Source organism: Sinorhizobium sp. 8-89, from assembly GCF_030124325.1.
Lineage (GTDB): Bacteria > Pseudomonadota > Alphaproteobacteria > Rhizobiales > Rhizobiaceae > Sinorhizobium.
Genome location: NZ_JASKLR010000018.1, coordinates 1 through 57,671, shown reverse-complemented (window position 1 = coordinate 57,671; position 57,671 = coordinate 1). Strand labels below are relative to the sequence as shown.

Annotated in this window: 45 protein-coding genes (1 of these 45 running past the window's edge); 23 read left to right on the top strand and 22 right to left on the bottom strand. The window is 61.9% G+C overall.

Going from position 1 to position 57,671, the window contains the following annotated elements; translation table 11 throughout:
* Positions 1-105, bottom strand: partial view of an acyl-CoA dehydrogenase C-terminal domain-containing protein gene (locus QN219_RS25225; RefSeq protein ID WP_284002834.1) — the 5' end (the start) only. The gene continues 1,692 nt to the left of window position 1, outside the view; 105 of the gene's 1,797 nt are visible here — the first part of the coding sequence; its start codon is at positions 103-105; its stop codon lies beyond the left edge, outside the window.
* Positions 106-535: 430 nt separating this feature from the next.
* On the opposite strand from QN219_RS25225, the gene QN219_RS25220 reads away from it, so the two are divergent.
* The 5 genes from QN219_RS25220 (at position 536) to QN219_RS25200 (ending at position 7,644) form a co-directional block, all read left to right on the top strand.
* A complete protein-coding gene (locus tag QN219_RS25220) occupies positions 536-4,210 on the top strand; it encodes a peptidoglycan-binding protein (RefSeq protein ID WP_284002832.1) in 3,675 nt (1,224 codons plus the stop codon).
* Between the two features lie 522 nt (positions 4,211-4,732).
* Positions 4,733-5,659, top strand: coding sequence for a sulfite exporter TauE/SafE family protein (locus QN219_RS25215; RefSeq protein WP_173510992.1), 927 nt, complete (start codon positions 4,733-4,735; stop codon positions 5,657-5,659).
* Positions 5,659-6,462, top strand: coding sequence for a TIGR02186 family protein (locus tag QN219_RS25210; protein WP_269278539.1), 804 nt, complete (start codon positions 5,659-5,661; stop codon positions 6,460-6,462). Before QN219_RS25215 ends, QN219_RS25210 begins: the two co-directional genes overlap by 1 nt.
* A 226-nt stretch (positions 6,463-6,688) precedes the next feature.
* Positions 6,689-6,925 (top strand): Lrp/AsnC ligand binding domain-containing protein, encoded by a 237-nt coding sequence (locus tag QN219_RS25205; RefSeq protein WP_284002831.1) that lies wholly within the window; start codon positions 6,689-6,691, stop codon positions 6,923-6,925.
* Positions 6,926-7,086: 161 nt separating this feature from the next.
* On the top strand, positions 7,087-7,644 hold the full coding sequence (locus QN219_RS25200; RefSeq protein ID WP_284002829.1) for a dihydrofolate reductase family protein: 558 nt from the start codon (positions 7,087-7,089) through the stop codon (positions 7,642-7,644).
* A 142-nt stretch (positions 7,645-7,786) separates the two neighbouring features.
* Here QN219_RS25200 and pdeM read toward each other — a convergent pair whose 3' ends face one another.
* Together pdeM and QN219_RS25190 are read right to left on the bottom strand one after the other, a co-directional pair.
* The gene (gene pdeM / locus QN219_RS25195) at positions 7,787-8,512 is read right to left on the bottom strand and encodes a ligase-associated DNA damage response endonuclease PdeM (protein ID WP_284002827.1); all 726 of its coding nucleotides are present in this window, start codon (positions 8,510-8,512) and stop codon (positions 7,787-7,789) included.
* A gap of 15 nt (positions 8,513-8,527) precedes the next feature.
* Positions 8,528-11,125: a ligase-associated DNA damage response DEXH box helicase gene (locus QN219_RS25190; protein ID WP_405052261.1), complete on the bottom strand. Its 2,598-nt coding sequence runs from the start codon at positions 11,123-11,125 to the stop codon at positions 8,528-8,530.
* Positions 11,126-11,188: 63 nt separating this feature from the next.
* Between QN219_RS25190 and QN219_RS25185 the strand changes: the two genes are divergently transcribed.
* Both QN219_RS25185 and QN219_RS25180 read left to right on the top strand, forming a co-directional pair.
* Positions 11,189-11,695: an Rrf2 family transcriptional regulator gene (locus tag QN219_RS25185; protein ID WP_284002825.1), complete on the top strand. Its 507-nt coding sequence runs from the start codon at positions 11,189-11,191 to the stop codon at positions 11,693-11,695.
* A 30-nt stretch (positions 11,696-11,725) separates the two neighbouring features.
* On the top strand, positions 11,726-12,187 hold the full coding sequence (locus tag QN219_RS25180) for a carboxymuconolactone decarboxylase family protein (RefSeq protein ID WP_284002823.1): 462 nt from the start codon (positions 11,726-11,728) through the stop codon (positions 12,185-12,187).
* A 6-nt stretch (positions 12,188-12,193) separates the two neighbouring features.
* Here the strand turns inward: QN219_RS25180 and QN219_RS25175 are convergent, their stop codons facing one another.
* Positions 12,194-12,829, bottom strand: a complete 636-nt coding sequence (locus tag QN219_RS25175; RefSeq protein WP_284002821.1) for a YitT family protein — start codon at positions 12,827-12,829, stop codon at positions 12,194-12,196.
* Positions 12,830-13,015: 186 nt separating this feature from the next.
* Complete coding sequence (locus tag QN219_RS25170) at positions 13,016-13,954, bottom strand: class I SAM-dependent methyltransferase (protein WP_284002913.1); 939 nt, start codon at positions 13,952-13,954, stop codon at positions 13,016-13,018.
* A gap of 152 nt (positions 13,955-14,106) precedes the next feature.
* Between QN219_RS25170 and QN219_RS25165 the strand changes: the two genes are divergently transcribed.
* The 3 genes from QN219_RS25165 to QN219_RS25155 all read left to right on the top strand — a co-directional run bounded on the left by QN219_RS25165 (position 14,107) and on the right by QN219_RS25155 (position 16,410).
* Positions 14,107-14,373: a DUF6460 domain-containing protein gene (locus QN219_RS25165; protein WP_284002819.1), complete on the top strand. Its 267-nt coding sequence runs from the start codon at positions 14,107-14,109 to the stop codon at positions 14,371-14,373.
* A 3-nt stretch (positions 14,374-14,376) separates the two neighbouring features.
* On the top strand, positions 14,377-14,880 hold the full coding sequence (locus QN219_RS25160; RefSeq protein WP_284002818.1) for a CAP domain-containing protein: 504 nt from the start codon (positions 14,377-14,379) through the stop codon (positions 14,878-14,880).
* A gap of 162 nt (positions 14,881-15,042) precedes the next feature.
* The gene (locus QN219_RS25155) at positions 15,043-16,410 is read left to right on the top strand and encodes an MATE family efflux transporter (RefSeq protein WP_284002817.1); all 1,368 of its coding nucleotides are present in this window, start codon (positions 15,043-15,045) and stop codon (positions 16,408-16,410) included.
* Here QN219_RS25155 and QN219_RS25150 read toward each other — a convergent pair.
* Both QN219_RS25150 and QN219_RS25145 read right to left on the bottom strand, forming a co-directional pair.
* The gene (locus QN219_RS25150) at positions 16,386-17,474 is read right to left on the bottom strand and encodes a quinone-dependent dihydroorotate dehydrogenase (RefSeq protein ID WP_284002816.1); all 1,089 of its coding nucleotides are present in this window, start codon (positions 17,472-17,474) and stop codon (positions 16,386-16,388) included. The two genes, QN219_RS25155 and QN219_RS25150, sit on opposite strands and share 25 nt — an antisense overlap.
* Positions 17,471-17,818, bottom strand: coding sequence for a DUF952 domain-containing protein (locus tag QN219_RS25145; RefSeq protein ID WP_284002815.1), 348 nt, complete (start codon positions 17,816-17,818; stop codon positions 17,471-17,473). The genes QN219_RS25150 and QN219_RS25145 overlap by 4 nt, the downstream gene beginning before the upstream one ends.
* A 105-nt stretch (positions 17,819-17,923) precedes the next feature.
* On the opposite strand from QN219_RS25145, the gene QN219_RS25140 reads away from it, so the two are divergent.
* Both QN219_RS25140 and QN219_RS25135 read left to right on the top strand, forming a co-directional pair.
* Positions 17,924-18,358, top strand: coding sequence for a hypothetical protein (locus tag QN219_RS25140; protein ID WP_284002814.1), 435 nt, complete (start codon positions 17,924-17,926; stop codon positions 18,356-18,358).
* An 88-nt stretch (positions 18,359-18,446) separates the two neighbouring features.
* On the top strand, positions 18,447-19,094 hold the full coding sequence (locus QN219_RS25135; RefSeq protein WP_284002812.1) for a response regulator transcription factor: 648 nt from the start codon (positions 18,447-18,449) through the stop codon (positions 19,092-19,094).
* Between the two features lie 200 nt (positions 19,095-19,294).
* Here QN219_RS25135 and QN219_RS25130 read toward each other — a convergent pair whose 3' ends face one another.
* On the bottom strand, positions 19,295-22,801 hold the full coding sequence (locus QN219_RS25130; RefSeq protein WP_284002811.1) for a PAS domain-containing hybrid sensor histidine kinase/response regulator: 3,507 nt from the start codon (positions 22,799-22,801) through the stop codon (positions 19,295-19,297).
* A 289-nt stretch (positions 22,802-23,090) separates the two neighbouring features.
* Between QN219_RS25130 and mscL the strand changes: the two genes are divergently transcribed.
* Positions 23,091-23,519 carry a large conductance mechanosensitive channel protein MscL gene (mscL, locus tag QN219_RS25125; protein ID WP_284002810.1) on the top strand — a complete coding sequence of 143 codons (429 nt, stop codon included), beginning with the start codon at positions 23,091-23,093 and terminating at the stop codon, positions 23,517-23,519.
* Positions 23,520-23,869: 350 nt separating this feature from the next.
* Positions 23,870-25,036, top strand: a complete 1,167-nt coding sequence (locus QN219_RS25120; protein WP_284002809.1) for a pyridoxal phosphate-dependent aminotransferase — start codon at positions 23,870-23,872, stop codon at positions 25,034-25,036.
* 45 nt (positions 25,037-25,081) lie between these two features.
* On the opposite strand, the gene QN219_RS25115 is transcribed toward QN219_RS25120, so the two are convergent.
* On the bottom strand, positions 25,082-26,422 hold the full coding sequence (locus QN219_RS25115) for a pilus assembly protein TadG-related protein (RefSeq protein ID WP_284002808.1): 1,341 nt from the start codon (positions 26,420-26,422) through the stop codon (positions 25,082-25,084).
* Between the two features lie 342 nt (positions 26,423-26,764).
* On the opposite strand from QN219_RS25115, the gene galE reads away from it, so the two are divergent.
* Complete coding sequence (galE, locus tag QN219_RS25110) at positions 26,765-27,769, top strand: UDP-glucose 4-epimerase GalE (RefSeq protein WP_284002807.1); 1,005 nt, start codon at positions 26,765-26,767, stop codon at positions 27,767-27,769.
* Positions 27,770-27,795: 26 nt separating this feature from the next.
* Here the strand turns inward: galE and QN219_RS25105 are convergent, their stop codons facing one another.
* The 8 genes from QN219_RS25105 to QN219_RS25070 form a co-directional block, all read right to left on the bottom strand.
* Positions 27,796-28,098 carry a chorismate mutase family protein gene (locus QN219_RS25105; RefSeq protein ID WP_284002806.1) on the bottom strand — a complete coding sequence of 101 codons (303 nt, stop codon included), beginning with the start codon at positions 28,096-28,098 and terminating at the stop codon, positions 27,796-27,798.
* 482 nt (positions 28,099-28,580) lie between these two features.
* Complete coding sequence (cydB, locus tag QN219_RS25100) at positions 28,581-29,585, bottom strand: cytochrome d ubiquinol oxidase subunit II (protein ID WP_284002805.1); 1,005 nt, start codon at positions 29,583-29,585, stop codon at positions 28,581-28,583.
* Positions 29,575-30,990, bottom strand: a complete 1,416-nt coding sequence (locus QN219_RS25095) for a cytochrome ubiquinol oxidase subunit I (protein ID WP_284002804.1) — start codon at positions 30,988-30,990, stop codon at positions 29,575-29,577. Before QN219_RS25095 ends, cydB begins: the two co-directional genes overlap by 11 nt.
* A 276-nt stretch (positions 30,991-31,266) precedes the next feature.
* Positions 31,267-32,436 carry a M20 aminoacylase family protein gene (locus QN219_RS25090; protein WP_284002803.1) on the bottom strand — a complete coding sequence of 390 codons (1,170 nt, stop codon included), beginning with the start codon at positions 32,434-32,436 and terminating at the stop codon, positions 31,267-31,269.
* Between the two features lies 1 nt (position 32,437).
* On the bottom strand, positions 32,438-33,262 hold the full coding sequence (locus tag QN219_RS25085; protein ID WP_284002802.1) for an ABC transporter permease: 825 nt from the start codon (positions 33,260-33,262) through the stop codon (positions 32,438-32,440).
* Complete coding sequence (locus tag QN219_RS25080; protein ID WP_284002801.1) at positions 33,259-33,984, bottom strand: ABC transporter permease; 726 nt, start codon at positions 33,982-33,984, stop codon at positions 33,259-33,261. Before QN219_RS25080 ends, QN219_RS25085 begins: the two co-directional genes overlap by 4 nt.
* A 135-nt stretch (positions 33,985-34,119) precedes the next feature.
* Positions 34,120-34,902, bottom strand: a complete 783-nt coding sequence (locus QN219_RS25075) for a transporter substrate-binding domain-containing protein (RefSeq protein ID WP_284002800.1) — start codon at positions 34,900-34,902, stop codon at positions 34,120-34,122.
* A gap of 36 nt (positions 34,903-34,938) precedes the next feature.
* Entirely contained in the window at positions 34,939-35,712 is a 774-nt protein-coding gene (locus QN219_RS25070) for an ABC transporter ATP-binding protein (RefSeq protein WP_284002799.1), read from the bottom strand.
* Positions 35,713-35,985: 273 nt separating this feature from the next.
* On the opposite strand from QN219_RS25070, the gene QN219_RS25065 reads away from it, so the two are divergent.
* The 8 genes from QN219_RS25065 (at position 35,986) to QN219_RS25030 (ending at position 45,182) form a co-directional block, all read left to right on the top strand.
* Entirely contained in the window at positions 35,986-36,600 is a 615-nt protein-coding gene (locus QN219_RS25065; RefSeq protein ID WP_269278464.1) for a TetR family transcriptional regulator C-terminal domain-containing protein, read from the top strand.
* Positions 36,601-36,672: 72 nt separating this feature from the next.
* Positions 36,673-37,863, top strand: a complete 1,191-nt coding sequence (locus QN219_RS25060) for a pyridoxal phosphate-dependent aminotransferase (protein WP_284002797.1) — start codon at positions 36,673-36,675, stop codon at positions 37,861-37,863.
* Positions 37,860-39,470 carry a 5-guanidino-2-oxopentanoate decarboxylase gene (locus tag QN219_RS25055; protein ID WP_284002795.1) on the top strand — a complete coding sequence of 537 codons (1,611 nt, stop codon included), beginning with the start codon at positions 37,860-37,862 and terminating at the stop codon, positions 39,468-39,470. Before QN219_RS25060 ends, QN219_RS25055 begins: the two co-directional genes overlap by 4 nt.
* A gap of 154 nt (positions 39,471-39,624) precedes the next feature.
* Positions 39,625-40,038, top strand: a complete 414-nt coding sequence (locus tag QN219_RS25050; protein WP_284002793.1) for a hypothetical protein — start codon at positions 39,625-39,627, stop codon at positions 40,036-40,038.
* Positions 40,039-40,149: 111 nt separating this feature from the next.
* Positions 40,150-42,684: a protein translocase subunit SecD gene (gene secD / locus QN219_RS25045; RefSeq protein ID WP_284002792.1), complete on the top strand. Its 2,535-nt coding sequence runs from the start codon at positions 40,150-40,152 to the stop codon at positions 42,682-42,684.
* Between the two features lie 506 nt (positions 42,685-43,190).
* A complete protein-coding gene (locus QN219_RS25040) occupies positions 43,191-43,400 on the top strand; it encodes a hypothetical protein (protein ID WP_173510958.1) in 210 nt (69 codons plus the stop codon).
* A 171-nt stretch (positions 43,401-43,571) separates the two neighbouring features.
* Positions 43,572-44,027 (top strand): Rrf2 family transcriptional regulator, encoded by a 456-nt coding sequence (locus tag QN219_RS25035; RefSeq protein ID WP_173510957.1) that lies wholly within the window; start codon positions 43,572-43,574, stop codon positions 44,025-44,027.
* Positions 44,028-44,171: 144 nt separating this feature from the next.
* Positions 44,172-45,182, top strand: coding sequence for a KpsF/GutQ family sugar-phosphate isomerase (locus tag QN219_RS25030; RefSeq protein WP_284002791.1), 1,011 nt, complete (start codon positions 44,172-44,174; stop codon positions 45,180-45,182).
* A 164-nt stretch (positions 45,183-45,346) separates the two neighbouring features.
* On the opposite strand, the gene QN219_RS25025 is transcribed toward QN219_RS25030, so the two are convergent.
* From QN219_RS25025 to QN219_RS25005, 5 genes are all read right to left on the bottom strand, one after another.
* Entirely contained in the window at positions 45,347-46,660 is a 1,314-nt protein-coding gene (locus QN219_RS25025; RefSeq protein WP_284002790.1) for a capsule biosynthesis protein, read from the bottom strand.
* A gap of 15 nt (positions 46,661-46,675) precedes the next feature.
* The gene (locus tag QN219_RS25020) at positions 46,676-48,268 is read right to left on the bottom strand and encodes an LTA synthase family protein (protein WP_284002788.1); all 1,593 of its coding nucleotides are present in this window, start codon (positions 48,266-48,268) and stop codon (positions 46,676-46,678) included.
* Between the two features lie 104 nt (positions 48,269-48,372).
* Entirely contained in the window at positions 48,373-49,176 is an 804-nt protein-coding gene (locus tag QN219_RS25015) for an SDR family oxidoreductase (protein ID WP_284002787.1), read from the bottom strand.
* Positions 49,177-49,315: 139 nt separating this feature from the next.
* Positions 49,316-50,731: an aminotransferase class I/II-fold pyridoxal phosphate-dependent enzyme gene (locus QN219_RS25010; RefSeq protein WP_284002786.1), complete on the bottom strand. Its 1,416-nt coding sequence runs from the start codon at positions 50,729-50,731 to the stop codon at positions 49,316-49,318.
* A partial coding sequence (locus QN219_RS25005) for a type I polyketide synthase (RefSeq protein ID WP_284002785.1) occupies positions 50,728-57,671 on the bottom strand: 6,944 nt, incomplete at its 5' end. The genes QN219_RS25005 and QN219_RS25010, both read right to left, overlap by 4 nt.

Here is a 57,671-nt window from a genome sequence, read left to right as displayed (position 1 = left end):
CGGGCTCGTATCCGCAAAGCCCGGCAGGTTGTGGTAGCGCTCGATGCCGAGCACGTCGTTGAGGATAAACAGGGTGTCGTCGACCGGAGCCTTGTAGATGGGCATTCTTTCCTCGCCTTTATTCCCTTCGGGCTTGCGCCGGGTTGCCGCCGCCCGATTCCCACTGCTTTAGAGCGTACACCGCTGGCTGCGGCCACGCATCTTCGACAGGATGCTACAAAACTTTGACGTTTGCGTAAACGTCAAAAATCGACGCGTATAAAAGTTTTGCGGCTCGCTCGAGTGAATGGAAAATCCGTGGAGCAACCCCAGCGCGGCGGCCGCGATCCTGACAAATCGTTAAAAAACACAGGTCGATTAACGGCTTATTTACCACGTTTAATGAATTGTGGGCGGTGAGATGGTCAAAGCTGCAACGGGTCCGGTCCTCGCGTTGTTGTTGCTTTGATCGCATCGATCATGCCGCAGGCCCGGAAAGCCTGGCTCTTTTCGCTCGCGGCTTTCGATGGTGGTCAACGACAGGGGCGAAGAGACAATGAACGGATCGCGATCCAATCCTCAGCGCACGGGCAGCCCGTCCTATGGCGACAGGCCGTCGCTTGATGCCCTGAACCGTACCATCGAGGGGCTGGAGGCGCGCATTGAAGGCTTGATGAGCGGGGCGGGACGCGAGCCGCCGCATCGCCAAACCGAGCGCGCGGCAACCACCAGCGACGCCGTCTCCGAAATTCTGCAGCGCCAGCGCGCATTGAGCGCAGGCCGCGAGCGGCCCTCGCTGCGCGAACGCATCGCCGCGCGGGAGGCTGACCGGTTTGCTCCCGGCCGCGTCCAGGAAGATGCCCTGCCGCACGTCGCACCGACGCGGCCCGCGTCGGCTGCGGCCGACATAGCCGAAGCTCTGGTAGGACTGAGGCAGGAGTTGAAGCGCGACATAAGCGATGGACTCGGTCGTGAGTTGAACGCCCTCCGATCGGAAATTCGAGGCATCAAGACCGAGGCACAGGATCATCGCTTCGCCGAGGACATCCGGGCAGATCTGCAGCGGCTGGCAGACAGCATTCATCAGCTCGGCCTACAGGCATCTCCCGCTCAGGCGGACGCACTGCGCGTCGAGTTCGACGACCTCAGGGCGATGATCGACGGCCTGGCACGGGACGACGGCATGCGCCGTCTGGAAAGCCGCTGGAACAGTGTCGAGGACCGCCTGAACGCATTCGACCAGAACCGCGATGACGAACTGGTGGCGCTCGCCTACAGGCTCGATGAAATCAAGTCGCAGATCGGCGCCCTGAACAAAGGGTCGGCCATCGAGGTATTGGAAGACAAGCTCGTCGCGGTCGCCCAAGCGATCGAGATGCTCGGGCGCCAGATGCAGCCGGACGACAGGCGCCTCGTCTCGCAGTTTGCCGATCTTGATGCACGGCTCGACGAAATCAGCCGGGCGATTGCGGTCAACAGCCGCAGCGCCGCAGGGCTCGACAGCCCCTTCGTCGACCGTCTCGAAAGCCGGTTCGGCGAGCTCTCGCGTCAGATCGACGACATCGTCCATCCGGCCGATGTCGGCCTTGGCGCGCGGCTCGAGGCACTGACGGTGCGCGTCGAAGAACTGGCGGGCGAGAAGGCCGCTGCGCGGCTCGAGGAGCGCCTCGATGAACTCTCGATGCTGCTCGAACGCAGCCAGAAGACCGCACAGCCTGAACTGACCGGCTATCTCACCGATATTTCGCGGAAGATCGAGGCCCTGGACCAGGGCAGCGTCAACGACGCCTTGGCGGAGCGTCTCGACTATCTCGCCCGCCGGATCGACGATTTGGGCATGCAGGCTGATCGGCCAGCGACAGACTCGCGCTTCGAGCGTCTGGAAGACCGCCTCGCCGGCATTGCGCAGCGCCTGGAAGAGACGCATGCCGCCCCCTTCGACGACCGCGATGCGCTGCGAAACCTCGAGGCCCAGATCGCAAATCTTTCGACCCTGGTCAGCCATCCGCGCACCGAAGCCGGTGCGATTCCAGCGGATTTCGAAGACCGCATGAACGCGCTCGAAGACTATCTGGCAACCAGCGACGAGTACATCATCGAAGCAGCGCGGCAGGCGGCAGAAGCCGTCATGGAAGCCTATGCCAAGAACGGCTCGGCCCAAATGCATGCCAGCGGCGACATGGCCGCAATCTCGGCGCTTGCCGAGGATCTGAGGACGCTCGAGGACCTCAGCCGTTCGAGCGACGAACGTACGGCGCGGACTTTCGAAGCCCTGCATGAAACGCTCGTTCACATTGCCGAGAAGTTGGAGCGGCTCGAAGAACGCGCGCCCGTCGCCGCCGCCATGCGGTCGGAAGCAGCAATGGCGAAGGCTGCGCAACCGGAATTCAGTGATCCCTTCGGAAATGCCGATCTCGATGACCGCGACGGCGATCTTCAGCGGAAAGTTAGCGTGCTGCAGGCGGAAGACGCGGCGGCCGCGCCTGCATCTGCCACAGCCGGTGATCTGGTGGTTGCCGAGGCGGTTTCGACAGTCCAAAGCGGCGAAACGCGAGACCCGGCGCCAGCCGCCAGGACGGGATTGCTTGCCGGATTGACCCGTCGCTTCAGTGCGAAACGAACCGCGCCGTTGCCTGAACGGGTGCGGCAGGTCGTTGAGCCCGCCCCGTCGATCGACCCGTCTGAAATGCTCGCCCCGGAAGACGCCAATCAATTGCTCGAGCCCGGTTCCGGCGTGCCTGACGTCAAGAAGATCCTCGAGCGCGTTCGCGCAGGTCAGATGAGCCGCGGCGGTCAGCAAGCCTTCGAGGGCGACAAGGCCGATTTCATCGCTGCGGCGCGTCGCGCAGCGCAATTGGCAGTCGAGGAAGCCGATACGCTGAACGGCGCGAAGAATGGCAACGGCCCCTCCGGCGCTGGCGCCTTCGCCCGTCATCGCCGTCCGATCCTGATGGCGGTCGGCGCGGTGCTCCTCGCGATCATGTCCTATCCGCTCGTCAGCACTGTGCTCAAGGGCAAGGACATGCCCGATATCCAGCCGGCAGCGGTGATCGAGCAGAAGGCGGTTTCCGAGGCGGTCGAACTGAAGGCCGCCGACGACCGCCTTGAGGAAACGGCTCCCTCCGCTATTGCCGAGGCGTCGCAGGCAGAACCGAAGGCACCGGAAGCGTCACCCGAGGCGGTTAGGGTGCCTGCCATGGCAGAGTCCGCTCCGGCGGAAGAACCCAAGGCTGAGCCTGAGGCTGTAATTGCCGCCAGCGGCCAGGCGCCTTTGCTGCAACCGGCACCGGCACAGTCGGGCGCTGCCTCGACGTTTCAGGTTCCTGCCGCGACTGCCAGAGCGGGAACGTTCGAGCCGGTCACCAAGCCGGGCGACATAATTCTTCCGGACGGCTTTGGCCCCGCCGCTCTCGTAACGGCCGCCAAAGGCGGCGACCCCCATGCCTTCTACGAGATCGGCGCACGCCTCACCGAAGGGCGCGGCGTCAAGGAAGATCTCGCGGAAGCCGTCAAATGGTATCAGCGCGCGGCTGACGCCGGTGTGATTCCGGCCGAATACCGGCTTGCCAGTCTTTACGAGAAGGGGTCGGGCGTCCTGCGTGACGCGGTCAAGGCGAAGACGCTTTATCTCAAGGCGGCCGCCGCCGGCAATGCCAGCGCGATCCACAACCTTGCGGTGATGCTCGCCAGCGGCCGCGACGGGGCACCGGATTTCGCCGAAGCTGCCAAATGGTTCGAGAAGGCGGCAAGCCTCGGCGTTCGCGACAGCCAGTTCAATCTCGCGGTGCTTTATGCTCGCGGCAACGGCGTCAAGCAGGACCTGGAAGAGTCCTATAAGTGGTTCGCGATCGCGGCTCGCGACGGCGACAAGGACGCTGGCGAAAAGCGCGACGAGATCGCCAAGGCGATGAAGCCCGAGCAACTGACCAGCGCCAAGGCCAGGGCCGACGCATGGAAGGCGCAGCCGGTCGATGCCAAGGCGAACACCGTGGATATCCCCGACGCATGGGTCGGTCCGCCGACCAAGACGGCCACGGTCGATATGACCAAGGCCGTGCGCAATATCCAGGCCATTCTCAACAACAACGGCTTCGATGCCGGCAAACCGGATGGGCACTTGGGCAACAAAACGATTGCCGCCATCAAGGCCTTTCAGAAATCCGTTGGCCAGGAACCGACCGGAGAGATCACCGACGAACTCGTCAAGGAATTGTTGAAGCGGAATTCCTAGAGCAACTCCGGGAAAGCAGTTGGGTCAAATTTACTGGCCCAACGAAACAATGAAATGATCTCGGGCGTCACTTGAAGGACGCTCCGCTTTCAGCCGCCCATACCGCCGCAATAAAGCCGCAGATCGGCGCGACAGGGGTTCGGAGGCTGCGGCCATGTGCCTGAAAAGGTTGACAGCTCCGGCCTGGTGACGCATGAGGAAAATTCCGCTGTTTCTCGTTGTCGAGGGGCGGTCCGCCATACATCACCTGCTCGTGGTGAATCACTTGCCACCTTGAAGCGTCGCGCCGCGCATCTCTCCGGATATGCGCAGGGAAGCGAATAAATTCTACAGCGCCGCGCGTCCGATCGGACGCGCTAACGTCGCTGTAGCACTTTGAAATGCTGCATAATTCCTTAGGTCGATGCCGATGTAAGGAATTACGCAGCGGGCATTGCACAATTCCTAAATCGATTCCGGTTAGGACTTGTGGAGTTGCAATTCCGCCCGCCTCGCGGGCCTTTGTCGTATCGAGGTTCGGCCGTGACGGTCTATCTGCCCATTGCAGAGTTGTCGGTGAACATACTCATCATTCTCGGCATGGGCGCGGCCGTCGGTTTTCTGTCCGGTATGTTCGGCGTTGGCGGCGGTTTTCTGATCACGCCGCTCTTGATCTTCTACAATATTCCGCCTGTCGTGGCGGTGGCGACGGGAGCAAACCAGGTGGTCGCCTCGTCGATCTCCGGCGCCATCACGCATTTCCGTCGTGGCACGATCGATATCAAGCTCGGTACGGTGTTGCTCTGCGGTGGCCTTGTCGGCGCGACACTGGGTGTCTGGCTGTTCTCGCTGCTGCGCCGAGTGGGGCAGCTCGATCTCGTTATTTCGCTGCTTTACGTCGTTCTGCTTGGTTCGGTCGGCGGACTGATGCTCTGGGAGAGCATCGGCGCCATGCGCAAGGCGGCGAAAAACCAGTCGACGCCGCTCCGCCGGCCCGGGCAGCACAACTGGATCCACGGCCTGCCGCTCAAGATGCGGTTCAAGAAGTCGAAGATCTATCTGAGCGTCATCCCGGTTGCCACGCTCGGCTTCTGCATCGGCATCCTGACCTCGGTCATGGGCGTCGGCGGTGGTTTCATCATGGTGCCGGCGATGATCTATCTCTTGCGCATTCCGACGAGCGTCGTCGTCGGCACCTCGCTTTTCCAGATCGTCTTTGTCTCCGCCTATACCGTGATCGTCCAGGCGTCGACCAACTATACCGTCGATATCGTGCTCGCCTTCGTGCTGATGATCGCGGGCGTCATCGGGGCGCAATATGGCGTTCGCGTTGGCCAGCGGCTGCGCGGCGAGCAGTTGCGGGCGCTGCTCGCTCTTCTCGTTCTGGCCGTCGGTATCCGACTGGCGATCGAACTCATCATTCCGCCGAAGGACATCTATTCGGTTGTTTCAGCAGGGTTCGGCTTCTGATGTTCGATCTCGCGCGCATAGGTTTCGTTTCCCTGGTCCTTGCCCTGGCTGCACCGGCCGCTGCGCAGCTTCAGGATGAGGACGCCTCGGATTTCACCGAGAAGCTCGAGATCGGCATCTCGACGGACGAGATCTCCATCACCTCAGACTTCCGCGGGGCGGACCTGACGATCTTCGGCGCCATCGACGGATTCGACGGGAATCTCCTTGCCCAGGGCAAGTACAACATCATCGTCACCCTCGAAGGACCGAAGGAAAACGCAACGGTGCGCAAGAAGCAGCGCGTCTTCGGCATCTGGGTGAATACCAGTTCGATGACCTTCGAGCTGGTGCCGGAGTCCTATTCGCTGTCGAGCACGCGTGACATCGAGACGATCGCGCCGCCCGGCGAGATGGGCAACATGGGCATTGGCGTCGACCACATGCGCCTCGTGCCCTTGGGTTTCGTCGGCGATGGCAGCAATCTCGGCGAGTTCCGCAACGCTTTCCGCCAGATCAGGGAGACGAGCGGTGTCTATCAGCGCGACCCGGGCGGAGTACAGTTCATCAGTTCGAGTCTTTTCAAGGCATCCGTGCGCCTTCCGGCCAACGTGCCGAATGGCGTACATATCGTGCGCGCCTATCTTTTCCGGGACGGCGTCTTCGTTGCCGCGAAGGCGCTGCCGCTGAGGGTCGTCAAAACCGGCCTCGAGCAGGCGATCACCCGCGCGGCGCATGACCAGCCCGTGATCTACGGTCTCGTTGCCGTGCTTCTGGCCGTCATCACGGGTTGGGGAGCGAGCCTGCTCTTCCGCAAGGAATAGCTTTTCTTGTCGACTACAGCGCCGCGCGTCCTATCGGACGCGCAAAGGACGCTGTAGCACTTTGAATTGCGCATGTTCTTATCCTTAATCGGCACGATTGAAGGAAACATGCAGCAGGCCTTCTCACATTCCCTTTTGCGTGGTGGCGGTCTAAGGAAGGAAAGGTATTTTACGACGGAGCGCTCCTTGACGACGGCGCAGCGCTCCGGGAAGCAGAGGAAGTTCCATGAAACCGATTTTTGTCCAGCTGCAATGCGCTCCCGGCAAGACCTATGAGGTGGCCGACGAGATCTACCGCAAGGAGATCGTCTCGGAGATGTATTCGACGAGCGGTGACTACGATTTGCTTCTGAAGATCTACATTCAGGAGGGCGAGGATATCGGCAAGTTCATCAACGACAATATCGCCTCGGTGCAAGGTATTTCCCGCTCGTTGACGACCCTGACCTTCAACGCTTTCTAAGGTCGCTTGCGGCGCGGCTTGTTTCACCTTGGCGGACGCCTCCCTTCTTCGGGAAGGCGGTCTCTGCGCACTTCTCGAATGTACTGGTTGCAATTTGAAAGTGGTTCGCTATGATGAAAACTGCTTCACTTATGCAAGCAGTTTTCATGGAGGATGGAGTCATGGGCAAGGTCATCGTTTGGAATTTGGTCACGCTCGACGGGTACTTCGAAGGCACCAAGAAATGGGACCTCGACTTTCATAACCGTGCCTGGGGGCCGGAACTGGAAGCGCTCAGCCTGGAATTTGGAGCCAAGGCGCAGGCGCTTGTCTTCGGTAGGGTCACCTACGAGGGCATGGCGGCCTACTGGCCGACGGCGGAAGGGGAGGGCCGGGTGAAGACCTATATGAATGCTCTTCCGAAAATCGTTGCCTCGCGCACGATGGAAAAGGCGGATTGGAACAACAGCCGCGTCGTTCGCGACGCCGCCACCGAATTGCGGCGACTGAAGGGCGAGAGCGAGAAGAACCTCTACATCTTCGGGAGCGCCGACCTCGTCGCGTCGCTCCTACCGGAGAACGTCGTCGACGAGATCATGCTTTGTCTCGTTCCCGTGCAGCTCGGTGACGGCACGCCGTTCTTCAAGAAGGCCGAGGACGCGAGGCCGTTCAGTCTGCTGGAAGCACGTCCGCTATCCAACGGCAGCGTCATTTTGCGCTACGCCCCGAAAGCGGCCTGAACCGCCTGCCGACGGCTACTGCATGTATCCTTAAATCGTAGCCGATTTAAGGATACATACATACAGCAATTCAAATTGCTGCAGCGTGCTTTGCGCGTCTGATACGACGCGCGGCGCTGTTGGTGCGGGGCGTTGACCTGCCTCAGCCGATGAGATTGTCGTAACGAACCGAGTAGATGCGATCGCGGCCAAGCATATGAGCAACCAGCTTGCCGCGATCGAAGAGGCCGCTCATCGCCCGGTGGCGCAGGTCGAGGCCGCCGGTCGTAACTCCGAAGGCCGGCATCACGAGGCGCTTTCCATCCGTCGCGAAGCACGCGCGCCGGACCGACTTGTCCCGACGCCTGACCGTGGCCGCCGGATGCAGGTGTCCCGCGATTTCGGCGCTGGCATCGCCTTTCGACGGTTCATGGCGGAAGATGAGACCGGCGTGGTGAAGCTCGTCCATGGAGGCTCCCGGCAGCCCCGAGGTGCCGTCAGGATCGTGATTGCCGTTGATCCAGATCCACTCGCGTCCGCGTGCCATGGTCGCGACCATGTGGCGGAACGTCTCGGGCATTGCTCCCGATCCGACACGGTCGTGGAAATTGTCTCCCAAGCTGATCACGGTATTCGGATTGTGGCGAGCGATGACCGCTTCGAGCACGCGCAGCGTCGCAAGCGTGTCGTAGGGCGGCAGCATCATGCCGCGTCGGGCGAAGGCGGAACCTTTCTCGAGATGAAGATCGGAAACGACGAGCGTTCTGGTTTCCGGCAAATAGAGTCCGCCCAAGGGATCGCAGATGCCCGCGACGCCATTGATCGCCGTGCGCGCCTGCAGGAGTGCCGTCCCTGACGGGGGAGATATCGCATGTACGAGGCGATGCATTCTTTCCGTGTCTCTTCACCGGATCACAACATCGGGCTCGCCGCCCATCGCTTCGTTGATCAAATCGTCGGCGGCTTCCGAAAGCAGGAAGTCGTGCGCCTCTCCCTGGACCGCTTCGCGTCCGATCTCAAGCATGACCGGAACCGCGAGCGGCGAGATATGATCGAGTCGGCGGTGGGTGATGTGCCCCTTGATTCGTTTCAGCATAGATCCGAGCCGACCGATGTCCAAAAGTCCAGTCGCGGCGTCGCTGCGTGTTGCTTCCAGCAGAATGTGGTCCGGCTCGTGCGCTCGCAATACGTCGTAAATGAGATCGGCGGAAACGGTAATCTGCCGTCCGGTCTTCTCTTTGCCCGGGTGGCGCTGATCGATGAGCCCGGCGATCACGGCGCAGTTGCGGAAGGTACGTTTCAGGAGGAAGGACTCGTTCAGCCAGGCTTCGAGGTCGTCGCCAAGCATGTCTTCGTCGAAGAGTTGCGCCAGTGATGGCCGGCGGGCACGAAAGGCGTTGCCCAGATCATCGAGCCCCCAGACCGCGAGAGAATAGTCGGTGGCGACGAAGCCGAGCGGTTTCAGCCCGGCGCGGTCGAGACGGCGGGTCAAAAGCATGCCGAGCGTCTGGTGGGCGAGCCGCCCTTCGAAGGCATAGATCACCATATAATGCCGACTGCCGCGCGGGAACGTTTCGATCAGCAGCTCGTCCTCGCGCGGCAGCATGGAGATGTCTTTCTGCAGCGCCAGCCAGTCGCGCACCTGGTCCGGCAATGAAGCGTGGCGCGCCGGATCGGCAAGCATCTTGCGCACCTGCGCGGCGAGATAGGTGGATAGCGGAAACTTGCCGCCAGCATAAGTCGGCACCTTGGGGTCGAAAGAGAAGGCCTGGGAGACGAGGCATTCATTCTCGCGGATGCCTTCGAAGCGCACGACCTTGCCGGAAAAGACAAAGGTGTCGCCCGGCGACAGCATTTCCAGGAAATATTCCTCTACCTTGCCGAGCGTCATGCCGCCGCGGCCGAGCGAGCCGCGCGCGTTACGCTTGACCATGCGCACGTTCAGCATCGGCGATTCGACGATGGTGCCGACGTTGAGGCGGTATTGCTGAGCCACCATCGGATTCGACACCCGCCAGAGCCCGTCCTTCGTCTTGCGGATGCGGGCATAGCGCTCGTAGGTGCGAAGCGCATAGCCGCCCGTGGCGACGAAATCGACGATGCGCTCGAACGTCTCCCAGGAGAGATGCGCATAGGGAGCGGCGCTGGTGATCTCCCGATGAAGATCAACGGCATCGAAGGGCTGGGCGCAAGCGATTCCGAGCACATGCTGGGCGAGCACGTCGAGCGCGCCCTGACCGACCGGCGGCGTATCCTGCGCGCCGATGTAGTTGGCGTCGAGTGCCGCCTGGCATTCCATCACTTCGAAACGGTTGGCAGGCACGAGGATCGCGCGGCTCGGCTCGTCCATGCGGTGGTTTGCGCGACCGATACGTTGGGCAAGGCGGCTCGCCCCTTTCGGCGCGCCGACATGGACGACAAGATCGACATCGCCCCAGTCGATGCCCAGATCGAGGGTGGATGTGGCGACGACGGCGCGCAGCCGGTTTTCCGACATGGCGGCCTCGACCTTGCGGCGCTGCGCGACATCGAGTGAACCGTGATGGAGCGCGATCGGCAGATTGTCGTCGTTGATCGTCCAGAGTTCCTGGAACAGCATTTCCGCCTGGCTGCGGGTGTTGACGAAGAGCAGCGTCGTGCCGTGATCCTTGATCGCGGCATAGACGTCGGCGATCGCATAGCGTGCCGAATGTCCTGCCCAGGGCACGTGCTCCTCGGTCCGCAGGATCAAAATTTCCGGCTTCGCACCGCCGGAAACGGTGATCAGCCCGGCGTGGTTTTCTTGTTCCTCGGTCTGGGCCACGAGCCAGCGTTGCAGCTCCATCGGCTCGGCGACCGTCGCCGAAAGGCCGGTCGTCTGGAGGTCGGGCGCGAGCCGGCGCAGGCGCGCAAGACCGAGCGACAGCAGATGTCCGCGCTTCGAGGTGACCAGCGAGTGCAACTCGTCGAGCACGACGTAGCGCAGATCCTTGAAGAAGCGCTCCGCCTCGCCGTTGGCTATGAGCAGGGCCAGCTGCTCGGGTGTGGTCAGCAGGATGTCGGGTGGATTGAGTCTCTGGCGCTGGCGCTTGGCCTGCGGCGTGTCGCCCGTGCGGTTCTCGATCCGGACCGGCAGACCCATCTGCGCCACGGGCTTCATCAGGTTGCGCTCGATATCGACCGCAAGCGCCTTCAGCGGCGATATGTAGAGCGTGTGAATGCCGACAAAGGGCGATCCGGGCGGAATTTTGCCGCGCCGGGTGATATCGACGAGCGACGGCAGAAATCCGGCAAGGGTCTTGCCGGCTCCGGTCGGCGCGATCAGAAGCGTGCTTTCTCCCGCTTCTGCGCGCGACAGCAATTCGAGCTGGTGGGCGCGGGGTCGCCAGCCCTTCTCGGCGAACCACCGGAGAAACGGCGTCGGCAACGTCAGCACGTCGCTATCCGGCAATGGGGAATCGATCCTGTTCACGGGGAACAAAAGTAGATCATGTTCGGCAAAAGAGAAGCCTGAGTGTGGCATTGGCGGCAACAACTTGACTCCGAGATAATCATGGATAAAAAACATCCATGATAGGAGAGTGCGATGAAACTTGGAGACGGCGTCGAACAGGCCATTCACAGCGTGACGATGCTGAGCTGTCTTCGGCCAGGCAGCACGCTTTCGGCTGCGGCACTCGCCGAGTTTCACGGTGTATCGACCAGCTATCTCCTGAAACATCTCCAGGCGATGTCGGGTGAAGGCCTGCTCGAGGCGGTGCCAGGCCCGAAGGGCGGCTACAGGCTTGCCCGCGCCCCGGAAAAGATAACGCTGCTCGATATCGTTCTCGCCGTCGAGGGTCCGGATCCGGCCTTTCGCTGCAACGAAATCCGATTGCGCGGTCCCGATCCCTATGAGTGCAAGCCGACTGCGCCCTGCACGATCAATGTGGCGATGCTCAGGGCGGAGCAGGCCTACCGTGCCGAACTGCGGCGAGTGACGATCGCCGACATCATGGCGGACCTAAATTCGATCGACCGCGATGGCGCGATCGCGGCCCGGACGAACCGTTTTCTTGCCACGCATGAGCGAAAATCAGGCGTGAGTGCCTGACCGACCAGCTCACAAACCAAGGAGAAGAGCATGCAGCCGCGTTTCAACTTCGCCAAAGCCGCGCCGGACGCCTACAAAGCCGTCGCGGCGCTCGACAGCTATGTCAAAGGCTCGGGGATAGAGCTTCGCCTGATCCACCTGATCAAGCTACGTGCGTCGCAGATCAACGGCTGCGCCTTCTGCGTCGACATGCATAGCAAGGAGGCCCGTCACAGCGGTCTTAGCGAGCAATGGATCAATCTCGTCTGCGTCTGGCGCGAATCGCCGCACTACGACGAGCGAGAGCGCGCCGTGCTGGGCTGGACCGAAGCGCTGACGAACGTGGCCGCGACCCGCGCCCCCGACGACGCCTATGAAGCTTTGAAGGCGCATTTCACGGAAGAGGAAATGACCAAAATCACCGTTGCGATCGGCACCATGAACGTGTGGAATCGCCTCTGCGTCGGCTTCCGCGCACTTCCTCCGATCGACGCGCCGGCGGAGGCCGCATAAGCACTTTCAAAATGCGATGTAACGATCGGCGCGGTGGTTGATTGCCACGAACAGGTTGAGGACGACCGCGCCGAGCACCGACCAGACGACGACCGACGGCGTCGTCACGGCAAAGGCGATGGCGAGAACAACCATGTCGATCGCAAGCTGCACCAGTCCGGCACGAACGCCGAAACGCTCCTGCAGGTAGATGCCCAATATGCCGACGCCGCCAAGGCTGGCGCGGTGGCGGTAGAGCGCCAGCAGCCCATATCCGAGCAGCAGACCGCCGAGAAGGGCGGCCCATGCGGGATCGATCCCGCCGATCTGAAACAGGCGCGACTGCATGTCGGTCAGAAACGAGGTGAGCGCGATCGCAATGAAGGTCTTGATTGTGAAAGCCGGGCCGAGCCGCTTCAGCGAGAGATAGAAGAACGGCAGATTGAGAAGAAAGAAGGCAAGGCCGAAGTTCACGCCGGTGGCGTAGTGCAGCAGGAAGGCGATGCCGGCGGTGCTGCCGGTCAGCAACCCGGCACTCGCGAGGAAATAGAGCCCCAGCGCGGCGACGAGGCTGCCGGAAAAGATGCCTTGCACGTCCTCGACAGGCGTATGCCGGGTAGGGCTGGTCTTCCAGAGACCGAAGACGCTGCTGATCTGTGCCATGTCGAAACCTCGATTGCTACTGCAAGGATTCCTCGAAATCATGCAGTATTTCAAAGTGCTACAGCGACCTTGGCGCGTACGACTGACGCGCGGCGCTGCAGGTCTTCAGCATTGCTGCAACGCACAAAAACAATCAAGAAAAATATGTAAGCAATGCTGACCTATTTTGCGCGGCAGCGTTGCGTCCTATGCAGGCTTCCGCGCGAGGAACAGAATTCCTGCGACCGGCCTGCCGGCATCCATGCGAATAACCGTGCGCTCCGATCCGATCAGCGAAAATCCGCATCCGGCGCAAGCATCGGCGATGTAGGCTTCGGAATGCGCGTAGCGGAGCGATGGCCGGAGGATGAACCCCTCGTTCGTTGCCGCGTCCTCCACCGAAAAAGCAAAGAGGCCGCCGGGTACGAGCAGCCGGTCCGCGATCCGGAAGACGCTTTCCAGATTGCCGAGATACATCAGCACGTCCGCCGCGCTGACGAGATCGGCCCTTGCGGCCGGCAATTCGCCGAACGCTCCCGAGTTTTCGGGCGCAAGCGACAGGTCCGCCTGTGTCAGACGATCGTAGATTGCCTTTACCTCCGCCTTGGCCAGCATGTTGGCGGATAGGTCGAAGCCCTCGAGGTGGTCGCAGCGATGGCGGATGCGGTCGCCGAAGAGACCGGTGCCGCAGCCGAGATCGGTGACGTAATGGAAATGGCGCCCGTTGGTCGCCCTGTCGATCAGCGCTGCGAGCTTTTCGGGCACGCTGTAGTCGAGCTTTTCGACGAGGGCCTTGTCGAAGCGTTCCGCATAGTCGTCGAAGAGGCGCTCGACGTAAACGCTCGGCGGCTGTTCGGGAGTCTCGGTCGCCCCAAGAAGTGCGAGCTTGAGGCTGGCGCCGAAAACGTCATCGGGATTGAGACGGAGTGTGCTGCGCAGCGCGTCGATTGCCGCCTCTTTTCGGCCAGATTTTTCTTCATAGTCCGCCAACCGAAACCAGCCAGCGGCCCAGTCCGGCGCGCGTTCGAGAGCCTGGGCCATCAGTTCTGCCGCGCTTTGCGGTTCACCGGCCTCGGCGAGCATTTTTGCGTAGTCGGCGCGGCGATCGGCGATCAGGTCGCCGGAGGAGAGCTGGTTGAGGGTCATCGACATGACGGCGTGGTTGCGATGGACGCTTCTGACGCCGGATAAGGCAAAATACAAGCGGAATCTGAAAGACGGCGCAGCTCGCTTTCTCTTGCGCCTTGCAGCCCCGATGACGGCGGCTTATGTGAAGGGAAACTGGAGAATATTCGCCGATGTCGGACGGAATTAACAAGTTTCTGGGTGACACGCCCCTGCGTGTGCTGGTCAAGCTCGTCGTCGTGTCGATCCTGGTCGGTTTCGTCATGACCCTGTTCGATTGGTATCCGGTCGACATCTATTTCAGCATTCGCAATTTCCTGCTCGACCTCTGGCGCTCGGGTTTCGCAGCCCTCGGTAGAGTCGGCGACTATCTTTTGCTCGGCGCGGCAATCGTCATTCCTGCCTTCCTCATTCTCCGTGTTTTGAGCTATCGACGGTAAAGCATGCAGCATCAGCAGTTCTTCATCCGCAGGCGCGTCCTGTTGCGGGCTGGCGGTTTCCTTTCACTCGGCGTGCTTGCCGGCTGCACGACATCAAACCTGCTTTCTCCCGACGAAGGCAGCGGAAGCGACCAGACGGGAGCGACGCTTGGCTACGTCAACACCTTGCGGAAGGATCGCGGGTTGGCGTCGCTCGTTCACGATCCCGTCGCCTCGGTCGCGGCATTGAACCAGGCAGCACGCATGGCCCGGGTCGGCAAGATGCAGCACAACATCGGCTGGCGCGACAATTTCTACGACCGGATGAAGGGGCAGGGCGTTACGCTCCCGGCCGCGGAAAATATCGCCATGGGCCAGGATGATGCGGAGAGTGCCTATCAAGCCTGGTTCCGTTCTCCGAAGCATCTCGAAAACATGCTCGGCGGCTACCATGGCCTCGGTGTTGCGGTGGCGCAGAATACCGCTTCCGGAAACCGCCCGTATTGGGCCATGGTGCTCTCCGGCTGACTTGATCCCTCTTATGGGCGGTTCGGAAGCCGCCCACAAGATCACGATGATTTTGGGTCGAATTGCCCAAAATAATAAGCGTGATCGATTCTAATGAGTTAGAGCGGGATGCGGGCGGAAAACCGCACACTGTTTTCCTCATCCCGCTCCAGGAATTTGACGATGGCCGCCACGGAAACCCTCGAACGCGACGCGCACGCCAGCGAAGCCGGCCCGTTTCATGTCACCAATCGGCTGATCTTCTCGATCGCATTGCCGATGACGTTGGGGTTTCTGACGACACCGCTGCTTGGGCTTGTCGACACCGCCGTGGTCGGCCGCCTCGGCCGGGCGGATCTGCTCGCAGGCCTCGCGGTCGGCGCCGTGATGTTCGATCTGATCTTCACGACCTTCAACTTCCTCCGGGCCTCGACCACGGGTCTCGTCGCCCAGGCCTATGGCCGCGGGGACAGGCGGGAGCAACAGGCGGTCTTCTGGCGTTCGCTGGTGATCGCGCTTTTTTCCGGCGTCGCCATCGTCGTGCTCTCGCCTTTGCTATTTTCCGCCGGTCTGTGGCTGATGGCCCCCGGCGCCGAGGTCGAAGCCGTCACGCGCACCTATTTCTTCTATCGGATCCTGTCCGGGCCGGCGGCGCTCGCCAACTATGCAATCCTTGGTTTCGTGCTCGGGCGCGGCGAGGGCTCGATCGGTCTCCTGCTGCAGACGCTCATCAACGGCATTAACATCGTGCTGGCCATCCTGTTCGGTCTCATCCTCGGCTGGGGTGTGACGGGCGTGGCGCTGGCGACCGTGACCGGCGAAGTCATCGGCGCACTCGTCGGCTTTGCGATCGTCTATGGACGATTTGACCGGCGCGATGCGCCGGACTGGCGGACGATCTTCGCCCGCGAGCGGCTGAAGCCGATGTTCGGTCTGAACCGGGACATCATGATCCGCTCCTTCGTATTGCTTGCCGCCTTCACGCTGATGACCCGGATCGGCACGTCGTTCGGGCCTGTGACGCTCGCCGCCAACGCCGTGCTGATGACGATCTTCCTGGTTGCCGGATACTACCTCGACGGCCTCGCCAATGCCGCCGAGCAGCTTACCGGGCGATCGATCGGCGCCGGATACCGTCCGGCCTTCGACCGCGCCTTGCGGATGACTGCGCTTTGGTCGCTGGGGCTCGCCGCACTGACGACTCTCGCCTTCCTGCTCTTCGGCGATGACCTTGTCGACGTTCTGACGACCGCGCCGGATGTGCGTGCCGTGGCTTACGAGTACATGCCCTGGGCGGCGATGACGGCGCTGACCGGCGCGCTCGCCTTTCTGATGGATGGCGTCTTCATCGGCGCCACCTGGTCGCGCGACATGCGCAACATGATGCTGGCGGCCTTCATCGGTTATGCAATCGCGCTTGCCGTTCTGATCCCGGTCTTCGGCAATCACGGGCTCTGGGCAGGGCTGAACCTGTTCCTGCTCCTGCGCGGCGTGTTCCTGCTGATCCTCGTGCCGCGCCGGGCCGCTCAGGCGTTTCGCGCGACCCAGTAGCCGAGCCGGCTGTCGCGGATGTCGCGGATCGATGCAAGCTTCTCGCGATCGCAGAGTGCGGATAGGCCGCGCACGATCCGGCCCGGCAGCCCCGGCCCCTCATAGACCATGCAGGAATAGAGTTGGACGAGATCGGCGCCGGCTCGGATTTTCTCCGCTGCGGTTTCCGCCGAGTGGACACCGCCGACGCCGATGATCGGCAAGGCAGGGCCGACGCGCTTGCGCATCCGCGCGAGCACTGCCGTCGATTTCTCGAAGAGCGGCTTGCCGGAAAGCCCGCCCGCTTCTCCGGCCTGCCGCTGATCCTTCAGGCCGTCGCGCGCCAGCGTGGTGTTGGAAACGATCAGGCCGTCTAGACCGTGCGCCAGCACCTCCGCCGCGATGTCGTCCATCCCTTCTTCGGTGAGGTCGGGCGCGATTTTCAGGAACACGGGGATCCGTTTCGAGCTCTTCTTCGCTTCCTCGTCGCGGGCCGTAAGCACGGCCGAAAGCAGTGCTGCCAGGCTTTCGCGTGCCTGAAGGTCGCGAAGACCGGGTGTGTTCGGCGAGGAGATGTTTGCAGTGAAGTAGCGTGCGACCGGATAGAAGGTCCGGATCCCCGTGACATAGTCGGCGATGCGATCTGCACTATCCTTGTTGGCGCCGATATTGACGCCGATCAGCGCCTGACGCGAACAGCCTTGAAGGCGCGCAAGCGCGGCACCATGGCCTTCATTGTTGAATCCGAGCCGGTTGATGACGGCGTTATCTTCGACGAGCCGGAACATGCGCGGCTTGTCGTTGCCGGGCTGTGGTCGCGGCGTGACCGTACCGATCTCGGTGAAGCCGAAGCCGATCTTCAGGAGAGCCTCCGGCACCTCGGCATTCTTGTCGTATCCGGCCGCCATGCCGATCGGGTTCGGGAAGGTGAGGCCGGCGATTTCCTGGCTGACGCGCGGATCGGCCGGCGCCGCGCAACTCGGCACGAGCCCGCTCTTGAGTGCCTTGATCGATAGACCGTGCGCGGTTTCCGGATCGACAAGAAACAGGCCGCTGCGCGAGAGGAATTTCAGGGCGTCGATCATGGTGCGAGCTCGGGAAAGACGTGGAGGCCGTCGGCACCCAATGGTAAGGGCCTCTCCCAGATTACCGCATCGAGCGGGAGCGGCCCGTAGAGATGCGGAAACAGTGCGCCGCCGCGCGAAGGTTCGTAGACAAGCTTTTCGCCAAGGGCGGCGCCGTCGATGGCGATGAGCAGTAGGCCGTCCTGACCTTCGAAGTGCCTTGCGGCCGTTTCGACGACCTGGTCCCCGGTCGAAAAATGGATGAAGCCATCGGCGAGGTCGACGGGTGCCCCCGTGAACTTTCCTGCCCGCCGCGCCTCCTGCCATAGAAGTGCCGGAACGATCTTGTATATAATGGCGTTCATGTGCCCGCTTGTCCGTCGTGAAACCCAATCGTGGCCTTGCCGCAAATATTGGCGCTTGTCCACCACGGAAGGCGGATTTCCGCAGCATCCAATGGAGTGGCTGTCATGAGGAAGGTAGTTGTGGCACTGGCGATGGGCTTGACGCTCGGCTGGGTCGCGTCGGCGTACACGCAGGAGGTGCTTCCCGGACGCTACAGCATGCAGAAATCGGACACCGGCATCGCACGACTCGACACTGAGACGGGCGAGGTCACGCTGTGCCGGGAAAAGGACGGCGAACTCGTCTGCCGGATGGCGGCCGATGAGCGGGCGGCCTTCGAGCGGGAGATCGATCTTTTGACCAAACGCGTCGAGGCATTGGAAAAGGCCGTCAAAAGCGGTGAAACTGCGATGAAACCGGCTCTTCCGAGCGACGAAGAGATTGACCGGACGATGAGCATCATGGAAAGAATGATGCGCAAGTTCATGGAGATCGTGAAGGATCTCGAAGGGAGCGGAGACGGTTCCAGCGAGGGAACCGAAGTACCGCAAAAGACCTGACGGGCACCGGAACGAAGCATTGAGACGCGATCCGGCGCGTTGGAGGATGCGCGGGGTCCGTGCCGAGGCTCTTGGGAGGGAGCATCCAATGCCGGAAATGACCATCATCATCGCCGATGACCACCCCCTTTTTCGTGGTGCAATGCGCCAGGCGCTGAGCGGCATGGCCGATGCTCCGGGCATAGTCGAAGCCGGTGACTTCGCGGCCGCCCGCAAGGCTGCGGCGGATCACCCGGACGCCGACCTGATGCTGCTGGATCTGACGATGCCGGGCGTCAGCGGTCTTTCGGGTCTCATTGCATTGCGGGCGGAGTTTCCGAGCCTCCCGGTGATGATTGTCTCGGCCCACGACGATCACGCGACGATTCATCGTGCGATCGATCTAGGTGCTGCCGGGTTCCTTTCCAAATCCGCGGGCATCGACGAAATTCGCCAGGGCATCACGAAAGTGATCGCCGGCGAAGTCTTCGTGCCGGCGGATTACGACCAGAATCAGGAATACGAGCCGGAAGTGGCCGATCTCCTGCATCGGCTGCAGACGCTGACCCCGCAGCAGTCGCGGGTGCTCAGCATGCTTGCCGAGGGGCTGCTCAACAAGCAGATTGCCTACGAGCTCGGCGTCTCGGAGGCGACGATCAAGGCCCATGTTTCAGCGATCCTGCTGAAACTCAACGTGGACAGCCGCACGCAGGCCGTCATCCAGCTGTCGAAGATAGGCACGGTGGCGGCTGCCTGATTTGGCGCTTCGTCGGTAAAATCTCGGAAAATGTGAGCGGTATCCGCCCCTCATCCGGCCTGCCGGCCACCTTCTCCCCGCTCGCGGAGCGAAGGAGACTCGCGGCAACCACCGAACCTCCCAGTCCCCTCTCCTCGCTTGCGGGGAGAGGGTTAGGGTGAGGGGCGATTGCACGCGGTTTGTTCGGCCAAATAGCGCCGCTATTCCGCAGCGGCCTTTCCCGCTATGGAGAGCTGGGTCAACCATGCGCGCATGGCAGCCGGACGTACGGGCTTGTTTTGCAGAGTGACCCCGTCGCGTTCGGCGGCGCCGCGTACCTCGGGCGAGCGGTCGGCCGTCACCAGCAGCGCTGGAATGCTTTCCCCCCAAAACGCACGGATGCGGGCAATCGCTTCGATGCCGGTGCCGTCACCGAGATGATAATCGGCGATGATTGCATCGGGCCTCTTCGCCTGACCGTCGGGTCTCATAGCCGAACAGCCGGCAAGCGATTCCACCGTGGTGACCGTGCAGCCCCAGCCGCCAAGCAGCAGCGCCATTCCGTCGAGAATCTTCGGCTCGTTGTCGATGCAGATGATGCTCAGGCCGGCCAGGGCGTCATTCGTCTTCGCGGTCGCAACATCTTTGGGTTTCGCGCGTTCGCTGACGCCTGCTTCGAGCGGCACCGTGACCTTGAAGCCGGTGCCATTTCCGTGCTTCGACTGAAGGTTGACGGGATGGTTGAGGACGCGCGAAATGCGATCGACGATCGAGAGTCCGAGCCCGAGCCCTGACGCGGTACGCGCTCCCTCGTCGAGGCGTGCGAACTCCTTGAAGACGGTGCGAAATTTCGAGGGTGGAATGCCGATGCCGGAATCGAGCACCTCGATCGTCGCGGCCCTCCCACGGCGCCGCACGCCGACGAGCACCTTTCCCTTCAGCGTGTATTTGATGGCGTTCGAGACGAGGTTCTGGACCACGCGCCGCAGAAGATTCGGATCGCTGCGCACGACCAGGGATGTCGGCATGACGATGAGTTCGAGACCCTTCGCCCGTGCCATCGGAGCGAAATCCGTCTCGATACGCCGGAGCAATTCGTTGAGCGGCACGGATTGCAGGCGCGGCTTCATCGCGCCTGTGTCGAGCCGGGAAATATCAAGCACCGCGCCGAGAATGGCTTCCACCGATTCCAGCGAGGAATCGATGTTCTGGACGAGCGTGCTGTTGTCGGAATCGCCGAGCCGCTCGACGAGCGACGACGAATAAAGTCGCGCCGCATTCAATGGCTGCAGGATGTCATGTCCGGCGGCGGCGAAGAAGCGGGTCTTGCCGATATTGGCTTCCTCCGCTGCCGCCTGAGCTTCGGCGAGCTCGCGGTTGACCCGTGTCAGCTCTCCCGTCCGTTCGGTTACGCGCAGTTCGAGCGTTTCGTTGGCTTGTTTCAGCGCCATGTCAGCTGCCACGCGCTGCGTGATGTCGGTATAGGTCGTGACGATGCCCTTGTCCGGCATGGCATTGGTTCTGACTTCGATGATGCGTTCGCCGTTGGCGAGTTCGAGCAGAAAGGGCTTGTCGAGCGTCAGGAAGTTGGCGACCAATGCCTTCTCCTGATCCTTGCGGATGTCGCCACGCCTCGTCAGGATCTCGACGATATCAGCGAGCGGGAAGCCGACCTGGCCTGCGGCTTCGGGTAGGTCGAGCAATTGTCTGAAGCGGCGGTTCCAGATGATCAGGTTGTTGGCATTGTCGAAGACCGCGATGCCCTGATCCATCTGCGAGAGTGCCGTTTGCAACATATCCTGATTGTATTGCAGGGCCTCGCTCGCCTGGTCGAGCAGCCAGGCGGTGTCAGAGGACGCGTCGTCCATCCGCTGCAGCACGAGCGAAAGCACGAGACGGGCCGAGGATGAACCGATGGCGCTGCCGAGCAATTGTTCCGAGAAATGAATGAGCGCCATGTCGGCGGACGCATTTTCGTCGAGCCAGCGGCCGGATTGCTGCTCGTAGGTATGGAAAGAGCGCTGCATCCGCTCTTCGCCCATGTAGCGGGCGATTGTGGTCTTTAGGTCGCGTACGGTCACCTTGGTCTTGCGCCCGCGGAACGTTCCTTCCGTGCGCGAACGGCGGGTGATGAACACGCCGGCCTGGAAGCGCTCCAGGGGTTTTGGCGTCCGGGTCAGCGACGCAAGCACGTAGGCTGTCATGTTGACGAAAAGGCTCAATGCTGTGGCATTGACCAGAGGATCGGCATTCGGCCCCGAAAAGAGATCCGTGAACGGCAGAAGAAAACTCAGTACCGTCGTCGCGACATGGGAATTGTCGGGGCCGCCGAGGCTCGGTAGGAACAGCAGATAGGCCCAGACGAGAAAGCCGCAGACCATTCCGGTGATTGCCCCGCGGGCATTCGCCTGGCGCCATACGAGGCCGCCGAGAAGCGCAGGCGCCATCTGCGATACGGCGACGAAGGAGAGCAACCCCAGCGACGCGAGGCCCGCACTGATATCGGCCGCGCGATAGTAGCCATAGCCGAGCAGCAGGACGACGAAAATCGCGGTGCGGCGGATATTGAGCAGCGTGCCTGCGACATTCTCCTGCATGCCGCCGCGCTGGCTGAGATTGCGTCGCAGGAAGATCGGCATCACGATATCATTGGAAATCATGATCGACAGCGCCACCGACGCGACGATGACCATGGCGGTTGCCGCGGAAAAGCCGCCGATGAAGGTCGTCAGGGAGAGCAAGGGGACTTCGCCGGCGAGCGGCAGCTTCAGCAAGTAGAGGTCTGCGTCGCCTGAGCCTGAGAAGGTCAGAATGCCTGCTATGGCGATCGGCAGCACGAAGAGGTTGATCGCGATGAGATAAAGCGGAAAGAGAACGCCCGCGGTGCGCAATTCGCTTTCGGTACGATTTTCGACCACGGTCACATGGAATTGCCGCGGCAGCATGATGACTGCAAAGGCCGAGAGCACGATCAGCAGGATCCATCGCGCCGGTGGCGTGCGGTATTCGAGGGCGGAGAGAACCGCGGGACTTTGCTGCGCTTGCGCCCATAGGTTCGCGGGCCCGTCGAACAGGACGAAGACGACGTAGACGCCGATCGTGAGCATCGCCACGAGCTTCACGACCGATTCCATGGAAATCGCGAGGATCAAGCCGTCCTGATGCTCGGTCGCGTCCGTATGACGCGTTCCGAAAACGATCGCGAAGCAGGCGAGGAAAAGGGTCACGAGCAGAGGCAGGTCGATGAAGGTTTGCCCGGCGCCAATGCCGTAGTCGCTCGTGTCGATCATCGCGGCGACCGAACTCGAAACTGCCTTGAGCTGCAGGGCGATGTAAGGGATGGCCCCGACCAGCGAAATCAGCGCCACGATTGCCGCCACGGCCGGGTTCTTGCCGTAACGTGCCGCCATGAAATCGGCGACGGATGTCAGCTTTTCGGTCTTGGCGAGCTGGATAATGCGGCGGACCAGCGGCATGCCGAGCGTGAACATCAGGATCGGACCGATATAGATGCCGGTGAACTCGAGCCCGCGTTCGGCCGCCAGCCCCACACCGCCGAAATAGGTCCATGAAGTGCAGTAGATCGCGAGACTGAGCGCATAGACCAGCGGTCTGCCCCTGCTGGCAGCGCTGCTTCTTCTGGCTCGCCGGTCGCCATAGCTTGCGACTGCGAACAGCAGCAGCAGATAGGCGACGGCCGAGGCAAAAATGACAGAACCCGAAAGCATGCCTCACTCCTCCGCCAAGCAGCATAGGGCAAGTCCAGCGGGTTGAGAATTGCCCCGTCCATGCGTCTTAAGTCCAAGAAAGCAGCGAGCGTTTCCTTGAGCTGAAAGCACCCTTCTTTCGGGCTGGAGGGGACATCGCCCCTGCAAGACTCGCCTGGTTGTACGCGAATTGATCAAACGCAAAGAACAGTTCCCACCGCGCGAGCTTTGATCTAGATTCCGAACCGACGGTTGCCGCGCGGGACGGATGCGGTTGCCGCTCCTAAACGGGGACTAGACGGAGAGACGCATGCTGAACGAATTCAAGGAGTTTATTGCCCGCGGCAACGTCATGGACCTTGCGGTCGGTGTGATCATTGGTGCCGCCTTCAGTAAGATCGTCGATTCGGTCGTCAACGACCTCGTGATGCCGATCGTCGGCGCCGTTACCGGCGGCGGCTTCGATTTCTCCAATTATTTCATTCCGCTTTCCGCGAATGTCACCGCACCCTCCCTTGCGGCGGCTCGCGAGCAGGGCGCCGTCTTTGCCTACGGTAACTTCATTACCGTGCTCATCAATTTCCTGATCCTCGCCTGGATCATCTTCCTGATGATCAAGGCCGTGAACCGGATGCGTGCTTCGATCGAAACGAAAAAGGAAGCGGCGCCTGCCGCCCCGCCGCCGCAGGATATCGTGCTTCTTTCCGAGATTCGCGATCTGTTGAAACAACGCGCCTGATTGCCTCGAAGGGCGTCATTGCGGCTTCCGATTTCGCTCCGCATGTTTCCTTGGATCGTAGCCGATCTAAGGATGAAAACATGCGGCAAATCAAAGTGCTACAGCGTGCGTCTGAAAAGACGCACGGCGCTGCAGGAACCGCGAAACATCACAAAAATCGATAAACCGGTCAGATAATGTCGCGTGATCGTCAGCGCAAAAGCGTCTAGAAGCGTCCGCAGTCTGGAGCGGGACGAGGAAACGTGTGTATGGTTTTCCACGCGTATCTCGCTCTAACTTACTAGAATTGATCATTGTTTATGATTTGGGGTCGATTGGACCCAAGATCATCGTGATCCCAGGAGCCGCCCGTGACGATCATGAACAGCCTCAGCCCCCGTTCTCTTTCGGCCCCCGAAAGCGGTATCGTAGAGGTTGTGAACTACGCGCGTGGGCGGGAAGGCGTGATCCCGCTCTGGGTGGGCGAAGGGGATCTTGCGACGCCGGACTTCATCAGCCGGGCCGCCGCCGAGGCGCTTATGGCCGGCGAGACCTTCTACACCTGGCAGCGCGGCATCCCGCCGCTTCGCGAAGCGCTGGCGCGTTACTATCAGCGCCGGTTCCAGAAGACGCTGTCCCCGGACAATTTTTACGTCACGGGATCGGGGATGCAGGCGATCAAGCTTGCAATCGAGGCGGTGACGTCGCCCGGCGACGAAATGGTGCTGCTGACGCCCGCCTGGCCGAATTTCGCTGCTGCCGCCCAGATCTCCGGCGCGCGCCCGGTCTCGGTGCCGCTGCGCTTCGAGCATGGCAAATGGCAGCTCGACATGAACCGGCTCGAGGCCGCGGTCGGCGAGAAGACGCGGGCGCTGTTCATCAACACGCCGTCCAATCCGACGGGCTGGACCGCGACGCCGGATGATCTCAGAGCCATTCTGACGCTGGCGCGCAAGCACGGTCTCTGGATCATCGCCGATGAGATCTATGCGCTTTACTGCTATGCCGGCGCACGGGCGCCATCGTTCCTGGACATCATGGACGATGACGACCGGATCCTGTTCGTCAATTCCTTCTCCAAGAACTGGTCGATGACCGGTTGGCGCGTCGGCTGGATCGTTGCGCCGCCGGCGATGGGGCAGGTGCTGGAAAACCTGATCCAGTATTCGACATCCGGCGTCGCGCAATTCATGCAACGCGGCGCGGTCGCGGCCCTCGATCAGGGAGACGCCTTTGTCGACGAGAACATCGCCAAGGCGGCACGCAGTCGAGATCTGCTTTGCGATGCACTGATCGCGACCAATCGCGTCGAAACCCTGAAGCCGGATGGCGCGCTCTATGCATTCCTGAAGATCGACGGGGTGACCGATTCAAGGCAAGCGGCGATCGATATTGTCGACAGGACCGGCGTCGGACTGGCGCCCGGAACCGCATTCGGCGAGGGCGGGTCGCTTTTCATGCGCGCCTGCTTTCTGCGCGATCCGGCTCAGGTGGCGGAGGCGGCGGAGCGCCTGCGCCGCCACATATTGAGCCGGTAGAACTTCGCTCCGCGGCCAAGGGATGGCGACCGGATGAGCAAGCGCCTAGCGCACGAGCCGGATTGCGCCCGGGTAGTAGATGCCCTTGTCGGCAAGCTCCGTCGTGCAATCCATCTTGAATGTGCTGTTACCGGTCAGGGTGATTTCCTGGGCGATCAGCCGGATGCATTCGCCGCTCGTTGCGCCATTGCCGGAATATTGCAGTTCCGCGACGTCGGGCAGATAGACGATTCCGGTCAAGAACGACTGACTGTTTCCATTGATGATCGCAGTCTCCACATTTCCATGCTCGGCGACGATCGAGAACCCGGCCCAATCGCCTTCGAGTGATGGCGAAATGTTGAACGTGGCACCGCCATTGATGCTGATCTCGGCGCCATTTATGAGAAAGAAAGTCACGCGCTCGCCGGTTACGGTGGCTTGGGCGCCGAATTCCAGGCGCCCGCCGTCAATGATGTAATTGCCGGGCAGGAGATTCACGGCGCGCTTGACGTCCAGGTTTTGGTAGGTTCCAGGCTTCAGCGTGACGACGTAGCCTTCGTTGTTCGTCTTGGGCGTCTTGCTTGTGCCGTTGCAATCACCATTGCCGCCGCCGCCGCTGATGAAATCCTGCCCGCAGCCGGAGAGATCGACCCATGCCGCTGCCTTTGGCAGTACCTTGTTCTTGAACGGGTCGGGCACGCGCGAAGCGCCTTCCACCGCCTTGTCGCAAGCAAGTTCGACCGATTGTGCCGCGCCATAAATGGCGCCGGCGGCGTAAAGACATTCCGCCTTGAGCTTGCCGCTGCCGCCGACGTAGATCGATTGATCGTCATTGGAATTGGAGATGACCGTGCATCCGGTTAGATCGACCGCTGCGCTGCCGCTGACGTCAAATGCCCGGTCGGCGGTTTGATGCAATGCCAGAATGCAGGCTTCCGCGTTGGCTGCCCGCGCCGCGACGCTCTGACGTCGGATTGCCAACGGCAGGCGTTCCAGGAAGATCGGTTTATAGTCGAAGCTGAATTCCGCTGCCGCGACGTCTTCAATGGTGTTCCGCGTAAACGCAACGGACAAAGCGCCCTGTGTCGGCGTATCCGCGAGATTGCCTCCCTCGACGAGGACGCTTTCTTGCGGCATCGCGTAGTTGCTCCAGAAGAACTTCTTTGCCGCGTCGGAGGCTTCGGTCTCATCCGCGCCTTCGCCATAGGCTCGCACGGAACCGAGCGCGGCGGCGTCCAGCGCGGCTTGAATTTTCTCGGCTTCCAGATAGGCGCCGACGAAGTCGAGCGTCACGCCGACAGCGGCGATGATGGGGACGATGGCGATTGCTCCAAGGACGGCAAAATTTCCGTCCTTGTCGCAGGCCAATCGTCTCAATTGAGCATGGAGCTTCGCACGTCTCATTCGTGGTTTCCCCCGGGCACAGGCCATTTCGCCAGTATTTAAGCCATTCCCGTTTGAAAAACGTTAGCGAGCGCCGGTGTGTTTTAGTAAAATTTAATACATGCGGATTTCGGGTGAGCAAAGGCATATGATCGCCAGTCACGACCATCGCGCGGCGGCCCTCGATACCAATTTGGTGCACATCCGGCGTCATCCATAAAATTCTAGATAATCGGCAGATCGGTACTTAACCACGGTCACGAGAATATCGGACGAAGGCTGCCGAAAAGCGCCCGAGTTACCAATTCAGAAAGCGTTGCTCCTCTTTCCTGTCTCCATCTTCGAACGATTGGAAATCAGGCGATGGCCGCATTGGTAACGGGTGGAGCGGGTTATATCGGCAGCCACATGGTATGGTCGCTGCTCGATGCCGGCGAGTCTGTCGTGGTACTCGACAGGTTGTCGACAGGCTTCCGCTGGGCGATCGCGCCGGAGGCAAAGTTCTATTTCGGGGACGTCGCCAACAGAACGCTGCTTGCCAGGATCTTTGCAGAAAACGAGATCGACTCGGTCATCCATTTTGCGGGATCGGCTGTCGTTCCGGAATCCGTCGCCGATCCGCTTGCCTATTACGAGAACAACACGGCGAGCACGTGCACGCTGATCGCCGCGACGATAGAGGCCGGTGTTCGCCACTTCGTCTTTTCATCGACAGCAGCTGTCTATGGCACACAGGATACCGTCGATCCGGTCAAGGAAACGGCCACGTTGCGTCCCGAGAGCCCCTATGGTCGCTCCAAACTGATGTCCGAAATGATGCTACAGGATGCTGCCGCCGCTCATGATCTCCGCTATGTGGTGCTGCGCTATTTTAACGTCGCGGGAGCCGATCCGCTCGGCCGCGCCGGACAATCGACGGCTGGCGCCACCCATCTCATCAAGGTTGCATGTGAGGCCGCGCTCGGCAGACGCTGCAAGGTCGACGTTTACGGACAGGACTATCCGACCGCCGACGGCACCGGCATTCGGGACTATATCCACGTTGCCGATCTGGCTGCGGCACACAAGGACGCGCTCCGCTATCTGAGGGGAGGCGGTGAGCCGCTGACGACCAATTGCGGCTACGGCAAAGGCTTCTCGGTGCTGCAGGTTCTCGATACGGTGCGGCGGATCTCGGGACGTGATTTTCGCATAGACTATGCACCACGGCGTCCCGGCGACGCCGCGCAGGTCGTCGCAGACTCTTCGCTTGCCAGGCTGAAGCTCGACTGGGTGCCAACCCATGCAAGCCTTGAAAACATCGTCCAGAGCGTCTTCGACTGGGAGGGCTATCTCAGCCGCAAGAACAGTTACGACAAGGCGAGTTGAAGAACAAACCGGGGCTGGTGTTCGTCCTACTCGTCCTCTCCGAGCCGCTTGCGCTCGTGCGCGATGGCATGATCGATCAGCTGGGCCCAGATGCCCTCGTAGAAATCGGGATCGAGGCCGAGTTCGCTCGCTTGCCTGCGCGCGTTTTCCCGCACTTCGGCCACGCGCGCCGGGATGTCGGCTTTCAGCTTCAGCGGGCGCTTTATTTCGGCCGCACGGTCGATGTAGCCCCAGCGCTCCGCGAGCAACCTCATCAGGGCGTTGTCGAGCCGATCGATCTCGGCACGCACATCCGACATTGTGGTGCATTCTGCGGGTGTCTTCTGCATCGCTTGTCCAGATCGCTTGTCCAGTTCCGGGGAGGCGGAACGGGCCCCCGGGGGTTCGTCGCGCCGAACTGCTAGCAAACGGGAGCGCGGCTGAGAAGGGGTAAAACCGCCGCAGCGATCTCGGCCGCAGCTTTCCGGAGTGGTCACCTCGGCAGGCGATCGCCGGGGAGGAGGGTGCGGTCCTGTCTCCGTCGGCGATCGCTTGCCGATGTGTGCGAGGACGTTAGCCCTTAAGACTTGAGCGAGGCTTTTATCGTCACGTTGTGCCTGGATCATTGCACTGCTTCATCGAAACAGTGAAATGATCCAACTCTTTGAAATGACGCAATTCCGGACGGAAAACCGTTACATGCTTCTCTCGGAATTGCTCTAGGTGCCGAGCACAAGCTTGATCGCTAGGCCGACAATGCTGACGGCGGCAACCCCTGCGAGCCAGAGCGCGACAAACCAGAGGAGCTTCCGGCCCGTGCCATCCGCGCTCATCAATGGTAGCCCTCCTCCGGATCGACCTTGCCGCGAAAAACCCAATAGGCGTAGCCGGTGTAGGCGAGAATGATCGGTACGAGCACGAGCGCGCCAGCAAGCAGGAAGGCAAGGCTTTCCTCCGGCGCGGCCGCTTCCCAGATGGTGAGCGACGGCGGCACCATGTAGGGATAGAAACTTATGCCGATGCCGATGTAGCCGAGGACGAAAAGGCCGAGCGCCGCAATGAACGGCTGCACGTCATGCCGGTCGCGAATGCCCTTGATGAGCAGATAAAGGCAACCTAGGACGAGCAGGGGCACGATCACGCTGAAGATCGCCGTCGGCCAGCCGAACCAGCGTTGCAGATAGACCGGCTCGAGAAACGGCGTCCAGAGGCTGACGACAGCCATTGCCCCGACGGTTGCAAAGCAGCATTTGAGCGCAATTGCGCGTGCCCGGTCGGCGAGATCGCCGTGCGTCTTCATGACGAGCCAGGTGGCACCGAGCAAGGCGTAGCCGACGACGATCGCAATGCCCGTCATGATGGAAAAGGGCGTGAGCCAGTCCCACCAGCTGCCCGCATAGGCGCGGTTTTCGACCGGTATCCCCTGGACCAGCGCGCCAAGCGCGATTCCTTGCGCGAAGGCCGCCAGCATCGAGCCGCCGGCAAATGCCCAGTTCCACAGGTATTCGGCGCGCTTCGTGCGCCAGCGATATTCGAAGGCGACGCCCCGGAAGATGAGGCCGATCAGCATTGCGATGATCGGCGCATAGAGCGCCGGCATGATCGTCGCATAGGCAAGCGGAAAGACGGCCATCAGACCACCGCCGCCGAGCACGAGCCATGTCTCGTTGCCGTCCCAGACGGGGGCAACCGAGTTCATCATCACGTCGCGATCGTGCTTTTCGGGGAAGAGCGGGAAAAGGATACCGACGCCGAGATCGAAGCCGTCGAGAACGACATAGGCCAGAACGGCAAAGGCAATAATGGCCGCCCAGATCAGTGGCAGATCAAAGTCCATGATGCGCTCCATGAGATTTGGGGCTTGCCGGGCCGGGCGCGACACCGGCTGTCCGGATTGGTCCCTCGTCCAGTTCGGGCATGGTATCGCGCGGCAGCCGCGCCATCAGTCGCAGGATGTAGAAGGTTCCCGCACCGAAGACGAAGAAGTAGACGATAATGAAGGCGACGAGCGACGCGGAAACGGCAGGGGCTTCGATCGGCGCGATCGAGTTGGCCGTTAAAAGGTGGCCGTAGACCGTGTAAGGCTGGCGGCCGACTTCGGTGGTTATCCATCCGGCCAGAACCGCGACGAAGCCGGCAGGGCCCATCAGCACGGCGGCGCGGTGGAGCCAGGGATCGCTGTCGAGCGTGCCGCGGTACCGGCACCAGAGCGACCACAGCCCGATGCCGAGCATGGCCAGGCCGATGCCGACCATGACACGGAACGACCAGAAGATCACAGCGACCGGCGGATGCAGTTCCTCCGGGATCGTGTCCAGTCCGGCAAGCGGCGCATCGAGATGGTGCTTCAGGACGAGGCTCCCCAGTTTTGGCACCTCGATCGCGTAGTCGATGCGCTTCTCGGCCGAGTTGGGGATGCCGAAGAGCACCAGCGGAGCACCGTCAGGATGGCTTTCAAAATGGCCCTCCATCGCCATCACCTTCGCCGGCTGGTGCTCAAGTGTATTCAGCCCGTGCTGGTCGCCGGCGAAGATCTGGATCGGGGCGACGATGGCCGCCATCCACATCGCCATAGAGAACATGGTGCGGGCGCGGCGCGGCGCCGTCCTGCGCAAGAGATGCCAAGCGCCGCAGGCGCCGACGACGAGCGCCGTCGTCAGATAGGCGGCGAGCACCATGTGGACCAGGCGATAGGGGAATGAGGGATTGAAGATGATCGCCCACCAGTCGACCGGGATGAACTGTCCGGCTTCGTTCACGGCAAAACCTGCCGGGGTCTGCATCCAGGAGTTGGCGGACAGAATCCAGGTGGCCGAGATCAGCGTGCCGACGGCGACCATTGCGGTTGCGAGAAAATGCAATCTTGGACCCACACGGTTCAGGCCGAAAAGCATCACGCCGAGAAAGCCGGCTTCCAGAAAGAAAGCCGTCAGCACCTCATAGCCCATCAACGGACCGATGATAGGGCCGGCCTTGTCGGAGAACACGCTCCAGTTGGTGCCGAACTGATAGGACATCACGATCCCGGAAACGACGCCCATGCCGAAGGCGACCGCAAAAATCGTCTTCCAGAAGTTGAAAAGCTCCAGATAGACCTCGTCCTTCTTCCAGAGCCAGAGGGCTTCGAGGACGGCGAGGTAGCTGGCCAGGCCGATAGAGAAGGCCGGAAAGATGATGTGGAACGAAACGGTAAAGGCAAATTGCATGCGGGCAAGCATGGTTGCGTCGAAGGATTCAAACACGACGTGATCCTCTTGGGCACTACAGCGCCGTGCGTCGTTTCAGCTGCACACGGGACGCAGTAACACTTTGAGTTGCTGCATGTCCTTTTCCTCAAATCGCCTCGATTTAGGGAAACATACAGTAGAGAGAGCCGGGCGCCTGCCTGTCAGCCGGAGCCGTCATTTCATCGTGTGATTGAATCTGACGCAAAATTGGCAAAGGTCAATGATAGGCGGATCGCCACGTTGTCACACTGCGGCAATGTTTCGCCTGCGGCATTTTGCGGTCCGATGCTCTTACCTTCGCGCGAGATAGGCCTCTGCCAGTTCAGTCCAGAAGGCAGCGCCGATCGGCAGCAGATCGTCGTTGAAGTTGTAGCCCGGATGGTGGAGCGGTTTTTCGTCGCCTGTCGCCCTCGATCCGAGGAAGAAATAGCTGCCGGGACGCTCTTTCAGCATGTAGGCAAAATCTTCACTGCCCATGAACGGACGGCCAAGATCGACGACCTTGTCGGCACCGGCGAAGCGGATCGCAAGGTCGCGCACGAAATCGGTCTCGGCCTTGTGGTTGATCGTCGCGTCGTAGCTTCGCTCGTAGTCGACGGTGGCACGCATGCCGAAGCTTGCTGCCTGCGCTTCCGCGATCATGCGGATGCGGCGCTCCAACGCGTCACGAACGGCGGAATCGAAGGAGCGGATGCCGACGACGATCTCGGCCCGTTCCGGGATGATGTTGCTCGCGGAGCCGGCGTGGAAGGCGCCGACCGTGACCACGGTCGGGTCCATGGGATGAATGTTGCGCGACACGATCGTCTGCAGCGCCATGACGATGCTGGCGCCACAGACGATCGGGTCGGCGGTCTCCTGCGGTTCGGCGCCATGGCCGCCGCGACCATGGACGGTGATCCGTGCTTCGTCGACGGCCGCCATGATCGGGCCTTCGCGCAAGGCGAACTGGCCGAAGGGGAGGTTGGGCTCATTGTGGAGCGCGAACACCGCGTCGCAGGGAAATCTGTCGAACAGGCCCTCATCCACCATGATCTTAGCGCCGCCGAAATTTTCTTCTGCCGGCTGGAATATGAGGTGGATGGTACCGTCGAAGTTCCTCCGCTCGGCAAGCGCGCGGGCGGCACCGAGCAGCATCGCCGTGTGGCCGTCGTGTCCACAGGCATGCATCAGCCCCGGTGTCTTGCTTGCATAGTCGAGACCGGTTTCCTCGTGGATCGGCAGGGCATCGATATCAGCGCGGATGCCGATCGAGCGCGAACCGGTGCCATTCCTGAGCGTGCCGACAACACCGGTCTTCGCAAGCCCCGTTGTCACGGCATAGCCAAGCGCCTCGAGGTGGCGCGCGATAAAGGCGGACGTTCGCGTTTCCGCGAGACCGAGTTCCGGGTGTGCATGCAGGTCGCGGCGGATAGCCACCAGTTCCGGCATGGCGTTGTCGATGGCCGCGGAGAGCTTCATGTCAGGCACCACGTGTCGGTATGCGGTTTTCGAAATAGCGGAACGCGATGACCAGAATGCCCGTGAGGCACATGTAGATCAGCGCAAGCAGCAGGAGCGGTTCGTAGGTGAGAAAGGTTTCTTGCCGCACCTTCGAGATGACCGCATAGACGTCGACGACGGTGATCGTCGCAACCAGCGGCGTCGACTTGAGCTGCAATACGGTCTCGCCGTTGAGTGTCGGGAGCGCGCGGTGGATCGCGCGCGGCAGCCAGATGCGCCGGAACATCGTCCAGCGGCTCATGCCGTAGGCTCGGGCGGCCTCCAACTCGCCGGCGGGAACACCCGCAAAGGCGCCGCGCATCACCTCGCCCTCGTAGGCCGCAAAGGAGATCGTGAGCGCCGCCACGCCATAGGGCCAGGCCTCGCGCAGATAAGGCCAGAGAAACGACTGGCGGATTGCCGGAAACTGCGGAAACAGCGAGCCGAGCCCGTAATAGAGCAGCCAGAGCTGCAGGAGCAGCGGCGTCCCGCGAATGATCGTACAGAAGATCCGGGCAAGACCCTTCAGGTACCAGGGGCCGGTGATCTGGATGAGGCCCAGCGGGACGGCAATCAGGAATCCGAGGATTGAGGTGCTGAACAGCATCACCATGCTGACAAGGATGCCCCAGCCGAGCCTCGGCAGGTAGCGCGGCAGCCAGTCCCAACGCATCAGGACGGCGACCGCGACGATGACCGCGACGGCGACGAGGATGAGAGCGATGCGGTGAGGCTTGAGGAAACTCTTGCCATTCGGCAGGTCCTCGGGGGTGAATGCGAGAGCATGGGTCGTTTCGTCGGTCATCGCTGCTCCACGAAACCGCGTCTCGCATGCTTTTCCAAGGCGCCTATAAAGATGTTGGAAACGAGCGTCAGCGCAAGGTAGAGCACGCCGGCTGCACAGAAGAAAAGCAGATAGGCCTTGGTCGCGCCGGCCGCCTGGCGGGTTACCAGGGTCAGTTCGCTGAAGCCGACGACGGCGAGCAGGGCAGTATCCTTCGTGGCGATCAGCCAGAGATTGGCAAGACCCGGAATGGCATAGGGCAGCATCGCCGGGAGCGTGACGCGTCGCAGCACCTTCCCCGGCGACATGCCATAGGCACGCGCCGCTTCGATCTGTCCTGCGGGCACCGCCTTGATCGCGCCGCGCAACACCTCCGTCGAATAGGCACCCTGGACCACTCCAATGACGAAGATGCCTGCTATCAGGCCGCTGATATCGACAGTGCCGAGGCCGACGGCGCCCAGGAGCTGGTTCAAGAGGTCTGTCCCGGCATAGTAGAGGAGAAGGATGAGGACGAGTTCGGGCACAGCCCGAACGATGGTGGTGTAGCATTCGAGAAGATCGCGCGTTATCGGCCCGCCATAGAGCTTGCCGAAGGCCCCGCCCACGCCGAGCAGCAGGCCAAGCGCGTACCCTCCGACCGCGATCTGGATCGAATTGAGAAAGCCTTGCAACAATACGCCGCCCCAGCCGGGCGCTGAGAGCGAGAGCAGGCTCCAGTTGATGATGGAATCCGCAGCCATGGCGACTTCATGCTCCTTGTGCATATTCCCCAGCTCGGAATCGAGCTGAGGAAATGCAGCAATTCAAAGTTCTACAGCGTCCTTTGCGCGTCTGGTAAGACGCGGGGCGTTGTAGGACTGCCGGCCGGAGGCGCTTCAGCCGCCGTAGATGTCGAAGTCGAAATATTTCTTCGAGAAGGTATCGTAGGTGCCGTTCTCGCGGATCGCCTTGATCGCTGCGTTGATCTTGTCCTTGAGCTCCGTTTCGCCCTTGCGCAGGCCGACACCGACGCCCGGGCCGAGGATGGCGAGGTCCTGGGCAACGTCGCCCTTGTAATCGCAGCACTCCTTGCCCTGATCGCTTTTCAGGAAGGCATCGAGCGCGATCGCATCGGCCTGCACCGCGTCGACGCGGCCCGCGGCCAGATCCTGGTTCGCCTCATCCTGCGTCTGATATTCCTTGACCTCCACGCCCGCCGGGGCGAAGTGCTTGGTTGCATAGGCCTGATGCACGGTCGAGACCTGCACGCCAAGCGTCTTGCCGGAGAGGCCTTCCGGCGTCGCCTTCATGTCCACACCCTTGGTGCCGATGATACCGGTCGGCGTGTTGTAGTACTTGTCGGAGAAATCGATCGTCTTCAGGCGCTCTTCCGTGATCGACATCGAGCCGATGATCATGTCGATCTTCTTGGAAGTCAGCGCCGGGATGATGCCGTCCCAGGCGACCGGGGTGATCACGCAGTCGAGTTTCGCCTCGGCGCAGATCGCCTTCATGAATTCCACTTCCCAGCCTTCCCAATTGCCGCTGGCGTCAGGCGAGGTGAAGGGCGGGTAAGGCTCGGCGGCAAAACCGACCTTGACCGTTTCCGCCTGTGCGGCGACGGCGCCAGTGATCGACAAAGCGGCCGCGACCGCCAGGAGTTTCAATGTCTTCTTCATGCTGTTCCCTTTTTTGGTTGTTGAGCATTGCGGAATTCAGTGAATGGAGCTGATGAACTTCTTGAGCCTCTCGGATCTCGGCGCGCCGAAGATCGCCTCAGGCGGCCCCTGTTCTTCGATGACGCCGTTGTGCAGAAAGACGATGTGGTTGGCGACGTCACGGGCGAATTTCATCTCGTGGGTGACGAGGATCATCGTGCGCTTCTCGCGCGCAAGATCGCCGATGACGGAGAGCACTTCGCCGACGAGCTCCGGATCAAGCGCCGAGGTCGGTTCGTCGAAGAGCATCACCAACGGCTGGATCGCCAACGCCCGGGCGATCGCCGCGCGTTGCTGCTGGCCGCCGGAAAGGAAGGCCGGATAGGCGTCGCGCTTCTCGTAGAGGCCGACCCGGCGCAGCAGCGTCTCGGCCGTTTCGATCGCTTCGGCCTTGGATTTGCCGAGCACGTGCACCGGCACTTCGATGACGTTTTGAAGAATGGTCATGTGCTGCCAGAGATTGAAACTCTGGAAGACCATGCCGAGCTGGGTGCGGATGCGCTGCACCTGCTTGCGATCGGCGGGCATCAGCCCGCCACGGCCATCGGACTTCATCCGGATTTCTTCGCCATGAACGCTGACACGTCCCGCCGACGGCAATTCCAGCATGTTGATGCAGCGAAGAAGCGTGGACTTGCCCGAGCCGCTGCCGCCGATGATCGCGATCACATCGCCTTGCCGGGCCGTGAGCGACACACCTTTCAGCACTTCCAACGGCCCGAAACGCTTATGCAGGTCAGTGACCGCGATTGCCTGGGCCGCATCCGTCATCGACGCGCCGCTCCCATAGCTCGAAGAGCTTTTGTTGAAGGCATGAAAACAGTTCCCCTGTTCGTTCTCTCGTGCAGCTTCTTCGGCTTGTCACGCTGTTTCATGAGGGGGAATGTTGCACTTGTGTCGCTATTATTCAAGCGTATAATAGCTTCATCGCGGTTTTTTGGCCGCGTGGCATCGCCGAAAATCCCTGCAGGAGTAGCGCATGAGCCCGCCCGGTTCGCTGGCACTGACGATCTGGTCCCGCCGCCCTCCATGCGGGAGGCTGCTGTGAACCGTCGCACGTTTCATCGCGCTCCCGAGGGGGAGCGCCGCCAGGAGTTGATCGAGGCCACTCTCGATTGCATCTCGGAATTTGGACTGAAGGGCGCGACGGTCCGGCAGATAGCGATCCGGGCTGGCGTCACGGCGGGGCTCGTCCGCCACTATTTCGACTCGAAGGACCAGATGGTCGCCGAAGCCTACCGCGCCGTCATCGCGTCGCTTACGGAGAAGGCGAAGAATGTCGAAGGCGATCCTGCGACACGGCTCAAGGAATTCATCGCCGTCAACTTCACCGAACCTGTTGCCGATAGTCGTAGCGTCTCGCTCTGGGCGGCCTTCATCAGCCAGGTGCGCGTCGATCCGGTGCTCGCCGAGATTCACCGCGAAGGCTATCTCGCCTTCCGCAACACGTTGCAGGAATTGCTGAGCGAATTCCTCGCCGCGAAGGGCAGACCCGCAAGCGCCGAAGAATGTCGCCGGCATGCGATTGCGATCAACGGTTTGGTGGACGGGCTTTGGGTCGAAGGCTGCCTTGCCGGCGATCTCTTTCGCGACGGCGAGTTGGTCAGCATCGCCATGGCGTCTGTCGAGGCGCTGATCGGCCTGCCGATCGAAAACTAATGCATGTCGCCCAAAAGGTGCAGCGGTTTTGGGCGACATGCATAAAACAAAGAACCAAAAGGGAGCAAACATTTGCGCTACGCGTCGATCACCTCACGCCTCGCCGATCTCGGTTCCGGGAAATGGACGCTGCACACCCGCGCGCGCCAACTGAAGGCAAGCGGAGCCGATATCATCGAGCTGACGATCGGGGAGCCGGACCTGCCGCCGGACCGCTCCCTGCTGGACGAATGCCAGCGTGCCATGAACGCGGGGCGGTACCGCTACTCGAACGGGCGCGGCGAACCGGCTGTCGTTGCCGCTCTTGCGGAGAAATACCGGCGTCGCCGGGCCGATGTGACTGCGGAAAACGTCCTGTGCTTTCCGGGCACTCAGACGGCACTTTTTGCCGCCATGCTGGGTCTTGTAGAGGCCGGCGATGCGGTGCTCGTCGGCGACCCGCTCTATGCCACCTACGAAGGCGTCATTCGTTCCACCGGCGCCCACCAGGTCCTCGTTCCGCTGAAGCCCGAATTCGGCTTTCACATGCGGGCGGAGGACCTGGAAAAGGCAATCACGCCGGAATGCCGCGTGCTGCTTTTGAACACGCCGCACAATCCGACCGGCGCCGTCCTGACCGCCGCCGAGATTGCCGCCATCGGCGAAGTTGCCCGTCGCCACGACCTCTGGATGGTCTGCGACGAAGTCTATGAAGAACTCGTTTTCGATGCCGAATTCGCGTCGCCCTTCGACAATCCCGGTCTCGCAGAGCGCACGGTCGTCGTCTCGTCCATTTCCAAGTCGCATGCGGCCCCCGGTTTTCGCAGCGGCTGGGCGGTCGGTCCTGTCGAATTCACGAATCGTCTGCTGCCGATCTCCGAAACCATGCTCTTCGGCGTGCAGCCCTTCATCGCCGACATGACGGCCTATGCGCTGACGCACGAAATCGAGACGGCGAAGCGGATGCGCGAAACCTACAAGCGGCGCGCTGGTCGGATCGCCGATCGCCTTGCCCATGCGCCGGGTGTCTTCGTTCTGCCGCCGGAAGCCGGGATGTTCACGCTGATCGACGTCGCCGATACCGGCCTTTCCGGCGAAGCCTTCGCCTGGGCTCTTCTCGAAGAGGAGGGCGTGGCGGTGATGCCGGGTTCTTCCTTCGGCGAGGAAGCGCAGAATTTCCTGCGTGTGAGCCTCACAGTTCCCGATGCAGATATCGATGAAGCATGCCGCCGCATCAGCTCCCTCGCCGAACGCCTGATCGCCCGTAAGGAGCGCCGCGCATGACCGAAATGAAAACCGTGGGCGAGGTCCTCGTCGATCTCCTCGAGGCAAACGGCGTCGAAGTCGTGTTCGGCATTCCCGGCGTGCATACGGTCGAGCTCTATCGCGGGCTGGCGACATCGAAGATTCGCCATGTCACGCCACGGCACGAGCAAGGCGCCGGGTTCATGGCCGACGGGTACGCCCGCGTCAGCGGCAAGCCTGGCGTTGCGCTCGTCATCACCGGCCCGGGCCTGACAAATACGATCACGGCGATGGCGCAGGCTCGCCAGGATTCGATCCCGATGCTGGTCATTTCCGGTGTCAACCGCCGCGACTCGCTCGGCCATGGCCGCGGTCTGCTGCATGAACTGCCGGACCAGCACGGCATGATGAAGACATTGGCGCTCTATTCCCACACGCTGCTCAACCCCATCGATTTGCCGCTTGTGGTGGATCGGGCTTTCGCAGTCCTGCTTTCCGGCCGACCCGGACCGGTTCACATCGAGATTCCAACCGATGTCATGGCTTTGCCGATAGAGAGCCGGTCCGGCAGGCCCGCTGCGGCGACCCGCCCGCGCTCCGACAGCGAAACCTTGCAGAAGGCGGCGATCCTGTGCGCCGATGCCGTCCGGCCGGTGATCATATGCGGGGGCGGCGCATTAACGGCGGAGGCGGAAGTACGGCAGCTCGCCGAACAGATCGGCGCACCGGTCGTCACGACCGTCAACGCCCGGGGCATGCTCGCGGGCCATCCGCTAAGAGTGCCGGCAAGCCCGAGTCTCAAGGCAGTGCGCGCCTTGCTGCGCGACGCGGATCTCGTGCTGGCGCTCGGCACGGAAATGGGTCAAACGGACTACGACCTTTATGCCGACGGTGGTTTTCCGGCGCTCCGCAATCTCATCCGCACCGACATCGATGCGGCGCAGCTCGCCCGCGGACCGCAGGCGGCACTGTCGATCCTGTCCAGCGCGAAGACGGCGACGGCGGGCATGCTGGCTTTCCTGCCCGGCCATGCGGCCGCAAAGGGCGGAGCAGAGCGCGCGGAAGCGGCCCGCAAAGCGGCGCTGAAGGAACTGTCGGCGAAGATGCAGGCCGAAATCGCCGTGATTGACATGATCTACAAGGCGCTGCCGGATTGTACCATCGTCGGAGACTCCACGCAGGCCGTCTATGCCGGCAATCTCTATTGCGACGCGCCTCGGCAACGGAGCTGGTTCAACTCCGCGACCGGTTACGGCGCGCTGGGCTACGCGCCGCCGGCGGCGGTTGGCGCCGCCGTCGCTGATCGCGGCAGGCCTGTCGTCTGCCTCGTCGGTGATGGCGGTTTCCAGTTTTCGTTGGCCGAGATCGGCTCGGCGGTCGATGCCGAGGCCCAGGTGATCTTCCTCGTCTGGAACAATGACGGTTACCAGGAAATCGAAACCTATATGGTCGATTCCGGCATCACACCCGAAGGCGTGAAGCCCTCGGCGCCGGACTTTCCGATGACCGCCAGGGCCTACGGCGTACCAGCGGAGCGGCTGGCGGACGTGCGGGAGCTGCCGGGCGCGTTGGCGCAAGCCGCTGGGCGATCGGGTCCTTCGCTGATTGAAATCCATCAGGCAAAAACCGCCGGCGTCTCCGCCTGACAAAGCGGGCCGGATTTGACTTTTCCGGCTCGGAATGGTGTTAAGAGCGCCGCAAGCTCGAATCCGGCCATGTTCTTTCGCTAGGCTCAGGCAATCGGGCTGAATTTCGTCTCGCCGGCGCGTCCCGCGTCGAGAGAAAGGGATAGTGTCCTCAATGGACCTGTTGGGTGGTGGCAGCAAGAGCATGCAGGCCGGTCGGCTCTTGGCCGCGGTGTGGCTGCTCTGTGCGTCCTTTGCCATGCAGATCGTCGCGGTCGGGCAAGGTGTCTCGGCGCGCGTGTCGGCGGGAGCGCAGGCAGGCGACGCGTCGACGCGCGACAGCGGCTCTGCCGATCATTCGATCGCCCGTCAGATCTCCAGGGCCGTTCCACACCCCGACCTCCGCTTTACCGGCGAGCGCAAGGATGCGAAGTCGACGGGTGGGCAAGATATTTCACCGGCTCTTCTCGTTGCCCAGGTGCGGTTTTTCGACCTGGGAAGCCGTAAGCGGGGCGCGATTTCGCGGCTCGCTCACGTGCATGGCCCGATAACACAAGGGCAACGAATCCGCGCGCCTCCCCCGGCGTGATCGGCTTTGAGAATACGAGTGGTCGGCGCTCTACGTTCCGCCGCTCCCATTGATGAAACCTAGCCCGGATGATGCCAGACAGGCGTATTCAGGCGTTCATGGAATTTCCACATGCGTACATCCAAATGGGCGGTTCTCGCCTATGTCGCGATTATTATCTTCGGATGCCTCGCGGCGCTTCCCAGCGTTCTGACGCCGGCCATGCGCGAACAGTTTGCGGCTGTTCTACCCTTCAAGCCCGTCACGCTCGGCCTCGACCTCAAGGGCGGCTCGCATCTCGTGCTTGAGGTCGACGGTGCCGGCCTTCAGAAGGCGCGGCTCAACACGCTTCTCGACGATACCCGCCGCGTTCTGCGCGGCGAACGCGTTTCGGCCTCTTCGGCGCGCATCAGCGGCAACGCCGTGATGGTGAATATCGAGGATGCTGCCGACCGGGAGAAGGTCCTGCCGAAGCTTCAGGAGCTGGCGGCACCCGTCAGCACCATCGGCTTTGGCGGTGCCGCTCCGGAAGTCGATGTCACGAGCGACGGCAATGTCGTCACGCTCGCGATGACCGAAGCGGGTCTTGCCGATCGCATGACAAAGGCGGTCGAGCAGAGCCTGGAGATCATCCGCAACCGCGTCGACCAGGTCGGCGTCGCGGAGCCGCTCATCCAGCGCATTGGTTCGAACCGCATCCTCGTTCAACTTCCCGGTCTCCAGGATCCGACGCGTCTTCGCGAACTTCTCGGCTCGACCGCGCAGATGAGCTTCCACATGCTCGACCAGACCGCGGATGTGACGCAGCCGCCGCCGCGCGGCGTCGACATTCTTCCCGGCGCCAACGATGGCAACCGGTATCCGGTCGAAAGCCGGGTCGCGATTTCAGGCGAGCGGCTCGACGATGCGAAGGTTGGCTTCGATCAGCAGACCAACCAGCCGGTCGTCGACTTCACCTTCGATTCGCTCGGTGCCCGCCAGTTCGCGGAAATCACCCGCGAAAACGTCGGCCGTCCTTTTGCGATCGTTCTCGACGGCAAGGTGCTGACGGCACCGGTGATCAATGAACCGATCCTGGGTGGTCGTGGTCAGATCAGCGGCAATTTCACCGCTCAGGAGGCGACGGTCCTTTCGGCGCTCTTGCGCTCCGGCGCCTTGCCGGCACCGCTGACGATCATCGAAGAGCGCTCGGTTGGCCCCAATCTCGGCAGCGACTCGATCCGCATCGGTCTCTACACCGGCCTTGCCGGCTTCGGCCTCGTCGTGGCCCTCATGATCGTCCTTTACGGTGCCTGGGGCATCATCGCCAACGTCGGACTGCTGTTGCACACCATCATGACGATCGGTGTGCTCGGCATAATCGGCTCGACGCTGACGCTGCCTGGTATTGCCGGTATCATTCTCGGCATCGGTATGGCCGTTGACGCCAACATCCTCATCAATGCTCGTATCCGCGAAGAAACGGAGGCGGGCGCCGGCGCGATGAAGGCGCTGGATGTCGGCTTCAACAAGGCCTACGCGACCATCATCGACTCCAACGTCACGACGCTCGCCGGCACGATTCTCTTGTTCTGGTTCGGCAGCGGCCCGGTCAAGGGTTTCGCCGTCACGATGATGCTCGGCATCATCATCTCGATGTTCACCTCGGTCACGGTCGTGCGCCTGCTGATGCGCGAGGTCGTCGTTCGCCGCAAGATGAAGAAGCTCGAGATCCCGTCGCTCTTCGGCCGCGTGCCGCATCTGCCGACCTTCTCCTTCATGAAGCGGCGCTTCCAGGCGATCGGCATGTCCGCCTTCCTGTCGATAAGCTCGGTCATCCTGTTCTTCACGCCGGGCCTGAACTACGGCATCGACTTCGTCGGCGGCATCCAGGTCGAAGCGGCGTCCAAGGAAAGGATCGACCTGCCGACGCTGCGCCATGGGCTCGAATCGCTCAATCTCGGTGAGGTGGCAATCCAGGATTTCGGTGGCGGGCAATCGGTCCTGATCCGCGTCCAGCGCCAGCCGGGTGGCGAGCAGGAGCAGACGGCCGCGCTGAACCGCATCAAGGATGCGGTGACGACGTCTGTTCCGGGGGCGAGCCTGGAGCGCACCGAGGTCGTCGGGCCGACCATCAGTAGCGAGCTGGCACGGTCGGGCTTCCTGGCCGTCGGCCTCGCGATGATGGCGATCCTGCTTTACATCTGGTTCCGCTTCGAATGGCATTTCGCCGTCGGCGCGATCGCGGTGCTCCTGCTCGACATCACCAAGACGATCGGCTTCTTTGCCTTGACCGGGATCGACTTCAACCTGACGGCGATCGCCGCGTTGCTGACAATGATCGGCTACTCGGTGAACGACAAGGTGGTCGTCTACGACCGCATGCGCGAAAACCTGCGCAAGTACAAGTCGATGCCCTTCTCTGATCTGATCGACATGAGCATCAACCAGGTGATCGCACGATGCATCTTCACCTCGATGGCTACGGCTCTCTCGCTGGTGCCGATGGCGATCTGGGGCGGCGACGCGGTACGCAGCTTCGCCTGGCCGATGATCTTCGGCGTCATCGTCGCGACGACCTCGTCGATCTATATCGGCGGCCCGATCCTTCTGTTCCTGAGCCGCTGGTGGAAGGACCGCGAAGCCAGCCGTTCCGGCACAGCGCAGGCAGGCACGCCAACTGCCTGATAAGGTCTATCAGTGAGGAAACCAAAAGGGGCAGTCCGGCGGGCTGCCCCTTTTTCGTCCGAAAGTGCTGTCTTTATGTGGACTGTCCCTTGCAGGTCGATTCGCCGCTACCTAGATGGGTAGGGGAGTCCTCACCGGGATGACCAAACAGAATTGTCGCCATGGCGGTTCAAGACTGAAATATGGAGAATTATTTTTCTCCTGTTCGCTTTCGGAATTGACTAATTTGGTAGATTATTCTAGTTTGCAAATCGTGAGGCGGAGGGAATCCGTCTCGTATTGTTCATGACCGCCGCGGCGCGCGATGCGCCGGGCCAGCCAAAGGAGAGTGACATGTCTGGAATCGTCTCGACCGCCGCTTTCTGCGGCTCGCGTTCCCATTGTCGTGCAACTGTGAAACGTCACCTTCGCGCGCTTCGCCGAATGTGACCGTCCGTACTTCCGAATTCACCTTTTGCCGAGAATCGAATGAATCCGCGCCGCGAGGCGTGGAGGAGCGTTATTACATGAGCAAGCAAGTTATCGAATATGACGGCGAAGCCGTCGGCGTCGTTGTCCCCGACGAAGACCGGTTGAAGTTTTTGGCCGTGAAGTATCATGTCTGGGATCTGGACGCTCAGCGTTTCCGCTCGGCCGACGAGGCGCGTGCAGCCATCCGCAACCTGCTCGCCGGCCAAGGCGCCCGAAACCATCAGATTGGCATTGCGGCGGCGTGACCTCGCGTCCGCCGCACGTCAGCAATAGATCGATCAAATCCGAAGTTCGTCCTCCCCGATTGTCGACCATAATTGTGTATTGGCGACACGTTTCTTGTGCTATGCCAAGAAAGGATTGTGTCGTTGCGAACGGTCCCCAGCATCCGGGGACCGGGAGGAGAATTTCTCGGAATGCTGACGAAGAAGGGAAAATACGGCCTCAAGGCCCTCGTTGATCTGGCGCGCCTCGAACCCGGCGAAACCGCGTTCATCAATGAAATCGCCCTGCGCAACAACATCCCTAAAAAATTTCTCGACACGATTCTGCTCGAATTGCGCAACGCCGGCATGCTCCGTTCCAAGAAGGGGCCCGGTGGCGGTTATTCGCTTTCCCGCCCCGCGTCGGAGATTCGCATCGGCCACGTCATCCGCACGCTTGACGGACCCCTTGCGCCGATCCGTTGCGCCAGTCGCACCGCCTATGAGGTCTGCGAGGATTGCAGCGACCCCGAGACCTGTCGTGTGCGCATATCGATGACGACGGTTCGCGACGCGATGGCATCGATCCTCGATTCGATGACGCTTGCGGAGTTTGCCGGCGATGGTGTCCTGCCGCAGGAAGCTCTTGAGGAAAAACGCGCGGGCTGACGGATCGAATAGGTCTGTTTTGGTGCAAACAGGCGTAAATAGACTTGGTTTGCCAAGAAAAAGCGCTTAACTGGCTTCTACGTGCTTCGTTTACCGCTGAAACGGCGGGGTCGGGCAATTTCGTCGCGGGAACTAGGATCGACAATGGGCTTGAGACAAGTGAAAGCGGATGGGCAGTCCCGTTCCGCCATGCTGGACTCGATCGGCAGGACGCTGACGAAGGCAACCAATGGGATCAAGGCTCTTGCCGATCACCTGACGACGGATGAAGCCTTTGCGCGCAGCCTTGTCGACGCGGTCGAATTGATCGGCGACAGCGAGGGCCGGGTCGTCGTTTCCGGCGTCGGCAAGAGCGGCCATATCGGCCGCAAGATCGCGGCGACCATGGCGTCCACCGGCACCTCCGCCTATTTCGTTCATCCGACGGAGGCGAGCCACGGCGATCTCGGCATGGTCACCTCGCAGGATGTCCTGATTCTGCTGTCCTGGTCGGGAGAGACGGCCGAGCTCGGCAACATGCTCACCTACGCCAAGCGCTTCAAGGTGCCGATCATCTCGATCTGCGCCAATCGCGACAGCATTCTTGCCCGGAATTCCGAGGTTGCCCTGGTGCTGCCGAAGGTGCAGGAAGCCTGCCCGCATGGACTCGCTCCCACGACGTCGGCCATGCTGCAGCTCGCCGTCGGAGACGCCTTGGCAATTGCGCTCCTGGAGCGGCGCGGCTTCTCGGCTGAAGATTTCAAGACATTCCATCCCGGCGGCAAGCTCGGCGCGCAGCTGCGCCTGGTGCATGAGCTGGCGCATGTGGCGGAGCAAGTGCCGCTGCTCGCTGTCGGTCGGCCGATGAGCGAAGCGGTTATCGAGATGTCGTCAAAGGGATTTGGCGTTGTCGGTATCGTCGACGACGGCGGCACGCTGGTCGGCGTGATTACCGACGGCGACCTGCGCCGCCACATGGCGGGCGACCTGCTCCTTCAGCCGGTCGAGGTGGTGATGTCGCATAATCCGAGAGTCATCAAAGGCGATGTGCTTGCCAGTGCCGCCATGGAGTTTATGCAGGAACACAAGGTTACGGTCCTGTTCCTCGTAGACGACGCTGGACTCCCGGTCGGCATCCTGCACATCCACGACCTTTTGCGCGCCGGCGTGGCGTGATCGATCGCAGCGCCCGCTGCATGTTTCCTTAAATCGTAACCGATTTAAGGAAACTTGCAGCAACTTAAAGTGGGACTTCAGAGGTCGCGACAGCGTGCGCGTCTATCAGGCGCGCAAAGGACGCATCGCCCAGGAAAAGTCTGTTTTCCGCCGGATCCGCTCAGTTACGTAAAGTCACCCCCAGCCGACGTGATCTTCGCCGGCTTTCGACGAGGCGGAGGGTTGACGAAAGCCCCGGGTTCGTTGACGACGCCCTGATGCAAACGCTCCACGATCGCCTTCGCGCCGGCGCTCGTGCCTGCTCTTGAATAGAAATTTCCACGAACCTGGATGGCGGCAGCCATCAACCTGAACAGGGCCGCGCTTAAGGCCGGATCCGGCGCTTGCGGCCCTTGCCAGAACAAGTCCAACGGCTGCTGGTCTGTAAGGCCCGCAATGTCGAATACGGCACTGCCGAGTACTTTTACCGGCTTGTCCTCTCTCAGGGCATGCAGCCCGGCGGTCGAGTTGACCGTAACGACACCGGCGCTTCCATGTACCAGAACATCCAGGTTGCCGCCGTCGAGATAGACAACGCGGTCTGCAACTCCAGCTTTGGCTGCTTCTTCGAAGATGATCTTGCGCCAGCGGATGAGGCCGTTGTCGAGGGGGTGGGTTTTGATCGCCAGTGTGCTGTCCGCGGGGGCGTGGCGCGCGAAGGACGCAAGGATCGCGCGGATCGCTTCCTTCTGGCTGTTGAACGGCGAGTGCGCACGCAGTTGGTAATCGGTCTCCAACTGCAGCGGATAGACGAAATAACCGGTCTCTTTCGAGGTCAGCGAGCGGATAAGGGCGTCGGCCGCGCGTTGCCGCCGCCCTTGCGTGGTCAGGCGCAACAGCCATCCCGCATATTCCGCTAGCGGATGAAAGATCCCGTGCCGGCGGTAACCCGGGAAAAGAAACCAGAGGAAGACGTTCGGAAGATTGTACAGCAGGTCGTAGACCGCTTCGGCGAGGAAAGACTGTTCGTAAAGCCGCCGCCAGTCCGGTTCCGGCAGGTCGGCTGCCGCCCGCAGGATCTCGCCCGCTTCAGCCGGAAAATGCGAGTTGGACGACATGCCGCCACGTTCGAGCGTCAGCCAGTCGGGCCTGAGATAGCCCATCTCGACGATGAAGACGGCAACGCCTCTCTCGCGAGCAGCCGCAATCGCAGCTTTATGATAGGGGCGCTCTTCGCCAAGCAGCACCAGGTCGCTGACGGCGTGGCGACGGATAAAGGCCTTAACATAGGCCGGCCATGCGGCCATGGAGCCGCGATAATTATAGGCGCCGCGACGTCGCCAGAAGATCTGGTCGCCGACATTGAGATTGATGCGAAGGCAGGTATGGCCCCATTCCTCGAGCCCGGCTGCGATCTTGGCAAAGATCGGCGACGAGGGGCCTTGCAGAAACAGGAACGTCCGTGGTGCCAAGCGATTGATTGTCGTGCCCGCTGTCATTGCCAGTAGCCGCCGCTATTGCAGCGCATCCTTTTGCAGGTTTGCGTATCGGAGCAGGGACCGTATCAGGTTCCACGGGTGCTCGTCCTGAGGACCTTTCGCACCGGGCTGAGCCGGGCGCGCCTTGGCGAGCGGTACGATGAAGTAGTCCGTGCGGGGGTCCGGGAACGGGTCTGCGAAGGACTTCAGAAGAGGCGCATGGTCGCCGTAGAAGACGAGCCAGACAGGACGTTCGAGCTTATTGAGCTTGTCGATCAGTTCTTTGAGCGCGGCATCCGATTGCTGCAGAATCGCCATGTAGATGTCGACCGGGCTCGTGAGCGTGCCCACGCGGCCGGGCTCCCACGGGCCATGATTGGCCATGGAAGCGACGAAGAAGAAGCCGCTTTCGTCTTCCGGCAGCTTCTCCACTTCGGCAATTACCCGCGACGTCAGCGCCGCGTCGGAGACGTAGAGCCCGTCACGCTCGGGTTTGTGATCGAAGGCGTCCAGCATGGTGAGCTTGTCGAAGCCGAGCTGCGGCATCGCCTTGTGCCGGAGGAAGAACGTCCGGTCATAGGGATGAATGAAGTGCGTATGCCAACCGGCGCGCTTCAATTTCCCTGGCCACACGACGTCGGCGTAATGCGAGGCGCGAAGATAGGGGTAGCTGGCATCGACATGGATATCGTCCGGCAAGAGGCCGCTCAGCACGGCGAACTCGGTACGCAGTGTATAACCGCCCTCGAACACGTTGCTGAGGCGGCCCCACTGCACCGCCTGTTTGCGCAGCCGGTCGATCGTCGGCAGCTTGATCGTGTCGACGCCAAAGTGGCGCATGTCGATGAAGGACTCTGATTGCCAGACGACGATCAGCGGGGCTTCCTCGTGGCCGATAAGGTCCTGCACGGCGGCGCGAAGCCGCTCCGAGAGTTCGGCGACGATTTTTTCACGCTTCACGCCCAGCCATATGATGAAGTGGAAGACGACGGAGGCGAAGGTCCCGAAGCGCACCGTATTCATCTTGACGTTGATGGCTCTGACGAGCTTCTGGACGAGGGCTGCAGTCGGCCGGTTCACCGGCCCGTAGAAAAGCAAGCCCCAGGGCGCGGCGGCCACGAGGATCATCAGCAGAATCCAGAACAACTTGCCTTGCTCGGGCAAGATGGTCGGTTCGAAATACATGTAGAGCGCGGAAACGCCGAATACGTAAAGGAAAGCGACGATCCAGAACAGAATATTCAGCGAAGTTGCGTAGAAGATCGTCTTGTATTTGAAGACGTCGGCAATGAGAGCGATGTCCGAGAACACCAAGGGTTCACGGATGAACTTGAACTTGGCGCGGGAAATGCCGGTGAAAATGATGAAGAAGCTCATGACCCCGGCAGCCGCATAGAGGGGGCGCCAGGAAATTGCGAAGAAGCCGGCAAAGACGAGCGCTATGACCGGCAGCCGCGCCAAGACGTCGATAATATCCTGATTACGCCCATGGCGGGGCTTGTTCCTCCTGCGCTCGCGCGCCGGCAGGGCGAAGCGATCCGTGAAGAAAATTACCCCGCAGGACAGGAGGTAGCAAAAGAGGGTCAGCGCTGCCGGATAATCATGGAGATGAAAGGAAAGTTGCGGCAAACGGTTACCTTCAGGCCATTCGGTCGCGCCTCGGCAGCACGGCAATCGCCTGACACTTAAATCCTATCTCGGGCCGGCACAAGCGCGGTCCGACATATCGGGCGTCACCGTCCACTACCGCGTGCGATCGCCCGATCGAGCCACCAGTTGATAAGCGGCCTTACGGCAGGGGCGAACCGGCCGAGCAGAAACAGGGTTGTGCCGAAGTAAACCTCGAAGCGCTGCTGGTCGATGCCTGCGGCGATCCTGCGGGCGACGGCATCGGCCGGCCATGGCCGGACGGTCCCCATTACGACATTCGCCTCGCGCGGACGCAGGGAGAACTCGCGCTCGAACTGCGGCGTTTGCGTATCCGGCGGGAAGCTTACCGATATCTGCACATCGTGTCTCCGCGCCTCGCTGCGCAGCGCCTGGGCAAAACCGTGGAGCGCGAATTTCGACGCGCAATAGGCGGAATAGCCATAAATGCCGATGAGGCCGGCGCCCGATGAGATCATCATGATCTTTCCTCTGCGCCGTCGCTTCATGTCGGCATAGACGGCGCGCACCGTGTGGACCGTGCCCGAAAAATTCGTTTCCATCTGGCGGCGGAAGGCCGCGCTTTGCTGTTCCTCGAAAGGAGCCGGTTCGACGATGCCGGCCGAGGTCACGAGAATATCGCACGGGCCGAAGGCTTCGACGCAACGCCGAACGGCAGCCTCGATTTCTTCCTCCTGGGCAACATCGGCCGCCTCGACGCGGATCTCTCCGGGCTCTGCGCCGTGCTCCGAGATGAGCTTTCGCCTGGCCTGTTCGAGAAGATCGGGGGAGCGCGCAATGAGTGAAAGTCGCGCGCCGCGGCTCGCGTAGATCAATGCAAGTTCCAGGCCTATGCCGCTGGAGCCACCGGTGATGATCACATGGGTCATTCTCAGGTTCCGCCTGCGGCTTAGGGGCAGAGGTTTCCAGGGCGCTTCCAGCAGAGATGTATAACGGGCTTTCGTCCGGAATTGTGTCGTTTCAAAGCGTTAGATCATTCCGCCATTTCAATGAAACAATGAAAATAGTCTAACGCGCCGAGAGCGCCTTCAACATCTGCTCGATGTCGACGCCGCCAAGCCCGAAATTCCGTTCGGTCAAATCCTTGAGGCGCTCGGCGGTGAGCGCGACGGTCCGGCGGATCTGCTCTTCGGTGTGGTCGCTGGTGATGAAGAAGCGCAGTCGCGCCAATCCTTCGGGCACGGCGGGATGGATGATCGGCAGCACGTTGACGCCCGCCGCCAGCAGATCGTTGGAGAGCTGCACGGCGCGGAGCGAATCGCCGACAATGACGGGAACGACCGAGAAGCCGCCGCTCAAACCGGTGTCAAGACCGGTCTCCTTCGCGAGCTTGAGGAACAGGCTGCCGTTGCGCCTCAGCGCCGCGGTGCGTTCGGGCTCGCGTTCGAGGATATCGAGACTTGCGACCGCCGATGCTCCGAGCACAGGTGCCAGACCGACACTGTAGACGAAGCCGCCGGCGGATGCCTTGAGCACCGCCGCCAATGCCTCGCTGCCGGCAATATAACCGCCGCAGCTCGAGGTGGTTTTCGACAACGTTCCCATCCAGATGTCGATCTCGTGGGGGTCGACACCGAAGTGTTCGGCCAGCCCCTTGCCGTGCCGCCCGAGAACGCCGAGCGAATGAGCCTCATCGACCATCAGCCAGAAGCCATATTCGGCCTTGAGCTTCAGCAGTGTAGGAAGATTCGCGACATCGCCGTCCATCGAGTAGATGCCTTCGACGATGACCATGATGTGACGATAGTCGCCGGAAACGGTACGCAGTACGTGTTCGAGATCGGCGGTGTCGTTGTGCTTGAAGAGGCGGCGCGTCGCGCCGGAAAGCTTGATGCCTGCGAGCGCGCTGTTGTGGATGAACTCGTCGTGGATGACGAGATCCTTGGGCCCCATCAGGCAACTGATGGCGGCAACGTTGGTGAGATAGCCGCTGACGAAGCAAACCGCCGCTTCGACGCCATAGAAGCGCGCGATCTTTTCCTCGAGCTCGACATGCACGGGCCGCTCGCCGGCAACGAGCCTGCTCGCCGAAGCGGAGATCCCGAACGACTCGATCGTGTCGCGTGCCCTGTCCAGCACGTGGGCGTGCCGGTTCAAACCGAGATAATCGTAGGAGGCGAAGTTGATCAGCTTGCGGCCGTCGATCACGGTGGTTGCGCCGGCGGCCGCCTGGTGTGCCCGATAGAAAGGGTTGGCGATACCCAGTTGCTCGCTCGCGAATTTTTGCGTGAGCACCTGTTTATATTCGGGAAGATCCTCAAAGCGGGCCTGTCGGCGACGGGGAGCGGCCGGCAACTCCCGTTCCGAGCGCGCCATGCGGTTGCGCTCGGACGACTGGTGCGTGTTCCTCATCCTGTCCAGCAGGTTCTCCTTGAGGCTGCTGTTCATCTTGGAGAAGGTCTGGCCGTTTCCGTCGTTGCTCATTGGCTCAGTGCTTTTTCCCTGTCGGCTTCGGCATGGCGCTGCGCAAGTTCGCTTACGAGCCGGTCGTCGGCTGCCTCGCTATCGTCACCCTGATCGCGCTTGCTTACCTTTTCATGGAGCTTGCGCGCAACATCGCCCACCGTGGTATTGTCGGCGACGCCGCTCAAGGGCATGTCGAAACCGGTGTTCTGCTGGAAGCTCATGCCGAGTTCCACCGCCATCAGGCTGTCCAGGCCGATTTCCTTCAGGATCTTGCTGCGGGTCACCGTGTCCTTCGAAACCCGAAGGATTGCGGCGATCTCGCCTGCCACCAGGTCGAACAGAATGTCCTCCGCCTCCTGCGGCGACTTCCCCTCGATCATTGCGACGAGGTCCATCTGCATGCCCTCGGCGCCGGAAGAATGCTGATCCGCACTGCGCAGGATTACCTCGAAGAGCGCATTGCGGGCAACCGGCAGGTTGCGCGCGGCCGCCCAGTCGATCTCCGAAATCATCACGACTGCGGCATCGACGGTGCCCGGATCCGAGGCGATGTGGCTTTCGACCATGTCCAGCGCCACCTGAGCCTTCAAAGCGGTCTTGCCGATGCGTTTGGCCAGAAGATCGTTCACATCGGTGTTCTGCACGAGATAACCGGCATCCGCGATCGCGCCGAAGCCGACCGCCAGGCCCGCGAGGCCCTCCGCGCGTCGGGCGCGGGCAAGGCCTTCGAGGTAGCCGTTGGCAGCGACGTAGTTGGCCTGTCCCGGGTTGCCGACGAGCGTCGTTGCCGAGGAAAACAGGATGAAGTTGTCGAGCTGGTCGTCACGCGTCAGCCGGTCGAGGATTGCAGCGCCCTTGGCCTTCGTGTCTATCACCGGCCGGTTGCGTTCACGGTTGAGATTGCTGATCAGGGCGTCGTCCAGCACCATCGCAGCATGGACGACGGAACGCAGCGGCGCCTCGGCGCGAAGCGCCGCGAGAAGCCCCTCCACTGCAGCAGCGTCGGTGATGTCGCAGGCGTGAAGCGAGGCTGATACGCCTGCCTTCTTCCACCGCGCGATCATCGCACTCGTTTCCGCGTCCGGCTGACCGCGGCGGGAGCACAACGCAACCCTGCGTGCACCCTTCTCGACCAGCCAGTTGGCGGCTGCGAGACCGAAACCGCCAATACCGCCGACGACGAGATGAATGCCGTCCGGATCGACCTTCACGCCCTTGTGCGTCTTCGCGGCAATTTCGTGCTTGCCGGCGACCGGCGGCAGCACGACGATCTTGCCGATGTGGCCGGCATTCTGCATCAGCCGGAAGGCGTTGCCGATTTCGTCGAAATCGAACGCGCGGTAAGGAAGCGGCGTCAGCTTGCCTTCCTCGAAAAGCGCCCCGATTTCCATGAAGATGCGCTTGGTGAGCTCAGGCGCGTTGACGAGAAGCTGGTCGGCATCGATGCCGAAATAGCTGACGTTCCGTCGGAACGGCCGCAAACCGATCTTGCTGTCGGCGTAATAGTCGCGCTTGCCGAGCTCCAGGAATCGGCCGAACGGCTTCACCAGAGCGAGGCTTTGCTCCATCGCCTCGGCGAAAAGCGAGTTCAGCACCAGATCGACGCCCTCTCCGCCGGTGACGGCGCGCACGTCGTTGACGAAACCGAGCGACCGCGAATCGAAGACGTGATCGGCTCCGAGCATCGCAAGGAAGCGCCGTTTTTCACGCGTTCCAGCTGTCGCTATGACCTTGGCGCCCTTGAGCTTGGCGACCTGGAGGGCGGCCAGACCGACGCCGCCGGCAGCGCCGTGGATGAGGATCGTCTCTCCCGCCTGGATGCGCCCGAGCTCGACCATCGCATAATAGGCCGTAAGGAAGGCGACGGGCACGGTGGCTGCTGCCACGGGGCTGATGGTCCGCGGCAGCTTGGCAACGCCCGCCCGGGAAACGACCGCGTGCGTCGAGAATGCCGAAGGTGCAATCGCCATGACCGCGTCGCCGACCGCGAGGTCGTCGACGCCTTCGCCGACGGCGACGACATGGCCGGAAAGCTCCATGCCGATCGTTGCGCCGGCAAAACCATCTTCGAGCGCTTCCTCGGGAAGAAGGCCCATGGCCCACATCACGTCGCGGAAGTTCAGGCCGGTAGCAGCGACCGCGACGACGATCTCGCCCTGTCCGGCTTGCGGTACATCACTCTCTTCCCAGGCGATGCTGGCAACCTGAGAGCTGACGCGCTGGCGGATGGTCGCCGCTGCAAAGGCGCTCGTCTTACCTTCAGTGCTGATGGCGGGACCGGGAACGGCGCGGATTTCCGAGAGCAATCCCGTGGTCCCGTCGAGCAACCATTCGCGATTTGAACCGGAGACCGTCAACAGAGACAGCGCCGACGCGATGCCATCCTCCGGGCCGGCCTCGCGGCCGGCAAGATCGAGCGAATGGACGTCGAGGGATTCGTATTCGTTCTGCAGAACGCGAGCGAACGCCCACAGACCGGAATTCAGGCCGGAACTGAAGTCGACGCCATTTGCCGGGGAGGTAACCGGCGCGCCGCCGGGAGCAACGAGTACCAGGCGAGGGCGGTCGTCGGCGGACGGGTCGGCGTCTCCGACATGCTGCCTCAGCGCTTCAGCGAAGGCGCTAAGCGCAAGCACATGAGCTTGCAGCGAGGCGGAATCGGTATCACTCGCGTGATGCGTCGTCGGCGAAACGAGCACTGCACGAACAGGATTTTCGCCGAGCGCGCTGAGTGCTGTCCGCAGTGTTGTAACGTCGGCCGCCATGTCGCCTGGCAGCGAGACGGGCACGGCATTTTCAGGCATCGATGCCGCTCGTGGCGCGCCCTCTACCTGAAGGAGCAGATAGGGGCCTGCAAGGGTCCTGCTTGCCTGGGCCGGCTCGGCGGACGTCGTCGTCGCGGCCGCGCCGCGGGCTTCGAGCAGAATGATGTTGCCGTGTGCGCACTCATGGTCCGCGACGCTGATGTCGCGCAGTCCGAGATCCGTCAGGCATTTCTGCCAATGCGGTACTGCGGCAAGATTGCCGATGGGGAACTCCGCCGTCTGGCTGCGAGCAAACCAGCCGTCGGACAGCCCGAGAGCGAAGTCGCCGAAAATCGAGGGCGCACTCACTGCGGCGGCCAGGGCACCGCCCTCGCGCAGCGCTGAGCGCAATGCCGTGCGAAGCGCGACTTCGTCTTCGATCAGATAGTAAAGGTTGTCCGAGGCGCTGACGGCGAGATCGAAGGGCGCGATCGCCGCGAAGTCGCTTTTCTTGAGAATGCGCACATGAGCATCGTTCTCGAATGCGATCTCAAGGTTGCGCTGGGCATTGTCACGCGGTTCGGCAACGATCAGGCCCGCCCCGTGACGAGCTGCCAAATCGGCGAGCCGACGCGTGAAGCCGGTCGAAACGCTTCCGAATTCGACAATACGTAAGGGGATGCCTGTCGTTTGCGCAGCCAGTGCTCGTTCGGTCGCGCCGAGGACCTGCTCCATGCGTAGCCGGCTCGCGACGGAATGAACGGCCTGGTGGTCGAGCGTCGCGTCGCTGATGAAGCCCGCGCCGGAGGAGGGTATGTGGTCGCCATCCGGCGCGGCCGCGAAAAGCGCGTCGAGCCGGCTTAAGGCTTCGGCATAGGCATTGTTAATGAGCACGGCTTCGACCGCGCGATCGGGACGCTCGCCATAGAGTTCGCCGAGGATTTCCGCGACAGCGGGAAGGCTGAACTCTCGTGCAACCGTCCAGATACCATTGTGATGTTCGCTGAGCCCGGCATCCTCCAGTACGTAGAGGCAGTTTGTCAGGAAACACTGGAAGGCGAAATCACCGGGCAGAGCATCGCCGCGGATGGTCGTGCCTCCCCTTGCGAGCCTCAGCGCGATTTCCTGGCAGGCGCGGTAGATCGCAGCATTAAACAGCAAGGTCGCATTGTCCACGCTGTGATCGGCACCGGCAGGCATCGTCAGCAGCGGCGGCAACGGCGCGGGCGGCTGCATGTTGGGCAGCACCGTGTCCGAGAGCACCGGCTCGTAGTGGAAGGAAAGCCCGTCGAGCGTCTTGTGCTTGCGCAAATAAGTGCGGCGGAAACGACAATCGTCGAAATGTGCGATGGCTTCGCCCGACTTGTCGAAGAAGTGGAACCTCGCCTTGATCGAGTTGGCGCTGACGCGCTCGATCTCGATCGTGGCGCGGGCGATCGGCCGTCCGGCGTTGACGACGTGCACCGAACCGAAGCGTACCGGAATGTAAGGCGCGCCACCCTTGTCGCCCGTGAAGCGATCGAAGAGTGCAACGAGCCCGTGGAACGTGGCGTCGACGGAGATTGGATGAAGGGCATAGGTGACAAGCGGATGTCCCGCTGTGCCCGGCGCCTTTAGCTCGACGTCAATGATCCGGTCACCATAGGCCACAGCCTTTGAAAGCAGCTGGAAGCTCGGGCCATAGTCGAGCCCAAACTGCTTCGCCGTCTCGTAGGCTTTCGATGGATCCACGCTGGCCGTTTTCGCCATGCCGGCGAGGGAACGAGAGGCATTGTTCTTTCCGGGAACGGGCTTGCGGCTTCGCGCAACGGCGTGAACCGTCCAGTCGTCCTCCGAGAGGCGCTCGCGCGAGCGGATTTCGATGTCGCCTGTCTCGGGGGACAGGACGGTCGAGAGCTCCATGATGCGGCTGTCGGCAAGTTCCAGCGGACGAACGATCTCCAGATTGGTGATCTCGACCTCGTCACTGCCGTAATATTGCTGCGCGGCGGAGACTGCCACCTCGATGAAGCCGCTGCCCGGCAGGATGGGCTTGCCGTCGACGACATGCTCGGCAAGATCGGGGAAGAGATGCGCATCGACGTGGTTCTTCCAGCTCCCGCTGTTGGGGTCGCTGCGCCAGCCCGTCAAACGAAAAGGCTTGGCGGAACGGCCGAAGAGGTCGGTGGCATCGGTCGTGGTCGCGGGCCGCAGTTCTACCGGTTCGAAGGGCAGAATCGGCAATTCGACAAAAGCGTTGCGCTTTCCGTAGACGCGCGGCCGGTCAACCGCCGCACCGTGCGCGACGGCGCGCGCCATCGACGCGGAAATCGGATCGTGACCGCTCTGGCCGACGTCCCGGAGCAATGTCGGCACGACCGCTGCCGGGAGGGCCGCCTGCTTGATCGTTTCCTTGACATAGGAAGCCAGGATCGGGCGCGGGGAAATTTCGATGAAGAGCCGGCAGCCGAGTTCGAGCGCCGCCTCCGCGGCAGCCTGGAAGCGGACCGGTTCACGGACATTTTTCCACCAATAGTCCGGGTCGAGCTGCGTTCCGTCGAGTGCAGCGCCCGTTACGGTGGAGAGATAGGTCAGCTCCGTACGCCGCGGGGCGATGTCCGGAATATCGGAAAGGAAGGCCTGCTTTGCCTGGTCGATGACCGGATGGTGGAACGGATAGTTGATATCGAGGATCTGGACCGGGATCTTGGCCTTGCGTGCGGCGTCGCGGAAGGCGGCAATTTCGTGCGCCGGGCCGGACATCGTGACCGAATTATGCGCGTTGACGGCTGCGACGCAGAGTTCGTTGAGGCCGCGGTCCTGCGCGAAGGCCTGGGCCGCCTCCTCGCCGAGCATGACGGCCGCCATCGTTCCCTGCCCGGCCAGGAGATCCTGATGCAGCGACCGCTTGGCCACGATCGACACGGCATCGACGAGCGACAAGGCACCGGCTGCATATGCGGCGGCAATCTCGCCAACCGAGTGGCCGAAGACCGCCAGCGGCTTGACGCCCATCGCAACGAGCGAGTCGGAAAGAGCAGCCTGCACTGCAAAAAGCAGCGGCTGCGCGATCTTCGTATCCGAGAGCTTCTTGTCGAGGTCTGGATCCGTCAGCAGATCCGTCAGGACAATGTCGGAGTGGAACTTGAAGAGCGCGCTGACGGAAGTGAAGGACTGGCGGAAATGCAGGTTCTCGCGGAAGGCTTCGACGCCCATGCCGGCCCACTGAGAGCCGTTGCCCGAGAAGACGAATGCGACTTTAGCATCCTTCACCGGGGCTTCGCCCAATTCGCCGATGTCGGAGCCAGGCTTCTCCAGATGGCTGGCAATCGCCCGCACGATATCTTCGGGGTGATCGCTGCGCGCGGCGAAGCGATGGCGCATATGGGTACGGTTTGCGCCTGAGGCGGCGATGATTGCGCGGGCCTCTTCCTTCGAGGCACTCGCAAAGCTTGCCTTGTATTCCTTCAGCAGGTTCTCGAGGCTCGAGAGGGTATGGGCGCTGGCCAGAAACACGTGACCTGCCGATGCTGGCGCGGCCTTTTCTTCCTGTATCGCCTCCGGGTCGCTGATGACCACGTGCGCGTTGGCGCCGCCGAAGCCGAAGGAGTTGATGCCGGCAAGGCGTGCACGCTTGCCCTTGAGCAGCTCGATCGGGTTGGCGGTGACGCGGACGTTCAGTCCGTCGAAATCGATGTGCTCGTTCGGCGTATCGAAGTGCAGCGATGCCGGCAGGTAGTTGTGTTCGAGCGCCAGAACGGCCTTCATCATGCCGAAGAGGCCGGAGGCCGGCTCGGTGTGACCGATATTCGACTTGATGGAGCCGATCGGCACCGGCGCCCGGCGCTTGGCGCCAATGACCGTGCCGATGGACCACACTTCCGCCGGGTCGCCCACTTTCGTGCCCGTGCCATGGCCTTCGACAAAGGCGACCTGGTTGGCGTCGATCCCGTTGCCTTCGTAGATTGCCCTGAGCAAATTGGCCTGCGCCTCGCGCGAGGGTAGCGAGATGCCGTTCGTCCGGCCGGCCGAGTTTACCCCGGTAGCGACGATCCTGGCGTAGCTCCGGTCGCGTTCGCGGCGCGCCCGATCCGAGCGGCGGAGGACGAAGACGACGCCGCCCTCGGCGCGCACGTAGCCGGCGCCGTCATTGTCATAGGCCCGGCAGAGACCTTCCGGCGACAGCATCCGCGCCTGGGCGAAGCCGACGAAGGGAAGGGGATGGGCAAGAATAT

What these genes read in the sequence shown, in the direction of transcription:
- galE (WP_284002807.1), top strand. Translation starts at nt 26,765, where the DNA reads ATGGCCGCATTGGTAACGGGTGGAGCGGGTTATATCGGCAGCCACATG.
- QN219_RS25170 (WP_284002913.1), bottom strand. Translation starts at nt 13,954, where the DNA reads ATGACCCTCAACCAGCTCTCCTCCGGCGACCTGATCGCCGATCGCCGC.
- QN219_RS25075 (WP_284002800.1), bottom strand. Translation starts at nt 34,902, where the DNA reads ATGAAGAAGACATTGAAACTCCTGGCGGTCGCGGCCGCTTTGTCGATC.
- QN219_RS25190 (WP_405052261.1), bottom strand. Translation starts at nt 11,125, where the DNA reads ATGCCACACTCAGGCTTCTCTTTTGCCGAACATGATCTACTTTTGTTC.
- pdeM (WP_284002827.1), bottom strand. Translation starts at nt 8,512, where the DNA reads ATGCATCGCCTCGTACATGCGATATCTCCCCCGTCAGGGACGGCACTC.
- QN219_RS25200 (WP_284002829.1), top strand. Translation starts at nt 7,087, where the DNA reads ATGGGCAAGGTCATCGTTTGGAATTTGGTCACGCTCGACGGGTACTTC.
- QN219_RS25030 (WP_284002791.1), top strand. Translation starts at nt 44,172, where the DNA reads ATGGGCTTGAGACAAGTGAAAGCGGATGGGCAGTCCCGTTCCGCCATG.
- mscL (WP_284002810.1), top strand. Translation starts at nt 23,091, where the DNA reads ATGCTGAACGAATTCAAGGAGTTTATTGCCCGCGGCAACGTCATGGAC.
- QN219_RS25055 (WP_284002795.1), top strand. Translation starts at nt 37,860, where the DNA reads ATGACCGAAATGAAAACCGTGGGCGAGGTCCTCGTCGATCTCCTCGAG.
- QN219_RS25165 (WP_284002819.1), top strand. Translation starts at nt 14,107, where the DNA reads ATGTCGGACGGAATTAACAAGTTTCTGGGTGACACGCCCCTGCGTGTG.
- QN219_RS25145 (WP_284002815.1), bottom strand. Translation starts at nt 17,818, where the DNA reads ATGAACGCCATTATATACAAGATCGTTCCGGCACTTCTATGGCAGGAG.
- cydB (WP_284002805.1), bottom strand. Translation starts at nt 29,585, where the DNA reads ATGGACTTTGATCTGCCACTGATCTGGGCGGCCATTATTGCCTTTGCC.
- QN219_RS25010 (WP_284002786.1), bottom strand. Translation starts at nt 50,731, where the DNA reads ATGAGCAACGACGGAAACGGCCAGACCTTCTCCAAGATGAACAGCAGC.
- QN219_RS25180 (WP_284002823.1), top strand. Translation starts at nt 11,726, where the DNA reads ATGCAGCCGCGTTTCAACTTCGCCAAAGCCGCGCCGGACGCCTACAAA.
- QN219_RS25135 (WP_284002812.1), top strand. Translation starts at nt 18,447, where the DNA reads ATGCCGGAAATGACCATCATCATCGCCGATGACCACCCCCTTTTTCGT.
- QN219_RS25035 (WP_173510957.1), top strand. Translation starts at nt 43,572, where the DNA reads ATGCTGACGAAGAAGGGAAAATACGGCCTCAAGGCCCTCGTTGATCTG.
- QN219_RS25150 (WP_284002816.1), bottom strand. Translation starts at nt 17,474, where the DNA reads ATGATCGACGCCCTGAAATTCCTCTCGCGCAGCGGCCTGTTTCTTGTC.
- QN219_RS25185 (WP_284002825.1), top strand. Translation starts at nt 11,189, where the DNA reads ATGAAACTTGGAGACGGCGTCGAACAGGCCATTCACAGCGTGACGATG.
- QN219_RS25085 (WP_284002802.1), bottom strand. Translation starts at nt 33,262, where the DNA reads ATGACCGACGAAACGACCCATGCTCTCGCATTCACCCCCGAGGACCTG.
- QN219_RS25205 (WP_284002831.1), top strand. Translation starts at nt 6,689, where the DNA reads ATGAAACCGATTTTTGTCCAGCTGCAATGCGCTCCCGGCAAGACCTAT.
- QN219_RS25155 (WP_284002817.1), top strand. Translation starts at nt 15,043, where the DNA reads ATGGCCGCCACGGAAACCCTCGAACGCGACGCGCACGCCAGCGAAGCC.
- secD (WP_284002792.1), top strand. Translation starts at nt 40,150, where the DNA reads ATGCGTACATCCAAATGGGCGGTTCTCGCCTATGTCGCGATTATTATC.
- QN219_RS25130 (WP_284002811.1), bottom strand. Translation starts at nt 22,801, where the DNA reads ATGCTTTCGGGTTCTGTCATTTTTGCCTCGGCCGTCGCCTATCTGCTG.
- QN219_RS25040 (WP_173510958.1), top strand. Translation starts at nt 43,191, where the DNA reads ATGAGCAAGCAAGTTATCGAATATGACGGCGAAGCCGTCGGCGTCGTT.
- QN219_RS25015 (WP_284002787.1), bottom strand. Translation starts at nt 49,176, where the DNA reads ATGACCCATGTGATCATCACCGGTGGCTCCAGCGGCATAGGCCTGGAA.
- QN219_RS25050 (WP_284002793.1), top strand. Translation starts at nt 39,625, where the DNA reads ATGGACCTGTTGGGTGGTGGCAGCAAGAGCATGCAGGCCGGTCGGCTC.
- QN219_RS25220 (WP_284002832.1), top strand. Translation starts at nt 536, where the DNA reads ATGAACGGATCGCGATCCAATCCTCAGCGCACGGGCAGCCCGTCCTAT.
- QN219_RS25080 (WP_284002801.1), bottom strand. Translation starts at nt 33,984, where the DNA reads ATGGCTGCGGATTCCATCATCAACTGGAGCCTGCTCTCGCTCTCAGCG.
- QN219_RS25160 (WP_284002818.1), top strand. Translation starts at nt 14,377, where the DNA reads ATGCAGCATCAGCAGTTCTTCATCCGCAGGCGCGTCCTGTTGCGGGCT.
- QN219_RS25090 (WP_284002803.1), bottom strand. Translation starts at nt 32,436, where the DNA reads ATGAAGCTCTCCGCGGCCATCGACAACGCCATGCCGGAACTGGTGGCT.
- QN219_RS25070 (WP_284002799.1), bottom strand. Translation starts at nt 35,712, where the DNA reads ATGACGGATGCGGCCCAGGCAATCGCGGTCACTGACCTGCATAAGCGT.
- QN219_RS25140 (WP_284002814.1), top strand. Translation starts at nt 17,924, where the DNA reads ATGAGGAAGGTAGTTGTGGCACTGGCGATGGGCTTGACGCTCGGCTGG.
- QN219_RS25175 (WP_284002821.1), bottom strand. Translation starts at nt 12,829, where the DNA reads ATGGCACAGATCAGCAGCGTCTTCGGTCTCTGGAAGACCAGCCCTACC.
- QN219_RS25025 (WP_284002790.1), bottom strand. Translation starts at nt 46,660, where the DNA reads ATGACAGCGGGCACGACAATCAATCGCTTGGCACCACGGACGTTCCTG.
- QN219_RS25210 (WP_269278539.1), top strand. Translation starts at nt 5,659, where the DNA reads ATGTTCGATCTCGCGCGCATAGGTTTCGTTTCCCTGGTCCTTGCCCTG.
- QN219_RS25115 (WP_284002808.1), bottom strand. Translation starts at nt 26,422, where the DNA reads ATGAGACGTGCGAAGCTCCATGCTCAATTGAGACGATTGGCCTGCGAC.
- QN219_RS25105 (WP_284002806.1), bottom strand. Translation starts at nt 28,098, where the DNA reads ATGCAGAAGACACCCGCAGAATGCACCACAATGTCGGATGTGCGTGCC.